62 protein-coding genes (2 of these 62 only partly in view) are annotated in these 57,671 nt (G+C 32.9%); 33 read left to right on the forward strand and 29 right to left on the reverse strand.

Annotated features, from left to right (window positions below; translation table 11 throughout):
• The 3 genes from CIT01_09565 to CIT01_09575 all read left to right on the forward strand — a co-directional run.
• Window positions 1-671: the end of a thermosome subunit gene (locus tag CIT01_09565; protein ID AXV38432.1), read on the forward strand. The gene continues 994 nt to the left of window position 1, outside the view; the window shows 671 of its 1,665 coding nt (coding positions 995-1,665); its start codon lies beyond the left edge, outside the window; the stop codon is at window positions 669-671.
• Window positions 672-880: 209 nt separating this feature from the next.
• Window positions 881-2,785, forward strand: a complete 1,905-nt coding sequence (gene acs / locus CIT01_09570) for an acetate--CoA ligase (GenBank protein ID AXV38433.1) — start codon at window positions 881-883, stop codon at window positions 2,783-2,785.
• Window positions 2,786-2,819: 34 nt separating this feature from the next.
• Complete coding sequence (locus CIT01_09575) at window positions 2,820-3,401, forward strand: hypothetical protein (GenBank protein AXV38434.1); 582 nt, start codon at window positions 2,820-2,822, stop codon at window positions 3,399-3,401.
• A gap of 200 nt (window positions 3,402-3,601) precedes the next feature.
• Here CIT01_09575 and CIT01_09580 read toward each other — a convergent pair whose 3' ends face one another.
• The 4 genes from CIT01_09580 to CIT01_09595 all read right to left on the reverse strand — a co-directional run bounded on the left by CIT01_09580 (window position 3,602) and on the right by CIT01_09595 (window position 5,851).
• Window positions 3,602-4,060, reverse strand: coding sequence for a hypothetical protein (locus CIT01_09580; protein ID AXV38435.1), 459 nt, complete (start codon window positions 4,058-4,060; stop codon window positions 3,602-3,604).
• A gap of 11 nt (window positions 4,061-4,071) precedes the next feature.
• Complete coding sequence (locus CIT01_09585; protein ID AXV38436.1) at window positions 4,072-4,308, reverse strand: hypothetical protein; 237 nt, start codon at window positions 4,306-4,308, stop codon at window positions 4,072-4,074.
• Window positions 4,309-4,423: 115 nt separating this feature from the next.
• Window positions 4,424-5,284, reverse strand: a complete 861-nt coding sequence (locus tag CIT01_09590) for a hypothetical protein (GenBank protein AXV38437.1) — start codon at window positions 5,282-5,284, stop codon at window positions 4,424-4,426.
• Window positions 5,285-5,851: a hypothetical protein gene (locus CIT01_09595; GenBank protein ID AXV38438.1), complete on the reverse strand. Its 567-nt coding sequence runs from the start codon at window positions 5,849-5,851 to the stop codon at window positions 5,285-5,287.
• Between the two features lie 301 nt (window positions 5,852-6,152).
• Between CIT01_09595 and CIT01_09600 the strand changes: the two genes are divergently transcribed.
• The 4 genes from CIT01_09600 to xth all read left to right on the forward strand — a co-directional run bounded on the left by CIT01_09600 (window position 6,153) and on the right by xth (window position 9,721).
• Window positions 6,153-6,401: an iron transporter FeoA gene (locus CIT01_09600; protein AXV38439.1), complete on the forward strand. Its 249-nt coding sequence runs from the start codon at window positions 6,153-6,155 to the stop codon at window positions 6,399-6,401.
• The gene (locus CIT01_09605; protein ID AXV38440.1) at window positions 6,379-8,109 is read left to right on the forward strand and encodes a ferrous iron transporter B; all 1,731 of its coding nucleotides are present in this window, start codon (window positions 6,379-6,381) and stop codon (window positions 8,107-8,109) included. The genes CIT01_09600 and CIT01_09605 overlap by 23 nt, the downstream gene beginning before the upstream one ends.
• Window positions 8,110-8,334: 225 nt before the next feature.
• On the forward strand, window positions 8,335-8,808 hold the full coding sequence (locus tag CIT01_09610) for a DtxR family transcriptional regulator (GenBank protein ID AXV38441.1): 474 nt from the start codon (window positions 8,335-8,337) through the stop codon (window positions 8,806-8,808).
• Between the two features lie 139 nt (window positions 8,809-8,947).
• The gene (xth, locus tag CIT01_09615; GenBank protein ID AXV38442.1) at window positions 8,948-9,721 is read left to right on the forward strand and encodes an exodeoxyribonuclease III; all 774 of its coding nucleotides are present in this window, start codon (window positions 8,948-8,950) and stop codon (window positions 9,719-9,721) included.
• A 114-nt stretch (window positions 9,722-9,835) separates the two neighbouring features.
• On the opposite strand, the gene CIT01_09620 is transcribed toward xth, so the two are convergent.
• The 4 genes from CIT01_09620 to CIT01_09635 all read right to left on the reverse strand — a co-directional run bounded on the left by CIT01_09620 (window position 9,836) and on the right by CIT01_09635 (window position 13,386).
• Window positions 9,836-11,395 carry an AAA family ATPase gene (locus tag CIT01_09620; protein AXV38443.1) on the reverse strand — a complete coding sequence of 520 codons (1,560 nt, stop codon included), beginning with the start codon at window positions 11,393-11,395 and terminating at the stop codon, window positions 9,836-9,838.
• A 37-nt stretch (window positions 11,396-11,432) separates the two neighbouring features.
• Window positions 11,433-12,113: a haloacid dehalogenase gene (locus CIT01_09625; GenBank protein ID AXV38444.1), complete on the reverse strand. Its 681-nt coding sequence runs from the start codon at window positions 12,111-12,113 to the stop codon at window positions 11,433-11,435.
• Window positions 12,114-12,368: 255 nt separating this feature from the next.
• Window positions 12,369-13,013: a hypothetical protein gene (locus tag CIT01_09630; GenBank protein ID AXV38445.1), complete on the reverse strand. Its 645-nt coding sequence runs from the start codon at window positions 13,011-13,013 to the stop codon at window positions 12,369-12,371.
• Window positions 13,006-13,386: a 30S ribosomal protein S8e gene (locus tag CIT01_09635; protein AXV38446.1), complete on the reverse strand. Its 381-nt coding sequence runs from the start codon at window positions 13,384-13,386 to the stop codon at window positions 13,006-13,008. The genes CIT01_09630 and CIT01_09635 overlap by 8 nt, the downstream gene beginning before the upstream one ends.
• A gap of 529 nt (window positions 13,387-13,915) precedes the next feature.
• On the opposite strand from CIT01_09635, the gene hypE reads away from it, so the two are divergent.
• From hypE to CIT01_09650, 3 genes are read left to right on the forward strand one after another with little or no spacing between them, the layout of a single operon-like run.
• Window positions 13,916-14,926, forward strand: a complete 1,011-nt coding sequence (hypE, locus tag CIT01_09640) for a hydrogenase expression/formation protein HypE (GenBank protein AXV38447.1) — start codon at window positions 13,916-13,918, stop codon at window positions 14,924-14,926.
• A gap of 15 nt (window positions 14,927-14,941) precedes the next feature.
• Entirely contained in the window at window positions 14,942-15,355 is a 414-nt protein-coding gene (locus CIT01_09645; protein AXV38783.1) for an RDD family protein, read from the forward strand.
• Between the two features lie 55 nt (window positions 15,356-15,410).
• Window positions 15,411-16,493 carry a Zn-dependent exopeptidase M28 gene (locus tag CIT01_09650; protein ID AXV38784.1) on the forward strand — a complete coding sequence of 361 codons (1,083 nt, stop codon included), beginning with the start codon at window positions 15,411-15,413 and terminating at the stop codon, window positions 16,491-16,493.
• 21 nt (window positions 16,494-16,514) lie between these two features.
• On the opposite strand, the gene CIT01_09655 is transcribed toward CIT01_09650, so the two are convergent.
• A complete protein-coding gene (locus tag CIT01_09655) occupies window positions 16,515-16,769 on the reverse strand; it encodes a hypothetical protein (GenBank protein AXV38448.1) in 255 nt (84 codons plus the stop codon).
• 110 nt (window positions 16,770-16,879) lie between these two features.
• Between CIT01_09655 and CIT01_09660 the strand changes: the two genes are divergently transcribed.
• The 6 genes from CIT01_09660 (at window position 16,880) to CIT01_09685 (ending at window position 21,738) form a co-directional block, all read left to right on the forward strand.
• Window positions 16,880-17,491: a 5-formyltetrahydrofolate cyclo-ligase gene (locus CIT01_09660; protein AXV38449.1), complete on the forward strand. Its 612-nt coding sequence runs from the start codon at window positions 16,880-16,882 to the stop codon at window positions 17,489-17,491.
• Between the two features lie 230 nt (window positions 17,492-17,721).
• The gene (locus CIT01_09665) at window positions 17,722-18,384 is read left to right on the forward strand and encodes a CRISPR-associated protein Cas4 (protein AXV38450.1); all 663 of its coding nucleotides are present in this window, start codon (window positions 17,722-17,724) and stop codon (window positions 18,382-18,384) included.
• Between the two features lie 228 nt (window positions 18,385-18,612).
• Window positions 18,613-19,413, forward strand: coding sequence for a hypothetical protein (locus tag CIT01_09670; protein ID AXV38451.1), 801 nt, complete (start codon window positions 18,613-18,615; stop codon window positions 19,411-19,413).
• A 344-nt stretch (window positions 19,414-19,757) separates the two neighbouring features.
• The gene (locus CIT01_09675; protein AXV38452.1) at window positions 19,758-20,426 is read left to right on the forward strand and encodes a TetR family transcriptional regulator; all 669 of its coding nucleotides are present in this window, start codon (window positions 19,758-19,760) and stop codon (window positions 20,424-20,426) included.
• Between the two features lie 38 nt (window positions 20,427-20,464).
• Complete coding sequence (locus tag CIT01_09680) at window positions 20,465-21,337, forward strand: ferredoxin (protein AXV38453.1); 873 nt, start codon at window positions 20,465-20,467, stop codon at window positions 21,335-21,337.
• 23 nt (window positions 21,338-21,360) lie between these two features.
• Entirely contained in the window at window positions 21,361-21,738 is a 378-nt protein-coding gene (locus tag CIT01_09685) for a hypothetical protein (protein ID AXV38454.1), read from the forward strand.
• Window positions 21,739-21,851: 113 nt separating this feature from the next.
• On the opposite strand, the gene CIT01_09690 is transcribed toward CIT01_09685, so the two are convergent.
• The 10 genes from CIT01_09690 to CIT01_09735 form a co-directional block, all read right to left on the reverse strand.
• Window positions 21,852-23,222: an MFS transporter gene (locus CIT01_09690; protein ID AXV38455.1), complete on the reverse strand. Its 1,371-nt coding sequence runs from the start codon at window positions 23,220-23,222 to the stop codon at window positions 21,852-21,854.
• 204 nt (window positions 23,223-23,426) lie between these two features.
• Window positions 23,427-24,926, reverse strand: coding sequence for an FMN-binding glutamate synthase family protein (locus CIT01_09695; protein ID AXV38456.1), 1,500 nt, complete (start codon window positions 24,924-24,926; stop codon window positions 23,427-23,429).
• Window positions 24,927-26,051, reverse strand: a complete 1,125-nt coding sequence (locus CIT01_09700; GenBank protein AXV38785.1) for a hydrogenase — start codon at window positions 26,049-26,051, stop codon at window positions 24,927-24,929.
• Window positions 26,051-26,740 (reverse strand): tributyrin esterase, encoded by a 690-nt coding sequence (locus tag CIT01_09705; protein AXV38457.1) that lies wholly within the window; start codon window positions 26,738-26,740, stop codon window positions 26,051-26,053. The genes CIT01_09700 and CIT01_09705 overlap by 1 nt, the downstream gene beginning before the upstream one ends.
• A 23-nt stretch (window positions 26,741-26,763) precedes the next feature.
• Window positions 26,764-27,681 carry a glutamine amidotransferase gene (locus CIT01_09710; protein AXV38458.1) on the reverse strand — a complete coding sequence of 306 codons (918 nt, stop codon included), beginning with the start codon at window positions 27,679-27,681 and terminating at the stop codon, window positions 26,764-26,766.
• Window positions 27,669-28,247 (reverse strand): pyridoxal 5'-phosphate synthase glutaminase subunit PdxT, encoded by a 579-nt coding sequence (locus CIT01_09715; protein AXV38459.1) that lies wholly within the window; start codon window positions 28,245-28,247, stop codon window positions 27,669-27,671. The genes CIT01_09710 and CIT01_09715 overlap by 13 nt, the downstream gene beginning before the upstream one ends.
• Before the next feature lie 401 nt (window positions 28,248-28,648).
• A complete protein-coding gene (locus tag CIT01_09720; protein AXV38460.1) occupies window positions 28,649-29,614 on the reverse strand; it encodes a malate dehydrogenase in 966 nt (321 codons plus the stop codon).
• A 189-nt stretch (window positions 29,615-29,803) separates the two neighbouring features.
• Window positions 29,804-30,361 carry a PBS lyase gene (locus CIT01_09725; protein ID AXV38786.1) on the reverse strand — a complete coding sequence of 186 codons (558 nt, stop codon included), beginning with the start codon at window positions 30,359-30,361 and terminating at the stop codon, window positions 29,804-29,806.
• A gap of 354 nt (window positions 30,362-30,715) precedes the next feature.
• On the reverse strand, window positions 30,716-31,702 hold the full coding sequence (locus CIT01_09730) for a hypothetical protein (GenBank protein AXV38461.1): 987 nt from the start codon (window positions 31,700-31,702) through the stop codon (window positions 30,716-30,718).
• Between the two features lie 18 nt (window positions 31,703-31,720).
• On the reverse strand, window positions 31,721-32,134 hold the full coding sequence (locus CIT01_09735) for a hypothetical protein (GenBank protein AXV38462.1): 414 nt from the start codon (window positions 32,132-32,134) through the stop codon (window positions 31,721-31,723).
• A gap of 158 nt (window positions 32,135-32,292) precedes the next feature.
• On the opposite strand from CIT01_09735, the gene CIT01_09740 reads away from it, so the two are divergent.
• A complete protein-coding gene (locus CIT01_09740) occupies window positions 32,293-33,282 on the forward strand; it encodes an isocitrate dehydrogenase (GenBank protein AXV38463.1) in 990 nt (329 codons plus the stop codon).
• Between the two features lie 9 nt (window positions 33,283-33,291).
• On the opposite strand, the gene argB is transcribed toward CIT01_09740, so the two are convergent.
• The 9 genes from argB to CIT01_09785 form a co-directional block, all read right to left on the reverse strand.
• Window positions 33,292-34,173, reverse strand: coding sequence for an acetylglutamate kinase (argB, locus tag CIT01_09745; GenBank protein ID AXV38464.1), 882 nt, complete (start codon window positions 34,171-34,173; stop codon window positions 33,292-33,294).
• A gap of 60 nt (window positions 34,174-34,233) precedes the next feature.
• Window positions 34,234-35,427: a bifunctional ornithine acetyltransferase/N-acetylglutamate synthase gene (argJ, locus tag CIT01_09750; GenBank protein ID AXV38465.1), complete on the reverse strand. Its 1,194-nt coding sequence runs from the start codon at window positions 35,425-35,427 to the stop codon at window positions 34,234-34,236.
• Between the two features lie 82 nt (window positions 35,428-35,509).
• Entirely contained in the window at window positions 35,510-35,842 is a 333-nt protein-coding gene (locus tag CIT01_09755; GenBank protein ID AXV38466.1) for a hypothetical protein, read from the reverse strand.
• Between the two features lie 59 nt (window positions 35,843-35,901).
• On the reverse strand, window positions 35,902-37,116 hold the full coding sequence (locus tag CIT01_09760) for a hypothetical protein (GenBank protein ID AXV38467.1): 1,215 nt from the start codon (window positions 37,114-37,116) through the stop codon (window positions 35,902-35,904).
• Window positions 37,116-38,141 carry a Zc3h12a-like ribonuclease gene (locus CIT01_09765; protein AXV38468.1) on the reverse strand — a complete coding sequence of 342 codons (1,026 nt, stop codon included), beginning with the start codon at window positions 38,139-38,141 and terminating at the stop codon, window positions 37,116-37,118. The genes CIT01_09760 and CIT01_09765 overlap by 1 nt, the downstream gene beginning before the upstream one ends.
• A gap of 136 nt (window positions 38,142-38,277) precedes the next feature.
• The gene (locus CIT01_09770; GenBank protein AXV38469.1) at window positions 38,278-39,030 is read right to left on the reverse strand and encodes a phosphohydrolase; all 753 of its coding nucleotides are present in this window, start codon (window positions 39,028-39,030) and stop codon (window positions 38,278-38,280) included.
• Complete coding sequence (locus tag CIT01_09775) at window positions 39,031-39,396, reverse strand: nascent polypeptide-associated complex protein (GenBank protein AXV38470.1); 366 nt, start codon at window positions 39,394-39,396, stop codon at window positions 39,031-39,033.
• Window positions 39,396-41,363 carry a tRNA-guanine(15) transglycosylase gene (locus CIT01_09780; protein AXV38471.1) on the reverse strand — a complete coding sequence of 656 codons (1,968 nt, stop codon included), beginning with the start codon at window positions 41,361-41,363 and terminating at the stop codon, window positions 39,396-39,398. The genes CIT01_09775 and CIT01_09780 overlap by 1 nt, the downstream gene beginning before the upstream one ends.
• A gap of 55 nt (window positions 41,364-41,418) precedes the next feature.
• Window positions 41,419-42,642: a hypothetical protein gene (locus CIT01_09785; protein ID AXV38472.1), complete on the reverse strand. Its 1,224-nt coding sequence runs from the start codon at window positions 42,640-42,642 to the stop codon at window positions 41,419-41,421.
• A 199-nt stretch (window positions 42,643-42,841) separates the two neighbouring features.
• Here CIT01_09785 and CIT01_09790 point away from each other — a divergent pair, with 199 nt between their 5' ends.
• From CIT01_09790 to CIT01_09825, 8 genes are all read left to right on the forward strand, one after another.
• Entirely contained in the window at window positions 42,842-43,963 is a 1,122-nt protein-coding gene (locus CIT01_09790; protein AXV38473.1) for a lipopolysaccharide biosynthesis protein RfbU, read from the forward strand.
• 1 nt (window position 43,964) lies between these two features.
• Window positions 43,965-44,645 carry a hypothetical protein gene (locus tag CIT01_09795; GenBank protein ID AXV38474.1) on the forward strand — a complete coding sequence of 227 codons (681 nt, stop codon included), beginning with the start codon at window positions 43,965-43,967 and terminating at the stop codon, window positions 44,643-44,645.
• Window positions 44,646-44,656: 11 nt separating this feature from the next.
• Window positions 44,657-45,652, forward strand: a complete 996-nt coding sequence (locus CIT01_09800; protein ID AXV38475.1) for a glycosyltransferase — start codon at window positions 44,657-44,659, stop codon at window positions 45,650-45,652.
• A 25-nt stretch (window positions 45,653-45,677) separates the two neighbouring features.
• Window positions 45,678-46,418 (forward strand): family 2 glycosyl transferase, encoded by a 741-nt coding sequence (locus CIT01_09805; protein ID AXV38476.1) that lies wholly within the window; start codon window positions 45,678-45,680, stop codon window positions 46,416-46,418.
• Window positions 46,419-46,652: 234 nt separating this feature from the next.
• Window positions 46,653-46,844 (forward strand): ferredoxin, encoded by a 192-nt coding sequence (locus CIT01_09810; GenBank protein ID AXV38477.1) that lies wholly within the window; start codon window positions 46,653-46,655, stop codon window positions 46,842-46,844.
• Window positions 46,845-46,864: 20 nt separating this feature from the next.
• Window positions 46,865-47,854, forward strand: coding sequence for a ferredoxin (locus tag CIT01_09815; GenBank protein ID AXV38478.1), 990 nt, complete (start codon window positions 46,865-46,867; stop codon window positions 47,852-47,854).
• Window positions 47,855-48,338: 484 nt separating this feature from the next.
• Window positions 48,339-49,031, forward strand: a complete 693-nt coding sequence (locus CIT01_09820; GenBank protein ID AXV38479.1) for a transcriptional regulator — start codon at window positions 48,339-48,341, stop codon at window positions 49,029-49,031.
• A gap of 248 nt (window positions 49,032-49,279) precedes the next feature.
• Window positions 49,280-49,747: a hypothetical protein gene (locus CIT01_09825; GenBank protein ID AXV38480.1), complete on the forward strand. Its 468-nt coding sequence runs from the start codon at window positions 49,280-49,282 to the stop codon at window positions 49,745-49,747.
• 18 nt (window positions 49,748-49,765) lie between these two features.
• Here CIT01_09825 and glmS read toward each other — a convergent pair whose 3' ends face one another.
• Window positions 49,766-51,547, reverse strand: a complete 1,782-nt coding sequence (gene glmS, locus CIT01_09830) for a glutamine--fructose-6-phosphate transaminase (isomerizing) (protein AXV38481.1) — start codon at window positions 51,545-51,547, stop codon at window positions 49,766-49,768.
• Window positions 51,548-51,721: 174 nt separating this feature from the next.
• On the opposite strand from glmS, the gene CIT01_09835 reads away from it, so the two are divergent.
• From CIT01_09835 to CIT01_09870, 8 genes are all read left to right on the forward strand, one after another.
• Window positions 51,722-52,465 carry a phosphoribosylaminoimidazolesuccinocarboxamide synthase gene (locus CIT01_09835; GenBank protein AXV38482.1) on the forward strand — a complete coding sequence of 248 codons (744 nt, stop codon included), beginning with the start codon at window positions 51,722-51,724 and terminating at the stop codon, window positions 52,463-52,465.
• Window positions 52,466-52,505: 40 nt separating this feature from the next.
• Entirely contained in the window at window positions 52,506-52,760 is a 255-nt protein-coding gene (locus CIT01_09840) for a phosphoribosylformylglycinamidine synthase (protein ID AXV38483.1), read from the forward strand.
• The gene (locus CIT01_09845; protein AXV38484.1) at window positions 52,760-53,410 is read left to right on the forward strand and encodes a phosphoribosylformylglycinamidine synthase I; all 651 of its coding nucleotides are present in this window, start codon (window positions 52,760-52,762) and stop codon (window positions 53,408-53,410) included. Before CIT01_09840 ends, CIT01_09845 begins: the two co-directional genes overlap by 1 nt.
• Window positions 53,411-53,519: 109 nt before the next feature.
• A complete protein-coding gene (gene cobA, locus CIT01_09850; protein AXV38485.1) occupies window positions 53,520-54,224 on the forward strand; it encodes a uroporphyrinogen-III C-methyltransferase in 705 nt (234 codons plus the stop codon).
• Window positions 54,221-55,000 carry a uroporphyrinogen-III synthase gene (locus CIT01_09855; protein AXV38486.1) on the forward strand — a complete coding sequence of 260 codons (780 nt, stop codon included), beginning with the start codon at window positions 54,221-54,223 and terminating at the stop codon, window positions 54,998-55,000. Before cobA ends, CIT01_09855 begins: the two co-directional genes overlap by 4 nt.
• A 48-nt stretch (window positions 55,001-55,048) precedes the next feature.
• Window positions 55,049-55,327, forward strand: coding sequence for a signal recognition particle protein Srp19 (locus CIT01_09860; protein AXV38487.1), 279 nt, complete (start codon window positions 55,049-55,051; stop codon window positions 55,325-55,327).
• A gap of 214 nt (window positions 55,328-55,541) precedes the next feature.
• Complete coding sequence (locus tag CIT01_09865; protein AXV38488.1) at window positions 55,542-56,966, forward strand: single-stranded DNA-binding protein; 1,425 nt, start codon at window positions 55,542-55,544, stop codon at window positions 56,964-56,966.
• A gap of 79 nt (window positions 56,967-57,045) precedes the next feature.
• Window positions 57,046-57,671: the 5' portion of a transcriptional regulator gene (locus tag CIT01_09870; protein ID AXV38489.1), read on the forward strand. 175 nt of this gene lie beyond the right edge of the window; 626 of the gene's 801 nt are visible here — the first part of the coding sequence; the start codon lies at window positions 57,046-57,048; its stop codon lies beyond the right edge, outside the window.

Below are 57,671 nucleotides of genomic sequence, written 5' to 3' on the forward strand. Positions count from 1 at the left end.
TTGACGATTTAGATTCAGATTCATTAGGAGAAGCTGGATTAGTATATGAAAAGAAAATCTTCGATGAAGTTATGATATTTGTAGAAGACTGTGCAGAACCTAAAGCTGTATCTATAATAATCAGAGGAAGCACTAGACATGTTGCAGAAGAACTGGAAAGAGCTCTCGAGGATGCAATAGGTGTTGTAGCTGCTACTATTGAGGATAAAAAGGTTGTAATTGGTGGAGGTGCTCCAGAAATTGCAATTTCTAAAGAATTAAAAGATTATGCATCTTCTATTAGTGGAAGAGAACAGCTTGCTGTTGCAGCCTTTGCTGAGGCACTGGAAGTAGTTCCCAAAACATTAGCTGAAAATGCTGGTTTGGATAGTATAGATTCTCTCGTGGATCTAAGAGCCGCACAGGAGACTTCTCCTTATATGGGACTTGATGTCTTTAAAGGTGAAGTTGCTGACATGAAAGTTGCTGGAGTGGTGGAACCTCATCGAGTTAAAAAACAGGCAATTCAATCTGCAGCAGAGGCAGCTGAAATGATTCTCAGAATTGATGATGTCATTGCAACCACCGGTACTGGAAGTGCCCCTGACATGGAGGGTATGGAAGGAATGGGTGGAATGGGTGGAATGGGTGGAATGGGTGGAATGCCTGGTGGAATGCCGCCCATGATGTGATTAAAGGATTTGATCCTTTAATTTCTTATTTTTTTTAAAAATTAAGTTTTAAAATTAGTTTTGCACTTAAATTGTTAACTTTTTTTTAAAGATTAATATTTATAATGATTAATAATAATTTATAATGATTAATAATAGAAAAATATATATACTATGAAAAACTTAGAAACAACCATAATACAGGAAAAAAAGGTAACGGCGGGAGATAAATGACTCAAGACACAACAGTTCTTCTTGATGAAAGAAGAATTTTCAAGCCAAATAAAGATGTAGTTGAGAAAGCACACGTTAAAAATTGGGAAGCTGAGAGAGAAAAAGGAAAAGATATTGAAAAATATTGGGAAGAGAAGGCTGAACAATTCGAATGGTTTAAAAAATATGATAAAGTGCTTGATGATAGTAATAAACCCTTTTATAAGTGGTTCGTAAATGGAAAAATAAATATGGCTTATAATGCGGTGGACCGATGGATTCACACTGAAAAAAGAAATCAAGTGGCCATATTATACGTCAATGAAAGAGGAAAAGAGAAAAAAGTTACTTACTATGAATTATACCGTGAAGTAAATAAATTAGCCAATGCATTTAAAAATTTGGGAGTAAAAAAGGGAGATACAGTATCAACATATCTCCCTATGTGTCCTGAACTGATTATTACACTCTTAGCATGTACCAAAATTGGGGCTGTGCACAGCGTCGTATATTCTGGTTTAAGTGTTGGGGCTTTTGTAGAGAGAGTAAATGATGCTAAAGCCAAAATAGTGGTAACTGCTGATGGAACATATAGAAGAGGGAAAATAATTGATTTAAAGAAAATATCGGATGAAGCAGTATTACGGTGCCCAACTATAGAAACCATAGTTGTTGTAAACCATACTGGAAGCCCCATAAAAATATCAGAGTTAAGTGGAAGGGAGATATTTTATGAACGTTTAATTGAAGGAGAACCCTCCGAGTGTGAACCTGAACATATGGACGCAGAAGATCCTTTATTTATATTATATACCTCTGGAAGTACAGGCAAACCTAAGGGAGTTATGCATACCACAGCAGGATATATGGTGGGTGTTGCAACCACTTTAAAATATATTTTTGACATACATGAAGATGATTTATGGTGGTGTACTGGAGATATTGGTTGGATTACAGGTCACAGTTATGTATTATACGGACCACTCCTTTTAGGAACTACTACTGTGGTTTATGAAGGAGCACCAGATTACCCGGACCCAGGAGTATGGTGGAATTTAGTGGAAAGATACGGAGTAACCAAATTTTACACAGCACCAACAGCTATACGCCATTTAATGCGATTTGGTAACCGTTATCCGAATTTATATGATTTATCTTCCCTTAAGATACTGGGAACTGTTGGAGAACCAATAAATCCCGAGGCATGGATATGGTATTATAAAAATGTGGGCAAAGAGAAAACACCAATTATGGACACTTGGTGGCAGACTGAAACTGGAATGCACCTAATCTCTCCGTTACCAGCTGCACCATTAAAACCAGGATCAGCAACTAAACCATTTCCAGGAATAGAAGCTGATGTTGTTGATGAATATGGAAAATCAGTACCCCTGGGTAAGGGCGGTTTGCTGGTAATTAAAACTCCGTGGCCTTCCATGTTCCGGACGCTTTATAATGATGAACAGAGATTCTTAGATGTATACTGGAACGATGTTCCTGGAGGAGTTTACAGTGCAGGGGACATGGCTCGAAAAGACGAAGACGGATACTTTTGGATTCAGGGCCGTTCCGATGATGTCCTAAAAATTGCTGGTCATAGAGTTGGAACTTCAGAAGTTGAATCTGCTTTTGTAAGTCACCCTGCTGTGGCAGAAGCTGGTGTAATTGGTAAATCTGATCCCATTAAAGGGGAAGTTATTAAAGCATTCCTTATATTAAGAGAAGGAAACAAGTTGAACACCCAGTTAATCGAAGAACTAGCAAGACATGTGAGATATGAATTAGGACCTGTTGCAGTTCTAGGTGAGATGGAACAAGTAGAGAAACTTCCGAAAACCAGAAGTGGTAAGATTATGAGGAGGATTTTGAGAGCAAAAGAAGAAGGAAAAGATTTAGGCGATACATCTACATTAGAAGAATAAATATTATGTATAAATTATAGGATGGGGGATTTAAATGGTTCAAGACATAATGTCCAACATGGAAATAAAGGATACAACTGCAAATCCTGCTCCTCTAGGACTTTTAGGATTCGGACTTACAACAGTCCTACTAAATATCCACAACGCAGGATTTTTTGAGTTGAATAGTATGATACTGGCAATGGGAATAGCCTATGGGGGAATAGCCCAAATAATGGCATGTGCAATGGAATACAAGAAAGGAAATACATTTGCAACAGTTGCATTTGGTTCTTATGGATTATTTTGGTGGTCACTAGTACTAATACTAATATTACCAAAATTAGGGCTGGCGGAAGTAGCAGATCCAAATTCAATGGCCGCATATCTATTCATGTGGGGCTTATTCACAATGGTTATGTTTATAGCCACTCTCAAATTAACCCGGGGACTACAAGTTATATTCCTTTCTCTTACAGTACTGTTCTTCCTTTTGGCATTGGGAGATATAACTGGAAATGCAACTATAACTCTCGTTGCAGGTTATGAAGGAATATTTACAGGTGCAAGCGCTATATACGTTGGACTTGCAGAAGTTCTAAATGAAACATATGAAAGAAAAGTGATGCCTATATAAAATTTAGATTTACAGCAATGTAAAAAAAATCGCTACCGCCTCCAAAATAGCGATTAAGAAATGTATAAGCTATTTGATGATATTATATCAAATGAAAATAGCTTTACATTCTTTTTTTTTGATATAAATTAAATTTCTTTTTATATTGTTATCCAATATTTAATTAAACAGTTATTTTTTTAATATGGTTAACAATTAAACTATATATTCGGATTGTAACAATACTTTCTAAAAATAATCCCATGATCAATGAATAAGGGGTGTTTAATCCACTTGCCACATGCAATAAATCCTAATTTTTCCCAGAAATCGGTTGAAGTATTTCTTGCAATTACTTCCACTTTTTTGCCATGAGTTTTATTTAAAACATGCTTAACTAGGGAACTTCCGATTCCTTTGCCTTGAAATTGATTTTTAACTGCCAAATGTTTAATTTTGAAATTAAATCCAATTTCATTTGTTACAATACAACCAAGTACCTCTGGATGGGAACTTTTTATGGCAATATAAAATGGATTATTTTGTTGGTTTTTTTCAAATATTTCTCCAGTTTTATTCTGGGATATGCCGTAAGGGGCCCACAATACATGGTATAATAAATCTTCAGCAGATTTTTTCAAGGGAGTTTCGTTTTTGTTTATTCTGAATATTTCATACATTTTTAATCAAACTATTTTTTAATCACGTTTATCAGTATTAATAAGGGCAATATTGCACTTATCAAATTCAAAAAACAATTGATTACATCTTTGATTAGATAGTTACCAATTATTAAGAGAATAACGCCAATTAAATAAAGAAAAAGGAAGAGTGAATTAATATTTTTATCCTTTTTGATCACGGTTTTGTAAAACTGAATTAGCCATCCTATTATGATAATTAATAATCCGGCGATAAATAAATACATGAGAACCTCTTTCTAATCATTAAATAAATATATTTTGGATCACATTATGTGTGACCCTATAATTTAATAAATCATTTATCAGTAACGGAATTTGCTAGTACAAATATAAACAATTCTACTGGAAATTAGGGTTTATTGGCATAACAAAAGTGTTTATGTTCAATCCACCGAGACCTATTGTATTGTTTATCTGAAGTTTAATTGTTTGATTGTTGAAATTTTTGCTTTGAATATCTAGATTATTGGACGTGTTAGTTAAGACCTCAAATCCTTCCGGATCAAATGAAAATCCACCTAAATCCACTTTTCCATTGATTTTCAACCCTAACTTATCAAGAGGATTTATTGATATAGTAATTCCTCCTATTTGGACATTAGTTGAGATATTACCGTTCTTTTTTATATTTGGATTGTCAGCTTGTATCATAAATCCTCCCAGGTTCACGTTCATATTCAGGTTATTGAAGCGGGTATCTTTTAGGATGTAAGAACCTCCACCTATATATTGAATATTTGTAGTGAACTGGTCGATTTTTGAATCATTTGCTAATACCATAGTCATACCTCCTACTTTGGTATTGTAGGTACCATTATAAGTGTATTTGTTGTTTAAAACTAATTTAGCTGAACCACTATCCATAAACACATTCACATTCAGTGTATTCCCATTTTTAGAGTAGGTTACTGAAGGTTCTCGTGAGTCATTTACTTGTTGAGTAGTTATATTGTATATTGAATCACTGTCATTTTGGAAGCTAACTTCTAATCCACTGGAATTGGTATCAACGTTTATATTAACCAATTCTATATCCTGGACTTGGGCATTGGTAAGTTTGAATTCCTTGGAAATCATGTTTGCCTTGTTATTATTCCTATTATTTTGTGGATATCCAAATCCAGTAACATAGACGGCGCTGATAAAAGCAGCTACTAACACCACGATAATTATTATACTCAGAACCCTAGTATTTTCCATTTAAACTCCTCCTATCAAGAATATTGCTATTATTATAAGTGTTATAACACCATAACATGAAAGGAATGATTTACCAATTCCAATTCCATGTTCAACATTTACTGCAACGGTAGCTATAACTAGCATCCATATTCCCATTAATATAAAGAGGAGAAATGATGAAATAAGTCTTGTTGCAAGCATCGTCATCATTAAGGCAAATATGCCAAGTATGAATGTAACTGAAGTATATCCCATCAATCCAAAAATATTTTTAAATTTTCCTTTTCCTTTAAATATGAATTTAGCCACTAAATGGGTAATTCCCGCCCAGATGAAAAGTTTTAAAAGGCCTATAATTATGGCAAGTAATGCCATTAATATTGGTAAAAAAGGGTTTTGTATTAAACCAGCTATCATTGCACCGATCATTATACCTAAAAAAGCTGAAAAAAATATAAAAAAGTATATTCCATTTAAACAAGTATTATTATCTTTTATTTCTTTTAAAGTATTTTCAGGGGAAATTAAAATTTTCCCGCTTTTGTCAAAAAAGTTAAGGCATTTTTCCATCAGTTTAACCACCATTAATTATTTGGTTTTAGGATCATGTAATATTTTCTATTAATATGGTCAAAACTAAAGAATTTATCAAACTATTTTTTTATTTGGTAATTTAAGATAATTCAATTTTATTGATTTTTAAGCTATTATTTAGTGTTTAGTAACATCATTAAATCTCTCTCAAATTTTTTTATTATCCAAAATAGTAAACTTTATATATGATATAAACAAAAGTTAGTTTAGACTAACTTTCAAAAGTTTATTCTTTTTTAGTTTAATTATGTTTGTGTGGATAGCGTTGGCTAACAATCAGAAGGTAATGATAATGAAAAATTTAACTGATGTAAAACCAGGAAAAAAAGTAATTATAACTGAAATTAAGGGAGGATTCGGTGTTAAAAATCGTTTTGAATCTTTAAATATAAGAGAAGGCAAACAGATTCAAATAGCTTCATCGGCTCCCTTCAGAGGTCCTCTAGTATTGAATGTTGATGGATGTAAAGTAGCAATAGGTAGAGGAATGGCTACCAAGATATTAGTGGAGGTTGTTGATGAAAATACTTCTAATGGGTAACCCAAATGTGGGAAAAAGTGTTATATTTTCCAGATTGACTGGTGTAAATGTAATGGCTGCCAATTATCCTGGTACTACGGTAGGCTATACCAAAGGATCATTAAAAATTGGAAAGCGCTCATTAGAAATTATTGATGTACCTGGAACATATTCACTAACTCCTTCCTGTAAAGCAGAGGAAGTCGCAAGGGATATGTTTCTAAAAGAGGATCCAGATCTTGTAATAAATGTTATTGATGCAACAAATCTGGAGAGGAACCTGTACCTTACCCTACAGATCTTAGAAAAAGGCATTCCTACCATAATTGTTATGAATATGTGGGATGCTGCTAAGAGAAAGGGAGTTCATATCAATATTGAAAAACTTGAAAAAGCTTTAGGAACCGTTATTATACCTTCTGTAGCCGTTACTGGAGAAGGAATTGTAAAAGTTGTCGATTCAATAACAAATTTTACAAATAATCCTGAAAAGTTACGGCCAAACTTCAATGGAATGCCTGATGATGAAAAATGGCTTTTCATAGGTAATTTATTAACTCATTTGCAAAGAATTGAACATAGACATCCCACAATACTTGAAAAACTTGAAGACGCATCGGTACATCCAATTTTTGGGTTTTTGATAGCTATATTTGTTATATTTCTCACTTTAGAAGTTGTGGTGGGGTTTGGTGAATTATTAATTGACTACATTCTAGATCCGATTTATTATAATTATTATGGTCCTTTTATTACCAATTTGGTAGGTTCCATATTTCCGCAGGGATTTGTATATGATATATTAATTGGAACGGGTTATGAATACACAGAATCTTTTGGTCTTTTGACCACAGGTGTTTATGTTGAATTAGCTGTAGTTCTACCATTTATACTATCATTTTATCTGGTTCTTGGTTTTCTGGAAGATTTTGGATATTTACCTAGGTTAGCTGTTTTAATTGATAGTTTAATGCACAAACTTGGTCTGCACGGATATTCAATAATACCAGTTATACTGGGTTTTGGTTGTAATGTTCCTGCAGTATTATCAACCAGAATATTAGAGGGAAAACGAGAAAAGTTTATATCAGCAGCAATAATCGCACTTTCAGTACCTTGTATGGCACAAACAGCTGTTATAATTGGTTTATTGGGTAAATATGGGATTCAATATATAGCAATTGTTTATGGGACATTATTGCTTCTATTTGTTTCATTAGGGTATGTTTTAAACAAACTTTTAAAAGGCGAGAGTCCTGAAATTTTTTTGGAGATTCCTCCCTACAGAATACCTCATTTTAAAACTCTCCTCAAAAAAACATGGATTAGAGTTAAAGGCTTTCTAATAGAAGCAGTTCCATATGTATCATTAGGGATAGTTTTAATCAATATTCTTTATATGGTCGGTTTTATGACTGCACTGACCAATTTGTTAGCTCCAATAATATCCACCATGTTAGGACTTCCTAATGATGCAGTAGGTGCACTATTGCTTGGTTTTCTGAGGAAAGATATAGCAACGGCCATGCTTGCCCCACTACATTTGAGTCCTAGTCAATTAGTTGTGGCCTGTACAGTACTGGCTGTTAGTTTTCCTTGTATTGCCACATTTGTGGTGTTACTTAAGGAATTGGGAATAAAAGATATGTTAAAAATCATATCGCTAATGATTATTTTAGCCATAACCGTAGGTACTTTACTAAATTTAATATTTGGAGTGTTATTATGAATTTTAAAAAAATTTTAGGACGAATATTTCAACATGACTGCAATAATTGTGGTATGTGTATGAAAAAATCAGTTAATATAAAATATAAAGATAAAAATGGGTTTAAAAATATTAATTCTGATGATAAAGAGGAATAATTCCATTTAAACTATAAAAGAAATAATAATAATTGTTTATATTTAAAGAAACAACTATTAAGTAATAATCATATAAGAAGATGATGGGATGGTTGAAAAACCGATAAAGCTTACTGAAAGTATTGAAGATTACCTTGAAGTAATGTATATTCTGCAAAATACACAGGGCAGCATCAAAGTTAAAGACATAGCGAGTAAACTTGATGTTAAACCACCTAGTGTTGTTCAGGCTGTTCAAAAACTTTCTGAAACTGGACTGGTTGATTACCAACGTTATGGGGATATCAATTTAACAGAAAAAGGACTTAAAATTGCCATAGATGTTTTTAATAAGCATGATATTTTAAAAGAATTTTTGATTATCCTTGGCATTGAATCGAAGATTGCTGAAGAAGATGCATGTTCAATGGAACATATTCTTAATCCTTCCACAGTCCAAAAAATGAATAAATTTGTTGAGTTTACCAAAAAAAATCCAGCTGCTGCTGATTTTATTCGATCATTCAAATATTTTGATAAAAATGGAAAACTTCCATCTGATTCATTAGAAATTGATAAATAGAGATAATTTATTCTAAATATTTTTTAAAATATTTTTTGAGGGTAAGTAAAATTATATTCATGTAGTTCCAGAATAGTTCATAGACTATTTGAATTTAACAGTTCATTGTCTGTCTGAATTTATATTTGTGTGGGATTAAATGAAAAATGTAAGAATAGTGTCATGGAATGTAAATGGACTGAGAGCTGTACACCGTAAAGGGTTTCTTGAGTGGTTTTTAGAGGATAAACCAGATATTTTGTGCTTACAAGAGATTAAAGCTACTGAGGATCAACTTCCCCGAAAATTAAGAAGTGTTAATGGATATCACAGTTATTTCAATTCAGCAGAACGTAAAGGGTATAGTGGGGTGGCCCTATATTCCACAATAAACCCGGAGATTATTGAAACTGGTATGGGAACTGAAAAATTTGATAATGAAGGTAGAGTTCAGATTGCCGATTATGATGATTTTGTCCTGTTAAATATTTATTTTCCCAATGGCAAAATGTCAGATGATCGACTTAAATATAAACTTGATTTCTACGATGCTTTCCTGGATTATGTAAATGATTTGAGAGATGAAGGCAGAAATCTGGTGATATGTGGAGACCTGAACACTGCTCATAAAGAAATAGACCTGGCCCGACCAAAGGAGAATAGTAATATTTCAGGATTTTTACCAGTTGAAAGGGCTTGGATCGATAAATTTTTAGATAATGGTTATGTTGACACTTTTAGAATGTTCAACAAGGAACCTGAACAATATACTTGGTGGAGCTACCGAACTCGGGCACGAGAAAGAAATGTTGGATGGAGATTGGACTATTTTTTTGTTAATGAAGAATTTAAAAAGAAGATTAAAGACTCTTATATCCTTTCAGATGTTATGGGTTCTGATCACTGCCCCATTGGAATTGAAATAGAAATTTAATTTATTTTTATTTAGAAAATTTCTATATTATCCAAAAATAATATTAAGAAAAATTATCAAACAAAAATTAAATACATTAAATAAAAAAGTATTATTAGAGCTTTAACAAGTTTATTATTTATACTTTTCTTCAAAAATGGTTCTTCTAAGTTCTTTTTCTGTTATTGCGATTAATTCAACTTTTTCCACGGTAATTCCATTTTCACTTAAATATTCAATTAAATGGGCAGGTGTAATATTTTCTTCTAAATCCACAACTATTGCCTCAGATTCAACTGAAATACGCAATGCTCCTAAATGATTTAAAGATTTAACAGTTTTATCCAGATCTGTTGAGTTTATACGGAAAGTCCTTATTTTTTTTGCGATTTGAGCAACATCAATATTCATTCTTTGGAGAACGATAAGCACGTGTTTGTTTAAAGCCTCCTCTAAAATTTCTTTAGTGATCACATCCATTTTTTTTGTGATACGGGCTGCTTGAGCAATCTGGGCCACATCTCTTGCATGAGCAAAACTGGGTTGAAGTCCTTCACCACCTTGCATGGCAGGTGTATAAACTTGTATAAATCTTTTAACCACGTCTTCACCATAACTTTCCCCTAATTCATCCAAATTCCTTTTAAACACCTGAGCCACTTCATTAACAGAAGGATCTTTAAGAAATATATGTAATGGTGCTCTTCGAAGATGTGCCTCATCCATTATACTAATATCCAGATTAGTTGAAAATGCAGGAATAAAGTTACTGTGAACAGTTATAGGAACTCCCCTTACGTATACAACATCATTTTTATTTTCCATAGGTATAATAAGACGATTTAGAATTAATTCATGGTCGTCCCGTTGTCTTCCTAAATCATCTAATAACAAAATTCCGCCGTTAGCTTTAATAAGGGGGGATGTTTCATAAGCTCCTTTATTCGGATTATAAACAGTTTCCAATTCTTTCAAACTTAGTTCGGCACCTGTAAATACAAATGGTGCGTATATTTTAATCCAGCGAGTATCATTAGGCTGTTCTTCACATCTTTTATGAAAATCCTGATCATAAAGGTGAATTACTCGGCCACCAAACTCGATATATTTGGGGATAATCAGGGGAGGGAGTAAATCTGCCATTTTACTAATTATGAAGGTTTTACCAGTTCCTGGTGCACCATAAGCAAATATGCCCTTTCCAATTGTACATGATTCAATTAATGATTCTTTTGCATATTCAACACCAATAACATCCTCAAAAGCATCTATCTGGATTTTTTCAGGAATTTCAATTGGATATCTGTCCTTCATTTGTTCATCCATCATTTCTAGATAGTTCTTGTAGGATACTGGTGCAGTTCCAATGTACGGATTTTCCTCCATTATTCTTTTTGCTTTTTCTCTTCCTTTTTTGGTTATAGTGTATTCAACACTGGAGAAAAGAAATCCCCCACTAACTGGTGAGCAAAAACCGTCATCTTCAAGTTTTCTTATTAAATCCTCCAATATATCCCAGTGTATACTGGTAATTTCGTTAATCCGGCTGGTTTTAATTGTTCCAAAACTGGAAATTATCTTTAAAATAAGGTCTGTAACAAATACCTCAGAAAGTCGTAATTCTTCCAGGGTTTTTGGCTGCTTTAAACGCTTTAAAAGACTTTGCATTTGATTGTTATGATAATATTCGTCCATTTTATCCCCTATTTTAAATTTTTTTGTTTATAAGCCTTTACAATATATCTTTAAGTTCACCAATATCTGCTAGAACATCTAATTTTATTCTTTCTTTTTTGATAAAGTCCTTTTCAGTTGCAGTAAGTTTTGAATTAACCAGTATTGTAGACATTCCTGCGTTAATTGCACCAATAATATCTTCACTGAACTTATTACCCACCATAATTGATTTACTTGACTTGCATCCCATACGGTTTAAAGCCAATTCAAATATTTGGGGGTCTGGTTTTTCAACACCTGCAGCCTGCGAGGTGACAACTTCATCAAAAAAATGATATAAACCTAATCTTATTAACTTTTCCCATTGTTTAATGGTTATTCCATTGGATACAACTCCTAAATGATAACCTTTTTTGTTTAGATATAGCAAGGTAGACGTAGTTTCGGGAAAAGGTCTAAGCAGTGCAAATTTAACATTATGATAAGTTATCATTCCAAGAGCAATAAGAAGAGGATTTTCTTCACCTAATACTTCACGGGTCAGTACATTAAAATGTTTATCATAATTAGAACCTTTCTCTTTGATGATTTTTCTTAAGTGAATGTAAGCATCGTTGGAATCTAAAGGTAGACCGCCCTCAATCATCACATTTAAAGCAGCTTTCCTGGCCAGTTTAGCAAATCCAGAAGTATCATATAAAGTATCATCAATATCAAATAATACACCCTTAAACATCGTCACACCCCTGAGTTAAGATGAATATATTAATAAAATTATTAGAATTTTCTAATTAATATTGTTTGGTTAATAAAATTATTAGAATATTACTATTTAACTATTGGCTAAGTGTAATAAATAAAATTGGAAAATATAATAATCAAAATTAAATGTAATTACAAATGAAGTGTATTGATAAAATATTATTACTTATTCTAGAAGAATGAATGGGGGTATTAATAAAAACAACATTACTTAATGGAAAGAATTAATTTAAAAAAATGCATCTAAACTGCTCTGTTTTTCGCCATGAGCTATTTCGTCTTTGGAGTATCCAAGAGCATCTAATATCCTTGAAACAGCTGGAAGCAACTGATTATCAATATAATAAGAGGGATCATAATTAGCTATATCAACGTCTTCAATAGGCTCTGCACGTTTACTTATAGCATCTTTACCTTTAACTACAATGTATCTAATAATAGATCCTCTCTCAATCTTCCTTCCCCTTTTAATAGCCTTTTGAGCAGCTAAAACATGGGGAGCTTTTTGAACATATTCGTCAGGATTTCTGGTGAGCTGAGTATGTATAACCAGATCTTCAAGTTTTACATTGCCTTTTTTGATATCCTGGACCACCTTTTTAACTATTTCAATAGCCTTTTCTGGTGATCCATCTTTTAATATAGCAAATAAAACTTTTTCCTGAGTTTTTTTAGCAATAGGAGCCCAATCTCGTCTAACGAGTTCCAGGCCCTTTACAACAATATTATTATTTTCAATTAAGGCATATCTCTTTTTAGTTACAAAGAAGCCTCTATTATAAAATCCTTCAAATTCAAGTTCCATTCCTTCAGGTAAGTCATTATTGATGAATTTCAGGAACTCGTCAGCGTTTTCTTTTATTTCACTATACAATCAATACACCATTTATGATGCCGTCTTGGCCAGGTCGGGAGGTGACCTTAACTTTGCCAATACTGGTTTCCACAACAGCGCCTTTATTGATTATGTTACGACGTACAAATTGAGTGTTGGCTGGATTTTCAATAACATTTAATATTTCAGCAGTTTCCATTTTATTGTTTTCAGGATTGACTACATTGATTTTATCATCATTTGAAAGTCTTACCTTGGTGTTGCCGCCTTTTGTTCTGATTTTTTTACTTCTTCTTTCGCCAATTTTAGTCTCTGCAGCTTCTTTTCCAAGTTCACTTTTCCGTTTCCCACGGTTCATTTTGCTCCTTCCACCGCTAGGTTTTTTCAATGATTTTCCTTGCCAAATTGCCATTATTTCACCTCTAATTAGTATAAATTCTTTTATTTTTTTTTAAATTCATAAATAACCTTTTATAAGGTTCTCTATTAATTTTTAAAATTACATATCATTTAAAAATCTTTTTGGAAGAATTTCTATTATATAACTCACAAAAAGTATTCCAATGTTAGTTTCTATATTAGTACATTTAACCTTTAAAAAGGTTTCTTCAATATAAGGTTAAGATTTTTAGTATATGGAAACTAATTTTGCTTATTTTCAGTCTCTTTATTTAGTGTAATTCAAATCTTAACTCAAATTTAGGCAAGCTGCTTTTAGAAATAAAATCTAAAATAATAATACAGCTATTATAAAACTAATATATTAACAAACAGTATATATAATCTTATCTATAGTGCAGTATAAATTATTTGAAGAACTTGTTCATACCTAAAGTTTGTTTGAACGTTAAATTATTATACTAATAAAATAATTATATCATATTAAATCATGATAATTTCAATGAAAAAATTAGAAATTCAACAAAAACAATGGTGAATCTATGAAAATCGACATGTCGCATGGAGCAGGTGGAGAAATGATGCAGAGTTTAATATCTGACATGATACTCCAAAACATTAATAACAAAAGTGTAAACGGTGGAATAGGCTTAGATGAACTTGATGATGGTGCTACTATTCCCTTAGATGATTATGAAATCGTCATAACTACCGATGGTCATACCGTTGATCCTATATTCTTTCCAGGAGGGGATATTGGAAGAATTTCAATTGCAGGAACAGTAAATGATATTGCAGTTATGGGGGCTAAACCTCTTGCACTTGCCAATTCTATGATAATAAGCGAAGGTTTTCCAATGGAAGATCTGGAAAGGATAATAAAATCAATGGATCAAACCTGTCAGGAGGCAGGTGTTTCAATAGTAACTGGTGATACCAAGGTAATGGAGAAAGATAAACTAGATAAAATAATCATATCTACCACAGGTTTAGGTATAGCGAAAAAAGGAGAAGTAATAACTGATTCTGGATTGGAAACTGGTGATAAGATAATCTTAAGTGGAAGTATAGGGGACCATGGTATAGCCATCATGTCTTATCGAGAAGGTTTTGGTTTTGAAACAGACTTAAAATCAGATGTTGCTCCAATATGGAACATTGTAAACGAAGCATTAAAAATTGGGGGAATAAAGGCAATGAAAGATCCAACCAGGGGCGGGTTGGCCAACACTCTAAATGAAATGGCTTCAAAATCTAAACTGGGAATGTTGATTGATGAAGATAAAGTACCAATTAAAGAACCAGTAATCGCTGTTTCAGAGATGTTAGGTATTGATCCTTATGAAGTTGCAAACGAAGGTAAAGTTGTTCTGGGGGTAGAATCAAGCAAAGCTAAGGAGATATTAGAAGCAATAAGAAAGACAGAGAATGGAAAAGATGCTCAAATTATAGGAGAAGTAACAGATGATACTCACGTAATCATGAACACTTCTCTTGGAGGAAAAAGAATATTAGAAGCACCAATAGCAGATCCAGTGCCAAGGGTCTGTTAAATATATATTAGTGTGATTTATATGGAAAGTATATTCATCAAGAGAACATTAGCTTTTATTATTGATGCACTTATAATAACTGCTATAATGTGGATTTTAAGTGCTTTAGTGTATCCTTTAATTATTGTAACTGGAATATTCCCAATTTTTAATGTATGGCTTATTCTTCTTGCATTCATAATTATTGTTTACTTTAGTTATATGGAGAAAAATAAAGGAGCTACCTTGGGAAAAGATGTGATGAAGTTAAGAGTAGTATCTCTTGAAGGTGAGTTGACCTATAAGAAAGCAGTCACACGTAATCTATCAAAGATTCTATGGTTTCCAATAATTTTTGATCTTATTGCAGGATCTCTGTCTACTGGCAACTATCTGAGGTACCTGGACAAGGTTGCAAACACAGATGTAGAAGTACATGCTGTGGAATAATGTAAAATTATATACGCAGAAATGTTTTTAATAATTGCATTATTGTTGCATGATGATTAAAATGTACAAAAAAACTTTTTTAATCATTTTTTTAATTTTTATGCTTTTTTTATCTTTTAATACTTCATCGGCCAATAATGATTTAGTATCATATGTTGAACACATTTCTAAAGACATTGGTCCTAGACCAGCTGGTTCTATAAATGAAGAGGAAACTGCCATATATCTGGCAGATCAGTTTCGTTTAAATGGTTTAGAAACAGAGATACAAAAATTCAAATATTACACTATCACTTCGGGGCAGGTTAAATCTTCTCAAAATGTTATTGGAACCATACAAGGTGTTTCAAACAAAGAAATCATTATCTGCGCAGATCTAGATACTGTGAAAGATTATTGCACTGGAAATTATAGTGAAGGGGCTAACGATGTGGCAGTTCCATTATCACTTCTTATAGGGCTTGCCCAGAATTACAAAAATAAAAAACCTTATTATACAATTAAACTTATAGCGTTTGGTGCAGGAGAAGAGGGATTTACTTTTCCATTGTTAAGACCAAAACGCCAAGAATTAAGTCCAGATACTTACTACCAAGTAACCTATTTACCTTATCTGGTTGGTTCTAGATATTATCTTTTGACCCATCAAAAAATGGTCAATAATACGGTAGCTGTTGTTAGTCTGGAGGCTGTTGGTATTGGTGATCCCTTTTTAGTATCTAAAGATTACTATGTGGAAAATAATCAAAGTTATATAGATTTTTTAGTTCTATACGGAAATATCAATGGATATAATCTTAACAAAATTGATTTTATGGCTTCTAATATGTCAATGGGAAATGAAGCTGCTATAAGTCATGTTTATTTGCCTTTTTCTATTGCTAAAATTCCATCTACCTTTTTAACGTCAATGAAAAATCCCGATATCTCTTCTCCAGTACATGACACTCAAAAAGAGATTCCAAATTATTTAAGTTCAAATGATACTTTTGAAAACTTGGTAGAAGAAAATGCTGGCCGAATTGAATTAGAAAAAAATCTTGAGAATAGGTTGAAACTGTTAGAAAATATAATAGACGGTACAACATTTTTTAATTTAATTAATAACTTTCCATATTCATTAATAACTTCTAATTAATAAAAATAAATAAAAAATTGATCATTCTTGTTTTGGTACTTCTGCACCGACCTTTGACAGTGCTCTAGCAATAATAAGAGTTGCTAATACTGCTATAATGGTAACAATTATTGCATATATAAACAATCCAGTAATTGCATTTCCTGCCTTGAAAAATTCGAGAATTATTGCTTTAATTGCTTCATTCCAAGCTAATGCAGCTATTAAACCAAATGCCGCAGTTATAAGTCCGGCAAAGGTTTCAAGAAATAATATTTTCGTGCTTTTATCTGCCATTTTCACCCTCCTTTCAGTTAAATCACAACTGATAACTATTTTTATGTTAATATTACTATATATTATTTAATGTATTATACTGATTTTTTATAAGATAATGGTTTGTTTAAATGATTAACACGAGAAAAGAAAGATTGAGAGATAAAATTTGGGATATTTTGGAAAAGAATAATATTAATATCAATCACTGTCATGGTAGAATACCTAATTTTTGTGGTTCGACTGCTGCAGCTGACATATTAAGGGGTTTGGATGAATGGGCAGAGGCAAATGTTATATTTTGCAGTCCAGATTCTGCTCAACAGAGGATTAGGGAATATACCCTAGTAGATGGTAAAGATCTGATTATGCCTTCGCCTAAACTTCAAAAAGGTTATCTTATAATAAAAGCTGCAGACGTGGAAGGCAGAACAAAAATTGCTTCTAGCATATCAGGAGCTTTTAGGTATGGTAAAACCTTAAATATATTTCCTAAAGTAGATATGGTTATTGAAGGTTCTGTTGCAGTAGATTTAAATGGTAATAGGTTAGGTAAAGGTGGAGGTTATGGTGATACTGAAATATCTCACCTATTCAATGAAGATTCGATTAATAATAAAACACACATAGTGACCATAGTCCACCAAGTTCAAATTGTGGAAAATATACCCATGGAATCTCATGATCAGAAAATAAATATGATAGTAACTCCAAATGAGGTTATAAGAATAAAAATATCATGAAAATCCGGTGATTACTTAATATTGAAAATATAGGATTTAATTGGATATACGGGTTTTCAATAGTTTAAACGTGTTAAAATGAGGTCCATAAATTGGAAAGAGATTATTATTGGATTAATTATTGGAATATTATTAACCATAATTATTAGAATTGCATCAGAAAGACTTATATTCAAATTAATATTATTAATCTCTTAAATCTCAAAATATTATTTAAAAGGTAGTTTAAAATGGTTAATCCTTCGGAATTTAAGAACCATCCTCTAATATCAGAAGTTAAAATTGTTGAAAATAGAAACAACTTTCCCATAAGCTGGCTGAACAAACAGGGATATTGTGAGTACTCCATATTTTTAGAAAATTTCAAGAAAATAGATGTGGGACCTACCAAAGAAATGATAAAAGGGCACAGGGAACATGCAGTTTTAGAGGATAAGTTTAAAGAGGACGCAGAACCTGCAACTTTTCAGGAAATGATGGAAACTTCCAGAGATACAGAACTATTTTCTCGAGAATTCTATGTCATGTCAGCTCAACATGGTATAAGAGGTTTAATTGATGAGATATGGATGACTCCCGACGAATTTGTAATTATAGATGATAAACCCGGGACGATCCCATATAATTCAAATATAAACCAGGTTTATGGATACTGTTTGGCATTTAAAGATATGATTAATGATGATCGAAAAATTATAGCTGCTCTTCGTGAAAGGGGCACTGATAATATTTACTGGGCCAATCAATTTGATAGTCAGACTGAAAAGACCATAATAAAATTGATCAATCATATGCATATCCTAATTAGTGGAAAAAAACCTTTTAAACCTACAAAAAATCCTAACAAATGCAGAAAATGCAGATTTAGGATTATGTGTGATTGTAAATCCTAATTTTTCTATAAATATAATTTCTTCTATATTAATTAAATTATTTTTAAATATATTGTAAACATGCAGTAACAATCTTATGAACTTATTATGGAACGGTCTTATTGAAATCACATATTTAAAAGGGTAAATAAGATTTCAAGTGAAATGGAAAATAAATAGGACGAAAGATTTATATTGTATATCAAAGATAACCAAAGAAGACACGATTTTTCTCTAAAGGTTTAAAAAATGGATAATAAAAAAACATCTCTTTTATCATTGGCTATAGGAGCACCTATTGGCTGTTTAGGTGGTTTAATAGGTTTAGGAGGGGCTGAGTTTAGGCTGCCTTTCTTATTAAAGACTTTTAATAAGACTGCTAAAAAAGCAGTAGCATTAAATATGTTAATAAGTTTAATCACAGTCTTATCGGCTACTTTTTTTAGAATGAATAATGTGGATGTATCTATTATTTATCCTCAAATATTGTTAATGATTGCAATTATTGTAGGCTCTACTACTGGTGCTTATTTTGGAATAGGAATATCAACTAAAATATCCGATGTTTTGTTTAAAAAAGTATTATTAATATTGCTTTTGGTTATGGGATTACTTCTTATTAGTGAAAGCTTTATCACATTTGGATCAATGGGAATAATATTTAGCAGTTTATATATAGAGCTGATTGTAGCAGTAATATGTGGAGTAATTATCGGAATTATTAGCAGTCTTTTAGGGGTTGCTGGTGGAGAGGTTATAATTCCTATATTAATTTTAATATTTGGAATAGATGTTAAATTAGCAGGAACTATGAGTTTAATCATTAGCTTACCTACCATTATTGTGGGAATTACAAGACATACCCGTAATAAAATGTATTCCAACAAATCAGAAATTAGTTCTTTAGTCGTGCCAATGGGAATAAGTTCTATAATAGGTGCTTCAATCGGTGCTATTTTAGTTATATATGCTCCTTCAGAGTTATTAAAAGTTATATTGGGTGCATTATTAATATTCACATCTATTAAAATATTTACAGAAAAAGAATAAGAAAAACAATATTGTATTTATATAGTTTATATGTAATAATGTGATTGTGGAGTTTTTTAACAGTTTTATTTTAAAACTGACTATTATATCAAAGTTAATGTCAAAAATCAGGTTTAACTCGGTATTTTTACTTCGTTTAACTCGACATAATGACTATATGGCTAAAACTAGTCGAGTTTGCGATCAAATTATTTTTTAACTTTTTTCTGTAAAATATCTTAAATTTGCCTAATGATTTTATAATCATTTGCTGAACAAACGTTTGTTTTATATAGTAGAATTATTATAATATTAGTAACAATTGAACAAACGTTTGTTCAATAAGTATAAGGAGTATTAACCATATGAAAAATAGAGAAATTAAGGCTTCAAATTCTCAAAATGAAGCTAAAAAAACCACAAAAGAAAAAATTTTTGATGCTTCGGTTGATTTATTCTCTAAAAAAGGTTTTAGTGATGTATCAGTACGAGAAATTGCAAAACAAACAGGAATAAGAGAAGGTTCAATTTACAATCATTATAAAAATAAAGAAGCTATTTTAGATGCTATAATAAACTATTTTAAATCAGAACTCGCACAAAGTAACATTCCAGAGGAAGAGTGCGCAGATTTAATGGATCAGGGACCTGAAGTGTTTTTTGAAAGTGGTGCTAAAACGTTCATGGATCGCATCAACATCCCTCAGATGGAAAAAATATGGCGATTAGTTTGCATCGAAACCTATCACAACGAAAAAATACGAGAATTTTTCAAAAAAGAACTATTAGAAGAACCTCTAGCAGGATGGGAAAATATATTTAGCATTATGATTGAAAATAAGATGATTAAGCCCGTAAATCCAAGAACGCTCGCCTATGAATATTGGTCTTTTGCAATTTTCTTATTTTTTGAGTATTTTATCTTGAAATATAATGAGGATTTTGATTCTTTTATGAAGCTAGGTTTAGAAAAAATGGTTAACCATACTCGATTTATGTTAGAGGCTGTTAAAATTGAGGAAGATACAAATTAGATTAAATTTTGAAAAATTTGAGTTGGAAGGATGAGAATATGAGTGTAGAACTTTACTATTTTTCAGGAACTGGTAATTCGCTACATGTGGCGAAAGAACTGCAAAAAAGAATCCCAAAAACAAAGTTAATACCGATTGTAAGTCTTCTAGATAAAAATCTAATAAAAACCAGTGGAAAAACTGTAGGTTTTGTTTTCCCGGTTCATGCTTTAACTATTCCAATAGCAGTAAAAAAATTCCTTAAAAAAATTGTTCCAACATCAGCAGAATACATCTTTGCTGTAGCAACACGTTATGGCACTACATTTAGAGGTTTTGAAAAAATAGATCATTTATTAAAGGAAAAGAATAAACGTCTTGATTCATATTTTATACTAAATATGGGCCACAATGAGGAAATACGGCGCAAAGGATATAAAGTTCCATCCGACGCGGAGCTTTCGAAAATAGAATCTATAGTTAAGGAGAAATTAGATTCAATTCAAAAGATTGTCCTAAATCAGGAAAAAATCAGGGAAAAAGACACTACATTTACTGTCCCTGTAAATTTCCTATTAGAGAAAATGGTTATTTGGGGTATGACAGTTTCTGAGTATATTGGGGGAGTTAATTATTTTTGTTCGGACTCTAAGTGTACAGGATGCAGAACTTGTGAAAATGTTTGTTTGTCAGGAAAGATTAAAATGGGTGTTAAAAACCCTATTTGGCAAAAAAATGTCTTTTGTTATATGTGTTATGCATGTGTTAATTTTTGTCCCGCTCAATCAGTCCAGATAAATGACATACCGTTTATTAAATCATATACTCGAGAAAATGGAAGGTATCCTCATCCTTATGCGACAGTAAATGATATTGCTGGACAAAAAAGGAGGAAAATTAATGAAAATAGTAATATCACAGAATTTAGCTAAAAAATTTCAAATGGAGGTTCATTATGAATAAAACGAGAGTTGCAGCATCATTTCTGGGTATTCTTGCCGGAATTGGGGGTGGAGTGTTTCATGGTATTGGGGAGGTGCTTCAGGGTAGTGTTGCTACAAATGGAATGATGATAGAGGCATGGCCTACAATGCAAGCAACTTTAGGAGAGCCGGCAATGACCTTAGTTCCCAATTTCCTCTTAACTGGAATATTTGCTATTATTATGGGTATCATAGTCACAATATGGGCAGCAACATTTATTGGGAGGAAAAACGGGGGTTTGATCATTATTGTGCTTTCAGTAATAATGCTCTATGTTGGTGGAGGTATTATTCCGCCCTTATTTGGAGTACTAGCGGGATTAATTGGCTTAAGGATCAAACAGGACTAAGAAAAATTTGATTATCTGGTACAAACTGGAATGAATTATATTAAAAAAGAAAAAGGATTTTAATCCACCTTTTCTCTAAGAAAAGATGGTATTTATAGTCTCCTGCATGATAACTATCTCTTTTTAAGAGAAGCAAATATCCCCACAAAACACAGTACAGTGAATATTATAAATGCTAATTTAATGCTTTCAAGCAGGGCTGGGTAATGTTGTGGCATGATCTGTACATTGCCAATCAATAGAGAAAAGATCAGTATAACAACTCCCATACTCATTGTTTGTCCAATTAATCGCATAGTACTAACTGATGCAGAAGCTACGCCAAAAAACCTTCTTTCAACAGATCCCATGATAGCATTGGTATTGGGTGATGAAAATAAACCAAATCCAAGCCCTAAAAGACATAATCCCATTATAATGAAGTTTATACTGGTCTGGTCATTAATAAAGGTGAATACGAAAAGGCCTAAAGTTACAACTGCCATACCAATAGAAGCTATTAAACGGGGTTGATATTTATCAGATAATCTTCCCGCTAAAGGTGCCACTATGGCCATAATTATGGGTTGCGCAACTAAAATCAGTCCAGCAGATTGAGGATCAAATCCTTTCAAGTACTGTAGATATAAGCTCAGAAGAAAGGTCACACCAAAAGTAGCACTGTAATTGATTAATGCGGCTAAATTAGAAAAGGCAAAAGTTGCATTCTTAAAAAATAGTTTCATATCTAATACTGGACTTTCAGCTTTTAATTCCCATTTGATAAAACCTATTATTCCTATTATTCCGGCAATTATCAACAAGATACCAATTATTTCAGGTAATAATGAAAATCCATAGATGATCATTAATAGGGCGAAACTGTAAAGTACTGATCCTGGTAAATCAAATTTTTCACCTTTACACTCTGCCCATTCAGTTTTAAGCTTCCAAAATGTTAGGATAATCACCAACAAACCTAACGGGATCATCAAAATGAAAAGACTTCTCCAACCAAAGAATTGTGTTAGAAAACCTCCTAAAACCGGTCCTAAAGAAAGACCCACATAAACTGAGGCAATATTTATCCCTATGGCTTTTCCCCTATCTTGTGGTGGGAATACGTGGGTTATGATTGCAAGTCCAGTTACAAATATCATTGCTGAACCAATTCCCTGAAAAACTCTAAATATGATGAGGGCTAGTGCTGATGGTGCCAGGGCTGAAAGTAATGATGAAATTGTGAATATTATAATCCCATAGATAAATACCTTTTTCATCCCAAATATGTCTGCAATTCTTCCAAAAGGTACTGCAAACATGGCGGCTGCTAATAAATATGATGTTGCCACCCAGCTTAACAGTATGGCATCTGTGGCAAATTCCGTACCAATAGATGGAAGTGCAATATTTATAGAAGAGCCCATAAAAGGTGTAATAAAAGATGTTATTGATGCAATTATTATAGCTGATATTTTTATTGTGTTGTTATCTATTTTTTCCATAATTTCTCCCCAGTAAAAAAAATAATTGATTATCTATTCTTGTATGATATTATTAGTATAATCCATGATTACTTAATTCAATTCATTTGATTAATAGAACTTAATCAGTACTTCTATTAGAAATTTACTATTTAATTATCTAATAGTTGAATTTGATTGATTATAATATATTTTAAAAAATAAAAGATGATGGAGCGGTATCCATCAGAATTTAACTGGTGACTCTAATCCAGCCATTTTAACGCCAGTTAGAGCTGATGCTTCTATAGTCATTGACCTTAAATCGTCTTTTTCCAGTTTGAGTACATCAGTGTTTCCCGCTTGCTGGGTCAGCATACATATTTCTTCAGTCATTGCTTCGATATATCTTGCAACTCTTTTACCGCCTTCAATATAGTCTAAACGTCTTCTAAGTTGTGGATCTTGTGTGGCTATACCTTTTCTGCAAGTTCCAGCATAACACATCTGGCAAACTCTGCAACCAATAGAAACCAGAGCTGAAGTTGCAATATAAACTGCATCAGCACCAAGAGCTATGGCTTTAGCAACATCAGCACCGTTGCGTATTCCTCCTCCTGCTACTAGGCTTATTTCTTCCCTTAAGTTTACCTGTTTGAGGGCTTCATCAGCTTCAACAATTGCGGCTATGGTTGGCACACCTGAATGTTCAGTTACCACATCAGGTCCTGCACCAGTTCCACCCTGCATTCCGTCTACAACGATCATGTCTGCCCCTGCTTTTGCTGCTATTTTAACATCGTCACTTACTCTTCCTGAGGTAAATTTGACAATTATTGGGACTTTCCAATCAGTAATTTCTCTTAACTGTGAGATTTTCATGCTCAGATCTTCAGGTCCTACAATATCCATATGTCGGGCTGGACTAAGTGCATCGGTTCCTTCAGGGATCATTCTGATTTTGGACACTTCCGCTGTAACTTTTTCACCTAATAAGTGTCCGCCCATACCTGATTTAGCTCCTTGGCCAATTTTTATTTCTACTGCATCAGACTTGTTTAGATAATCAGCAGATACACCAAATCGTCCTGAAGCATATTGTGCTATGAGTTTTGATGCGTATTTTCTCTCTTCGGGAAGCATTCCACCTTCACCAGTGTTGGTTGCTGTGCCAGAGAGAGTGGCACCCATGGCTAGGGCAATTTTTGCCTCCTTACTTAATGCTCCAAATGACATGGCAGCAATCATTATAGGTGTATCTAGTACCAGAGGATTTTCAGCATATCTATTTCCCAGAACCACCTTGGTGTTGCAGGGCTCCCGGTATTTATCAATTGGAGGTCGGGACACTTGTGCTGGTACTATTACCAGGTCGTCAAAGGTAGGTATAACTCTGGTTGCTCCGCAGCCTCTTACTTTGTAAGAACCTTCTGTTGATTTTCTATTAATCTCCACCAAATCAGCAAAGGACCATACATTTCTCCTATCTTCTGGAACTGCGTTGACTTCGATTGCACTGTTCGGACACATTTCTTCACATATTCTGCATCCAACACAGTTTTCATGATGTATAGGGTATGGTTCGTCATCAATAATTTCGTAAACGTCATGTGGACAGTTGTTATAACAAGAGTAACAGTTTTTACAGAGTTCTTCACTGCGATTGTCACAGAGATACCAGCAGCATCCTGGTCGGTCGAAGTTTCGTTTACATAGATCTCTGCTTCTTTCAACTTTAAATGGCATTTATTTACCCCCTGTGTTTGTTTCAATCTTTGTCAATGATTTAAATATTGGACATGCAGCATATTTAGTTCCTGATGCTTCAAGAACATCTGCAACATTATTTGTCAGTTTAGGCACTGGTTTCCACGGTTCAGTGGAACTTTTATCCACCACTATCACATTATCTATAATTTTATTTGAGAGAGCATAGCTTAGAAGTGCAGTGGCCACTCCTCCATCTTGTCCGTTGATCATGGGTGCTTTTGCTGAAAGTATTTTTATATAATCTCCAAAGGGGTTTCTTTCAGATTCCTCTTTATTTACAATTTTTTCTGAGACGTAAGTTCTAGGACAGGCGACATAACAAGCATTACATCCTTCTGGACATTCACCTTTAATTTCTGGTTTACGATCCTCTATTTTAATAATATTTTCGGGACATGCACAGAAACACGCCCCACAAAGTACGCAAGCGCCAATATCTACAACATCTCCTTTTAAATCTTTGAATTGGCACGCAGAGACTTCTGATTCAAAATCTTCTTCAGGCATAAGTCTTCTGGAGATTACGGGTCTGCCTACTTTTTCTCTTTTCCCTATTTCGATTTTGTTATCTTTCTTTTTGCCAATGGCTAATTTTTCCATTAACATTAATCCTTTATCTGAAATAGGTTTGGTTTGAATATACTTATCTTTTACAGCATTTTCAACTAATTTTAAACCTTTTTCTGTTCTAATTATGATTGTTGACCATTCTTCTGGAGAACCTACTGATCCAACGGATATGTCTGATAGTTCCGAGGTGAAATCCATACATATTTGACAACTCTTTCGGATGCATTTTTTAGCCTCTTCAAGAGGAATTTTGAAAACCTTATCCTGGGTTAAGAAGAACCATACATAACCTTTTTCAATCCTACACTCCTGGATATCTTTCATGTCAATATTGTACTGGTTCAATAATTCTTTCATATAATTATATGAAAAGTTTTCCATACAAAAAAGGCCGATAGAGATTTCTATTGGGAATTCTCCTACAATATCATGATATTTCTCCATTTTGGAAGCAGCGAGAATCTGACAAGGTGTTCCTACCATGGCAACTTTGCCAGGATTATTCTTGTTTTGTATATTTCCTTCTATCATCATCCTTCCTCCGATTCTTCGCCGTAGAATGGGCGTTTACTTAATGGGACAATTTTTTTAAATTTTTCATATTCATATTCATCTAAATCGAGTCCATAATTTGGTAAAAGTTCTTTAAGTTCTTTTTCATCGTCTTTGTCTATTTCAACTACTTTAGCATTTTTTCCCAAGCTTTTAATGTTTCCACGGACGTATATTGCTCCTCGAATAATTGATTCACCAGCATCTTCTGCCAGATCTCCTAAAATGATTATCCGTCCGCCCATCATAAACAGTCCAGTCATAAAACCAGAATTTCCACCTATTATTATGGTACCATTTTTCATTATCTCGCCGGTACGGGATCCTACATCTCTTTTTACGACAACTGTACCACCATATATACCTTGACCTACTCCATCACCAGCAGATCCATCAATTATTACTTCGCCTGCAGTCATGTTATCAGCAGGGAACCAACCAGCATTCCCATTTATGTGTAATTTAGCATCATGTATCATTGTCCCTACAAAGTAACCTGCACTTCCATCTATTATCACTTCTACCCCTTTGGTTAATCCAGCCACAAGGTAATGCATGGCGTTTGGGTTTTTGATTATGATACGATCATATTGGGTTGAAGCCTTTTTTATTTCCCGATTGATGTCCCGTGGTTCTTTTTTGTTGGCGTCTATTTCAATTTCACGCATGAAACTCACCTTTTTTATAATTATTATATTTCGTATACTCTAACTTCTCCAGGGGAGATTTGTTCAACATCATGAGTATCCATTACTTCTCTAAGAGAAACTTCTTCTGATGCTATGGCAAAAAGATCATCATTTTCAGCCATAACACCAGGTCTAAGACCTAACTGATCTTTGGCTATACCAACACCATTTGGTGTTCCAACTACATAGGAGAATGGACCATCCATATCTTTTACAGACTGTTCAAGTGTTTCCTCAAGGGAATATCCTTCAGATAGTTTATTTGCCACGTAGTGAACAATGCATTCAGTATCATTATTGGTTTCAAAAATATGGCCCTTTCTTTCCAGTGGATCTCTTATCTTCCAATAATTGGTGATTTGACCATTGTGAACTACAGTAATGTCTGGAATTATATAGCTCTGGAAGGGGTGTGCATGGTAACGATCAACAATACTTTCAGTTGAAAATCGGGTATGGCCTATGGCGTGGGTACCCATTTTAGATCGAGTATCATACCTTTGGGCTATTTCTTCCACTGATCCTACATCTTTAATCATCTCAAAAGAGTGACTACCATTTAAAACTATAACATTCTCTATCTTATCAATATCCATTATCAATGGTTTTAATTCTGAAAAGGATTCCAGACTAATTTTACATCGGTATATATTATAGTCTTCCACAGAAGGAATTATCTCCTCAGTTTTTATAGGACTTGCAAGTTCAACAGTTTCTTTAACCTTTTCCAGTAGACCTATTTTTTCTTTTAATTCAATGTTTAGTAAATATTCATTTTTAGCTAAACCTAAACCACCGTAAATGGCGAAACCTGCTGAATCCGGTCCTCTATGCTGTAGGGCTTTGAGCATTTTAGTCATAGCATCTCCTACAGGGTGAAGTTTTTTGTCTTTAAATACGACTCCTGCTATTCCACACAATTTAATACCTCCTTTATGAAGTATTCATGGAGTTTTGTATTGCCAGTAAGCTCTGGATGGAAAGCTGTGGCAATATATTTTCCTTTTTTTACTCCAACTATTTTTTCGTCAATTTTTGCAATAATCTTGGTGTTTTGACCAACTTTTTTTACATATGGTGCTCTAATAAAAATACCAGGGAATTGGTGGTTCAATAACTCAATTTCCTCTTCAAAAGATTCTTTTTGACTTCCAAAACCATTTCTTTTAACTTCCATATCGATTAATTCAAGAAGTGGTTGTTCATAATCGGTTTTAGTTGCAAGTAAAACCATTCCAGCACATGTTCCAAATATGGGGATTTCTTTTTTTATTATGGCATCTTTAACACCATTTTTAATCATTAATTTTCCCATGGTTGTGCTTTCTCCCCCTGAAATTATTAATCCATCACATTGTAATATTTGAGAAGCTAATTTGACTTTATTAACATTGGCTTCCACGTTCATTTTTTTTAAAGCCTTTCTAGTCATTTCAACGTGTTCAGAGACGTCTCCTTGAAGATCTAATATTCCTATGGTTATCATGTTTATGCCTTCGATTTATTAATGACTGATTTATTGTGTATAATTATTAGGGTTAATTGGTAATATTCTAATTATATTATATAAATTTACCGGAAATTTATTTCCGATAACATTGGTTTTTTGAAAATAATTTTTTATATCATAATAAAACTATACAATGTTCAAAAATTAGGTCTTAAATATAATATGATTGAACATTTATATAAATTTTTGGGAGCATCAAATATAGAATTTTCAAAAAATCAATTGTTTATCATTTCATGATAATAATACAAATTCGCCCTATAAAATTCAAATCACTAAAATCAAAAAAAGTAAATGCAATAATTAATAAATAAATCCTTAAAAATAAGATATTTTTTTATTTCAAATGATTATATAGCTTTTTGAAATAAGATAATCTATTTTTTATAAATTTTCAATAATTCTTGAGTGGAAGTTTTAACGAATTCAGCTGCACTCATAAAATCTTCTTTTTCATTTTTATTCATACTAATAGGAATTATACCTTCAATACCCTTTCTTCCGAGTTTAACTGGAACGCCAAGACATATATCAGTAATACCTTCAATTTCCCCTTCAAGATAGGCAGAAACGGTTAAAATCTTCTTTTCATCATTTAAAATAGTTGTAACTAGATTTGATATGGCAAAAGCAGGCCCATATTCAGTTGCGCCCTTTTTACTAATAATATCGCTGCCTGCGTTAATCACCTTTTGAATGGTTGCTTGGATGTCCAGTGATTTGTAACCAGTAAAGTAATCCCAGGTAGAATAACTTTCTAAAGGTATACCTCCGATAGATGTTAAACTTATTAAAGGAACCATCTGTGGGCCGTGTTGACCTATAACTCTGGTGTGAATTTCGCTTACATGGACATTGAAGTGTTTTGCCATTAAATTTCTGAGCCTAAGTGAATCCAAGTGGTTTCCAAGACCTATCACCCTATTTTTTTGAAAACCAGATTTTTTTAAAGCCACATATGTCATTATATCTACAGGGTTAGTCACAACTAGTATAATTGAATCAGGAGCAATTTCAGCAATTTGTTCAGAATATTTAGCAGTTATTCTTGCATTAATTGCTGCAAGATCCATTCGTTCCATGTCAGGGGTTCGAGGTATTCCAGAAGTTAAAACAACTATATCTGAATTTTCAATTGCTTCAACATCATAAGATGAATCAATTTTTACATCCACCCCTTTAGCAGCTAATGCATCATTTATGTCCATTAAATGTCCTTCTACTTTACCAATACTCTCTTTTCGTGAAATAAGTGTTAATTCTGCCACTGAATTTTCTTCTGCTAAACAAAAAGCTGCTTCACTGCCTACCCTGCCTGAAGCTCCTATTATACTCACTTTCAAGATTACACCTGCTCTAAGATTAAATTAATATTTTCTAAAAAAAGTTCAATTTCACAATTTTGAATTATTTTAATAAAAAGTCTTTAATTCCATATTGTTATTAAGAATTTAGGCATGAACCTTTTTAAAGTCTATGTTTTTAATAAAATATTCTATTTCTATTTATCCGTGATTATTACTGAAATTAAACTAAAATTTCTTTAGATAATTTTCTGCAACTTTTCTAACATAGCCACTCTTATCATTCAAAGCTTCTTTTAGAGGTTCTACTGCACGTTCATCCCCAATATTACCTAAGGCCCATGCAGCTCCACCACGTACAAATCCGCTTTCATCTTTAAGAGCCTTTATTAGAGGTTTAACCGCATCTTTGTCTCCTATACTTCCTAAGGCCCATGCAGCTCCACCACGAACCCTCCAGTCAGCATCATCTAGTAAATTGACTAGTGGTTCTACAGCGTCTTTACCCATTTTAGATAGAGCCCCTGAAGTTTCTCTTCTGACCCATTTATTTTCATCATTCAAAGTTTCAATCAAAGGTTCAATAGCTCTGCTATCCCCAATATTTCCTAAAACATGGGCTGCTCCTCTTCTTACATTTTTATTTGCATCATTTAATGCATTTATCAGAGGATCTACTGCGGGTTCACCAATTTCAACAAGAAGATCTGAAACTTGAACTCTAACATGTTCATCGTCATCCTTTAAAGTCTCAATAAGCCTGTCCACATTTTTTTTCTTCTCCATCATATCACGCTCAAAAAAATTAATTAAGGTTCAAATAATAATTCACAGAGTCCTATATCATATAATATTGTTTTTGATATAACTTAAACATAACGCCATTTATAACAGCTGAAAACTAACGAAATTAAATAATTAACTTTATTGTAATTTAGCAGGGCATCCTTGAAAGATATTTAAAAACTGAATTATGTTCAATTAAATAAGAAAAAATAATCTAATTAACTACAAACTAATAAAGAAATTAATTAAAAATAAAAAATAATACATTTACAAAAAATAAAGAGTGAGTAATCATAATCCAAAAAGGATTACAAAATAAAATCAAATATAGTTTCAATCATTTTTTTTAAATTATTATCCACTATAAAGTGTATTTATTAAGTCTATAGCAACAGATTCTCCTTCTTGATCATCTAATCTTTTGAAAATTCCTACAGATTTCTTAAACACTTTATACATGGTTTCTTGATCATTTAATACATAACAGACACTTCCCATTAAAAGTAATGATAAAGCTTCTCCTTTTTCATCATTATTTTCATGGAATATATTAAAAGAATCTTTGAATGTTTTAAGTGCTTTATCACTTTCACCCCTTTTTAATAGGACATCTCCAATCAACAGACCTATTGTGGCTTTACCTGTTTTATCACCTATTAATTCAGAGTTTACATAAGCATCTTTCAGATAAGTTATAGGATCTTTCTCTTGAGAGTAAGTTTCGTACATATGCACATTTTCTAGTATTTTAATAACATCATCTAATTTTGCACCTAATTTTTCATAGTCTATCGCATCTCTCGGAATGGTTGAGCGTGATGGATAAATTATATAAGATTCTTCATCTTTTAAATCTTCAGTTTTTGGTATTTGAGCAAGTTCTTCTTCTATTTCCTTATCCTTATCATGAAGTGGGTTTTTTGTTTTAATGTTATTTTTCATTGATCTTTTATATTCTTGCAGTGAGAGGACATCATCCAGCTTTTCTTGAATATCATCACTTAATGGTGATTTTAGTGAGGAGTATATTTTGAAGGATTTTTGGTAATGTTTTAGTGCTTTTTCTAGGTTGCGGTTGGTTAGGTAGGTGTCTCCTATCAGGTTTTGGGTGTATGCTTCTCCTTCAGGGAATTGAAGTTTTTCATATACCTCCTGTGCTTCTTTAAAATATTCAAGAGCTTCTTCTATTTGGTTGTTTTCCAGATATATTACTCCTATGTCGATTAGCGTATCTGCTTCGTGCTCCTGATATTCATGCAGTCTTTTTTCATAATTTTTTAAAGCACTATTTTTATCTTCAAAAGAGTCAAATATTCCTAATATTACCAGATTTTTCAACATACTATCATCAACAAAGTATTATGACTCATCAACTAGTTCCATAGTTTGCTTTGCTTTTTCAGTATCTTTAATTTTCTCGAATAATTCATTTTTTAATGGTGATTTTAGTGAGGAGTATATTTTGAAGGATTTTTGGTAATGTTTTAGTGCTTTTTCTAGGTTGCGGTTGGTTAGGTAGGTGTCTCCTATCAGGTTTTGGGTGTATGCTTCTCCTTCAGGGAATTGAAGTTTTTCATATACTTCCTGTGCTTCTTTAAATTTTGTTAGGGCTTCTTCTATTTGGTTGTCTTCCAGGTATATTACTCCTATGTCGATTAATATATCTGCTTCATGTTCCCGATATTCATCCAACCTTTTTTTATAATTTTTTAAAGCACCATTTTTCCCTCTAAATGTGTCAAATATCCCAATTAATAACATTGCTTTCCACATAGTATCTTCCGAAATTTTTGATATAATTAATTAGTTACTATTTTATCAATCAATACATATATAGAATACTTCATGACGAAAATTAGTTACCTCTGTAATTAAATAGTATAAATCCTATAATAAGAAATATAGGATTAAAAAAATGGTTTGAGATAATTATGTATAATATAACCGTTGTTCCTGGGGATGGAATTGGAGTTGAAGTGTCAAATGCAAGTTTAACTGTTTTAGAAGCATTAAATATTGAATTTAATTTCACTAAAGCACATGCGGGATATGAATGCTTCCAAAACACAGGTACTACCATCCCTCAAGATACCATTAATATGTCACGTAAAGCAGATGCAACTCTTTTTGGAGCAGTCACTACAGTTCCAGGGCAGAAAAGTGCCATCATAACTTTGAGAAAAGCGTTAGATCTTTTTGCCAATATTAGGCCTGTAAAATCTTATGAGGGTATTAATTCTCTTTATAATAATCTGGATATGGTTATTATAAGGGAAAATAGTGAGGGATTATATTCTGGTATTGAAGAAAATACTGATGGGAGTGCCACTGCCCTTAGAGTGATAACCAGAAAAGCTTGTGAGAGAATATCTAAATTTGCACTGGAATATTCAAAAAATAACAGTCGAAAAAAGGTAACAGCTGTTCATAAGGCTAATGTATTAAAAAAAACCGATGGAATTTTTAAAGATGTCTTCTATCAAGTAGCAGAAAAATATCAAGATATTAAAGTAGATGATAAATACGTGGATGCAACTGCAATGTTTTTAATTACCAAACCACAGGAGTTTGACGTGATTGTTACTACCAACCTTTTTGGGGATATATTATCTGATGAAGGTGCTGGTTTGGTGGGAGGATTAGGGCTGGCACCATCAGCAAATATTGGGGAAAATAATGCATTATTTGAACCAGTACATGGATCCGCTCCAGATATTGCTGGGAAAAATATTGCAAATCCCTTAGCAATGTTATTTTCAGCAGTAATGATGCTTGATTATTTAAAAGAAAATTATGAGGCACGCAGATTAGAAAATGCATTAATCAATCTTTTGAAGGAAGGTAAAATAGTAACACCAGACTTAGGTGGTTCTTATTTTACCATGGACATGGTTCACGAAATAAAAAAGAAATTAGAATAAGCCATTTCTTCAAAGGGTTATCATGGTTCCAATACCTTTTTTAGTGAATATTTCCAGTAATATAGAATGTTGTATTCTTCCATCGATTATATGGGCTGATTTTACGCCGCCTTCTATAGCATCGATACAAGTTAAGGTTTTAGGAAGCATCCCCTCTTTTATAGTCCCATTTTCGATTAATTCTTTTACTTCATCTATACCAATCTCTTTAATAAGAGAATCAGGGTCTGAAGGATCTTCCAATATTCCCGGAACATCTGTAAGAATTATAAGTTTTTCAGCATCTATTTTAGATGCAATATCCCCGGCCACTGTATCTGCATTTAAATTCAATGTATTGGCATTTTTATCAACGCCTATAGGGGATATAATTGGTATATAATTGTTCTCAGTTAACATTTCAATTACATCTGGATTAATTGATTCTATTTTTCCCACTAATCCCAAATCCACATACTTCTCTTCACCAGTAAGCTTGTCCATTATTACATGTGGATCCTTTTTCTTTGCCAGTAGAAGCTGACTGTCCTTTCCAGAGAGACCTATACCTTTACCACCATGTAAACATATTTTAGACACAATTTCTGTATTTATTTTACCAACCAGAACCATTTTTACTATGTCCATTGTTTCCTGATCAGTTATCCTCAAACCTTCAATAAATTGCGGTTCCTTACCGAGCTTGTTCATTGATCTTGATATTTCAGGGCCGCCTCCATGCACTACAATTGGTTCCATACCAACATATTTCAAAAGAACAGTATCTCGAGCAGTAGATTCCATGGCACCAGCATCAATCATGGCATTGCCACCATACTTAATTAAAATCTTTTTTTTATGAAACTTTTTTATGTAAGGCAGTGCCTCAATTAAAATATTCACGGTTTTCATAATTATCCCCAATAATAATTTACTTTTAAATCTATTAAATTATAGCAAGTGGTTATATAATTATGTAGTGTATTCTGCATTAATTTTTACATAATCATAACTCAAATCGCAGCCATAAGCGACTGCAGTATAGTCTCCCAAACCTATATCTATAATAATATTGATTTCTTTATTTTTCATTATTTCTTCAGCAACTTCCAGTTCATTTGAACCTTGATATGCTCTAACAACGCCTTTATCTATGATATCTACAGATTTACTTTCAGATTCAAGAGTTACGCTGATAATATTCTCATCCATCTGTGCTCTTGAATAGCCTACTGCAGCAACTATTCTTCCCCAGTTAGGATCAGCACCAAATAGTGCTGTCTTCACCAATGGGGATTTTGCTACAGCTTTAGCGGCTTTTTTTGCATCTTCACTAGTTTGAGCACCATTAACAGTTACTTCCATATATTTAGTTGCTCCTTCCCCATCTTTTGCCATCATCTTAGCCAGTTCTTGGCAGACAAATTCTAGAGCTTCCTGAAAATTTTGATCTATTTCACCAGATTTTCCATTGGCCATTAAAACAACCATATCATTGGTACTTTCATCACCGTCTATAACTAACATGTTGAAGGATACATCCACTGCCTTTTTAAGCGCTTCTTGGAGTTGTGAAGGGGATGCTTTAACGTCAGTAGTGAGGTAACCTAACATAGTCCCCATATTAGGTTCAATCATTCCTGAACCTTTAACTATTCCTCCAATTCTAACCTTATTCCCATCTTTGAGAAATGTTTCTACTGAAATTTCTTTGGAAAATTTGTCTGTGGTCAAAATTGCTTCTGCAGCTTTTTTTGATGCCTCAGCCGAGTTTTCAAGATTTTCCAGACATTCTTTTATAAGATTATTTATGGTTTCCATGGGCATTTTTCTACCAATTACACCAGTGGATCCTACTACCACATCTTCCGGTTTAACTCCTATTTTTTTGGCAACAAGATCTATCATATTATTTGCGTCTTTTAAACCTTCTTTACCAGTAAAGCAGTTAGCATTCCCACTGTTGGTCACAATGGCAGATAACTTACCATTTGAAATATTTTTCTTGGAGACAACTATTGGTGCGGCAACTACTTTATTGGAGGTAAAAACTGCTGCTGCTTGGCTTTCTTTGCATACAATTACTGCAGCACCATATTTTCCTTTTTTTTTGCCGTATGCAGTAACATTATTTACTGCACATAATCCTCCTTTTATAATTTTCATAAGTATCACTATGATATAATTCAATCTAATAATTAACAAGTTTATTGGTTTTTTTAAAATAAAAAGAAAAAATTAGGAAATTTTAACCAGTATTATTATTGCTGCCTTCGTTTGTTGTTGTATCTTGTGTGTTTTGATTGTTTGTATTGGTATTTTGTGATGTGGGGTTTTCCACATAAACTTCTTGATAGTTTCCTCCAGTGGAGGGATTTGCTTGACTATTCTCTGTGGTTACTTGATTTGGAGTTATAGGAGTTAAGTTAGGATTTTTGTCTTCAGTAAAATTTAAAGAAAAAGGGGATGAACTGTCATTTTGTGATAAACCAATAACTATACCCACTCCAGATCCACAACTAAAAGCAATCAATGAAATAATGAATGCAACCATTATTTTTCCTTCAGTTTCAGGTCTCATAATTCCTACCCCTATTATTTTTTATTTTTCAGTGCTTAAATAGATTTCTATTGTTACAACTAGCGAGTTACTGCATATACTATTGAAAGTAAGATGGCTAATATACCAAAGATCCAACCATACTCGGGATTAAGGTTCCATCCCAAAAAGGTAGCAATGAACACAAAAATGAATATTAAAATTGCTTTACCCTTACTATAAAATGCAAAATCTATCACTGCTTTGGTAAATTCTGATGGAATGAAATAACCATACACCCCGTCAGCTATGTCAAATACCATAACCGGGCTGTTGTTCCATATTTTTATCTCATCAGCCATTTGGGCTCTTTCACCAGCTTCTCTTCTACTTTTGCCTATACCGGCCCTTATTTCAACCCCTCTATTAAGGCCGTACCATGCAGAATCAATGCCTGCTCTCAGTGCAGCATCTTTAGTGGGTAAATTAGCTATCAAATCATCTCCACCTTCTCTATAACCTTCTATTTTTCCTTCACAGTCAGTTTCAATGAATTTTTTTATTTCATTCATTATATTCACAAGTTTGTCTCTTCCTTGCTCTTCGATGAAATGGGTAGAGTCGATTACATCTATGAATAGATAATTATCATAGTATACAGGTTTTCCTTTTAATTTTTCAAATTTTGAAGAAAAGACAATGGCATATTCACCACCAAGTTTAGTAAAACCAACTCCGGATACTTCTCCAATTTCTTTATTGAGATTTATGGCTCTTTCTATTGCTGCAGCCCCAGTCATTCCTACTGCTGCCCTAATATCCATACCATTTTCCATTCCCAATCTTATGAGTTTGATAGCGACTCTTATTGCATCATTTTTTGATAACATCCGGGACACAAGTTCAGTGTCACTTTCTTCAATAATGGTACCTCTCTCTTTCAAAATTAAATTTACAAAATCTTTAATAACATTTCCGTGATTAAAGACTTCAATGTAGAGGAAACGGTCACTTCCCATAATTATGTTACTGAGTAAAGCATATTCATCTACTTTATTTTCCGCTGGTTTTAACTCGATAAACTTGCGGGTTTCAGGGATGTTCTCAGGACCAACTTCGTTTATCAAGTTTTTAAAAATATTATTAGTATTAATATGTGCTGGTTCCAGTTCAAGTAGCATGGTTTGTGTGTAGTTAATCATTTCCACATATTCCCTTTCTCGGTTATTGGTGGGGTAATATTTGGTGCCTATGCTCAGAACCTTTTTTTTAAGGAAGAAACCAAAAATAGCACGCATTAAGTAATTACTTGCCATTAACTTTCTCCTCCCTTCTCTAAGATAACATCAAAGTGGCCTGGCTTTTCCATTAGCATACTGGGTTTTACTGACACTATGGGAAATTTCCAGGTTCCAAGTCTTGAAGCAACTGTACTGGCTATATTTCTAGAGTTTTTCTTAACAAAAGCATAATCATGATCATTTATGGTTATATTGACGTTGTAGGGAGATTCTTCCTCTACTTCATCAGAGTACATGATATTTAATTCAAATGTCCCTGGTTTGATATACAAGTCGTTTCGCACTGCCACCAAAGGGGCATGTTCTAATTTTAACCGATCGCCAACAGTTACTGCTATGTTCCCGGCATTTTTCACTGCATCTCTATAATCTTTGGGATGTACCAGTACAAATATTATGAAGTCGCTGGTTTTTTCAGCTTCTTCAACCATATTCATGACCTTGTCAAAAAGGGGTATTTTCAAGAAAACACTCTCTAATTTTGGTTCAAGACCCGCTTCTTTGCTTTTTGTTATTCTATCAATAGCCTCCTTTGCTATTGCAATACCGCTGATTTTTTTACCTTTTTTTAATTTATAAGAATCCATGTTCTTTTTTTCAAATTCAGAGAGAATTTTGTTGCAGATCTTCTGTAGTATGTTCTTAACTTTCTTAGGTTGTGAAGATTTTCCAATAGTAATTTCACCATCTTTAAATTCATAGGGAATTCTGCGGCTATTAATGTCGTGGAATTCATCAAAGAATTCCCTAAATACATCATTTGATAAAATTTTAGCATTCTCGTCTTCGGCAAATTTTAAAATAAAATGATCTGCAGTAGTACCAGAAGGCACTTGATGTACTTTACCTTCTGCAATTAACTGATTAAATCTTTCTTTATTATCTATCTCATGACGCAAAGATGCATCGGCTACCACAACTGGTTCGTATCCTAACTCTTTTAAGGCGTTTAAAGCTTTTTCTATATTACCTAAAAGAGGACTTCCATCTTTTTCTTTCCCAAAATGGGCCACATTCGATGCATCAACTATAACTTTCAATTAACCACCTTTTAATGGTTATCCCATTATTTTTATTATCCAACAATTATTTCAATCAGCATATTATTAAATCTTGTTAAGAATCTGTTATAATAATCAGTTAGTTTTAATATTTTTATATTTATCCGTTATTCTATTAATTTATTTTACAGGAGTTTTTATATTTTGCAATGCATTTGGATTTTCCGCCGAGTTGATTTAAAACAATTTCGATAGTTTCATCTGAAATGTTAATAATGTTAAATGATGGAAGATCTCTGCCACGAAGTTTTAGTGAGGATACAGTCCCTGCGGTTACAAAGGCAGTATTCTCCACTAACCATACGTGAGGAACATGTTTATGGCCAGAAAGTACAATATCTGCTTTTCCATCAATAACTGATTTTAATATATCTCCGGCGTCGGTTAAAACATTTCTCTCCCTACCAGTTTTGGGTACGGGAATTATGTGGTGGTGGAGAGCTATAATTTTATATAAATTCTTTTTTTTAGCCTTTTTTAATTCTTTTTCCATACGGCCTTGTTGAGATCGGCCGATTTTACCATAATTTAAATCAGGTTCACTACTATCCATACCTATGACTTTTATATCATTATTCTTCAAATTTAAAGTCCCATAACGCCGGTGTATAATTTCTTGGAAAGATTCGTTACCAACGTGCCGGGCATCATGATTTCCAGGTACTATCATCATTGGACTTTCAATCATTCTTAAAAATTCTTCGGCCAGCTCAAATTCCATGTGATATCCATTTTCGGTAACATCACCGGTTACAATCACAACATCAGGATTTATTTTATTTATTCTTTCAATAGCTTCTAATAAAAGATTTTTTCTAAAATTAAAAGCCCCAACATGGAGATCTGAAACATGGACTACTACTACCATTTATTTTATACTCTCCCTGATCTTCATAATTGCAGCTGCTAAATCCCCATTTGATTCTTTTAAAGCTTTTTCAGCCTCTTCTAAGCTAGCTCCAGAAGAATTAGATACCATCTCTATATCATCCTGAGGTATTTCCAATTCGGCTTCTATTTTTTTCTCTTGGGGTTTACCAGTGACTTGATATGTGAGCTGACCCATAAAATCCATTATATTAATTTTTGGGTTATTAATAATTATTTCTTTATCTTTAAATCTGATAATTACCTCTTTAGCTCCTTTAACTTCTTTCATATCCATTCCCATTTGTTTCATGGTACGTTGCATTTGTTTTAATTGTTTTGGGTTCATTCCAGCACTAGGTAACATTATATTCCTCCTTTTCTAGTTTTTACTGCTTGACCTATATTGAAATCTATAATTTCTTTACCATTCAAAACTGACTTACCAAAGGCCAATAAGTTATCATCACAATTTACAATTAGAACTTCATCATTGGCTCTAATATTCTTATCACAATCTATAACGAATTTAGCAAATATACTTTTTCCTTCCAGTGCAAAAGGTTCAGCATCATCATTTACAACCACCCTATTTTTGGGATAATCAAGTCCTCTATGCAGTCTTCTTGCACCTTCACTACTTAAAACAAAAACACCGTCACTGGCTCTTAAAGTTGCAATTAGCTTTTTACCATCAAACACGTGTCTTATTTTACCTGTTTTTCTACTTCTTTCTATATTAATATCTCCATAAAAGAGCAGCTCACCAGCGTTAGATCCAAATTGATAATTAGCAATTCGTTTTATTTTGAACTTATCATCTCTGGTTAAATTAAATTTTTGATTTCCTTTGTATTCTTGTAGAAAATCCAGATTAAATGTATCAACAACTTCTTTAGAAGCGATAATTTCATGATATTCTTCTATGTATTCTTCTACAAATGTCCCCACAAAATTCCTGGAATCATCATCTATAATTAATGGGGATTCGTTTTGAGCCAGAGGATACACCTCATCAATCTCCAGTGGAATTATTCCAAAGGGAACATCAACAACAGCTATATCACATTCAGTTGACTCTTCTATTTCAGCATCATTTACCTTCCAAAGTAGAGTACCTAAATCATCAGATAAATATTTATGATATGGTTTCTTAGTTTTTGGAAGCAATAATAATATTTTACCTTTTTTCAGCCGATTAAGACGTTTTTGATGTCTGAAAACTTCTGGACGATTAACTGATTCTGGACCAGAATAAAAAAATGCAGATTTTTTATAGGCAGGATCATATTTGTCAATAATTGAGACATAATCTTTTAACTTCCTCAGAGCATTTAAAAGGTTGGGATGAGATTTGCATCTTTGTTCAACTAGTTCTAATAAGTTACCGTCTACTATGGACTGTTTTATTGTCCTTATTTCAGCAAAACTTATGTTTAGATTGTGTTGGGCTATTAAGTTTGATCTTTCACTTTTTTCCATACCTTTTAAATCGTCTGGAGTGTAATTTGTGCAAACATTACATGAGCAGGGCATTTCAACCAAATTTTCCAGTTTATAGGTGCCGTTGGGCATCATAATCCTATCATTTTCTGCGTATAAAATGTAAGCTGCTGAGTCAAAAAGATCACAGCCCATTGCTACTGCCAGAGAAAAGACCATAGGATGTCCGGCTCCCATAAGATGTCTTGGTTTAGAGTCCGGAAGATGAGTAACAGAGGCCATGACTACATCCACCAAATCTGAGTATTTATAAGATTCTAATAAAGGAACTACTGCACCAATAGGATAAACATCAAAACTCATTTCACCTAAAACATCAGCACAATGAGACCTTAAATCAGAATAGGTTGAACCCTGAACAACCGAGTTAAGCATTAAATCTCCTTTAACGTTCAGAGCTTCTCGAGCCCTTTCAATGGTGATCTTTAAATCTTCCTTTGCCTTTTTCCTTGTAACAAATGGGGGGGTAGGAATGTCAAGTGAGGTTCCGATGTCGGTTCCTATTTTTTCCTGAAACTCTATGATTTCCTGGTTATTGACATCGATATCTCCATATGCAGACAGTTGAAAAGACCCGGAATCGGTGATGATTGGCCCTGAAAAATTTATTAACTTGTGGACTCCATTTTTTAAAGCTTTTTCTTTTAATTCTTCATTTTTATAGATAATGTAAGCATTGGTGATTACCAATTCTGCTCCATATTTTTTAACATCTATTGTTTGTTTTCCAGGATGTATTACTGGCATTAAAGCTGGTGTTTTAATTTTTCCATGGGGCGTTTTAAGGGTTCCCATCCTTCCCATAGCATCTTTATACTTAATTTCAAACATGATAATCTTCCTCAATAAATGTATTAGTAATACTATTATTACAATATTTATGTGACTAATTAGTAATGTTATATAATCTTTTTTCCATTTCCATTATTCTCTCTTTAGAACTTTTATATTTTCTAAGTCCACAACCACATATGCAATCTGTGAATTGGGGACAAACAATATAAAGTGCTTCTTTTGATTTCAAATCACTAATACTCATTTTATTCAAATGTTTTAAGACCCTTCTTTTTAAACGAGGGTTTTCAATATCTTCAGATAAATATGTGGGGGTTCTAACAGTTGAAGGTAATTTTTCTACTCCTCTTACTCTTTTACGTTCTATTTCACGTCTTTTACTTATTTTAGATGTGGAAGTCTTCATTTGGGGATCTCGATATGGCACACCTGCATCAGACAATGCAATCATGCGTTCATCTTCAACAGAAAGGGGTTTATCAATATTATTTAATGTCGGAGAAGCTATTGTTCCACCTTTCCTTCTAAATGCAGGACCTTCACCCACATGAAAACCGGATTTAATAAGGCCATATCTAACTGGAGCGGCTGATGTATAGGTCAAAATCATTCCATCATTTTTTAAAAGTATTTTTAATCCCCTTAGAAACTCCAGTGAAAATAATTCTGGAGATTTAGAGGGACTAAACGGGTCTAAAAATATTATATCATAATCAGCTTTTACCAGATTTTTAATCACGTCACGGGCATCATCATAGAAAATCCTAATTTTAATGTCATCATAGATATCCTTTTTATCAATCTTTTCTTTCTTATTTTTTAAAAACCCATCATCATATAAACTATCCTCTGCAGCCTTTTTAATGATTTTATAAGATTCAATTGGACTTGGGATTAACAATGATGCAGCCATAGTTTCTTTAGATATTTCTACCATATCAATTTGAATTTTTATGCTACCATTTTTCTTTTTTAAGTATTCAATAGAAGCCGCAGCATTATAACCTAATCCACTACATAAATCCAATATTTTTATATGGTTTTTGTATTCCATTTTAGAGGGTATAACATATTTATTAAGTGATTCTTTTATTGCACCATGATGGGTGTGCATAGTTTCAGAGTTACCATCTAAAAGCCCTGATCTTAAGGTGTAAGATCCATCCTCAGTTAGGATTAGATGGTCCTTTAGAAGTCTTTTTGCATCTTCTCGTGCAGCCGTATTTCCATTATTTTCCATATAAAAGCAGTTGGATATAATAGTTAGTGCTTCCTTTGCAGGTTTTAAAGGAAGATAATTTTTCTTTAAACTCATTGAAAATAGTATATCTTTTTTACTAAATAAGTGGTATATATAAATAGACTTAATATGATTTCAATTAAGAATAATAATTAAAAAGGTATTTGTTTATGATATGATTAAATAATTCTGCTGTAAGAATAATAATTATTTAAAATATCTTTTATATTTAAAATGGCTATTTATCAGTTAAATATTCAATTTGATGGTTAAAATGAGAATATGTATTGTTTCAGATTTTTTCATCCCTCATTATAATGGTGGAGGAGAAAGACGTTATTATGAGATTGCCAGAAGAATGGTAGAGAAAGGACATTCAGTAGACTTGGTCTGCATGAGAATTCAAGGTGTAAATTCAAGGGAAATTATAGATGGAATAAATATACACCATATAGGCCCTGCCATTAGAAAACCACCTTATAGGAATGTATTTGATTTCATATACTTTATTTTATCAGCTTTTTGGTGGATAATTTCCCATGATTATGATGTTATTGATGCTCAAACCTACGTCCCATTGGTACCTGGATTTTTTGCTGCTAAAATTAAAGGGAAAAAAGTTATAGGTACTATCCATGATGTAAGCTCTCCTGAACAGGACCAATGGTTAATTTTATTTGGATTAGCATCAATTTTCGAGAAAATACTGGTTAAACTACCCTTTAATAAAATTATAACTGTTAGTAAATCTACTAAAAAGGCTTTAATTGAAAATTACCATGTAAATCCAGAAAGGATCCAAGTTGTGCATAATGGAGTGGATTTGGAGTGGATTGATTCACTGGAAATTGATGAAAAATATGAAAACTCCATAATATACGTGGGACGTTTAGCTCCCCATAAACACGTGGATGATCTTATACGCTCCGTGAAGTTTCTAAAAGAGGGATTACCTAATATTAAATTGAGAATAGTAGGAGACGGAGTTGAAAGGGAAAGTTTAATTAAATTAGTAAAAGACTTTAAACTAGATAAAAATATTGAATTTTTAGGTGAAATTGATTATACGGATGTTATATTGGAAATGAAAAAATCGAATGTATTAGCTTTACCATCTACCCGAGAAGGTTTTGGTATGGTACTTGCCGAAGCTGGTGCTTGTAGAATCCCAGTTGTCACATATAATGTGGGGGGTGTGGTGGAGGTTGTTGAAGATGGAAAAAATGGTTTTTTAGTAGAACCCCGTGATATAAGAGCAATGACAGAAAAAATTCACTTTTTAATTTCTAGTAATAATAGTATGAAAGAAATGGGTGATTATGGATATAGAAAGGTGAATAGCCTATTTCAATGGGATAAAATAGTGCAGCATATTATTGGATTATACAGTGATTGAAATGGAAGGAAAATATAACAAATCTTATTTTGACACTCCTATCATGGATGAAGAAGTAGCACTTAGCCGGGAAGGATATCAAAAGATTGTTAAGGAAGTTATAATCGATCTTCCCAAAAATAGTAAAATTTTGGATGTTGGATGTGGCCGTGGAGCTCATCTTAAAGATTTTAATAAGGTACGTCCTGATTTGAAGTTGTATGGTGTGGATATAGGGGATGTTGAAGAGTATTTGCCTGATTTTATAAATTTCTATAAAACATCTGCAGATAATTTACCATTTAAAAATGAAGAATTTGATTTTGTAATTTGTTTCCATGTTTTAGAGCATGTTTTTAATCCAGAAAAATGTTTATTAGAATTTAATCGAGTCTTGAAAGAAAGAGGAGTAACATATATAGAAGCTCCCTATTTCAAAACAACAACAATACCTGATGGTATTATGAATTTTTGGAGTGATCCAACCCATATCCGACCTTACAATCATAGTTCTTTTCAGAGGATCTTAACGGAAACCGGATTTGATATATTAAAAATGAGGGTGTGGAGATCATGGTTCACAATTTTACTGGGACCTTATCTGATCTTGAAAAGAATTTTTTTAAATGATCGAGATGCATTATCTACCTTCTGTGCGCACATGGTGGGACATTCAATTGGCGCTTTTGCAAAAAAATTATAGAGTGATAAAAAGTGACTGAGACCTATATTATTACGCCAAATTATAATGGGAATGATTTTTTAAAAAATTACTTTGAATCTGTACTAGAACAGACTTACACTAATTTTAAAGTAATATTTATTGATAATTCAACTAATCAAGACAGTTACAATTATATAAAACAGTTTTATGGTGAAAAATTAGACAAAGGTAAAATAATACTAGTAAATACTCCCGAAAATTATGGATTTGCTAAATCTAATAATTTAGGAATTAAAATGGCTTTTAAAGACACTGAATGTAAATATATTATATGTTTAAATAATGATACTCGCGTAAAACCAGATTTTTTGAAAGAATTGATTATATCCATAGAAAAACATCCTGAAGCAGCTAGTATTCAGTCTAAAATGATTTGGGGTACAGATCCCAATCTTATAGATTCTGTGGGTCTTGAATATTCAAAAAATGGGTTGGGTTTTAACCGGGGTGCCTATGAATCAGTAGAAAAATACAAGGAAGAAGTGGAAATATTTGGATCTTGTGCTGGTGCATGTTTGTTTAGAAGAGACTCCCTTGAGGATGTTAAGATAGATGATGAATATTTTGATGAGGATTTTTTCGCTTATTATGAAGATTTTGACTTAGCATTAAGATTAAGATGGGCTGGCTGGTCATCATGGTATTCTCCTCGAGCTATAGTTTACCATTATAAAGGGGGCACTGGTGGAATAAAATCAGATTTTACTATTTATCATAATTGGAGAAATTATACCTGGACTGTATTTAAGAATATTCCAACTTTTTACCTGGTTAAATATGGAGTTTTAATTTTTTTAACTGAATTAATGCAGCTGTTTATCAACATTACCCGTAAGAAAATGAAAACAATATTTAAGGCAAAAATTGATGCTTACAGCAGTATTGGTAAATTTTTTAAAAAGAAAGATAAAATAAGAAAGCGAGTTGAGTTTAAAGAACTGGAAAAATGGTTTATTACCAAATGGAAAGTTAAGATTCCTGATTAATATTACTAAAGTGACTTGTGATTTCATGATATCTGTTATCTGTGTTTGTAATGACAAAGATATTTTCAATAAGTGTCTAATGAAAAGTTTAAATGCTCAAACTTATAATTATGAACTTATTTTAGTAGATAATACTCAACAAATTTTTAAATCAGCTGCAAAAGCTTTAAATTATGCAGCTAGAGATGCAAAAGGGAAATATTTGATGTTTACTCATCAAGATGTTTATCTAGCTTCTGAAACTTTCTTGGAAGATTTGGAAAATATATTACCTAAATTAAATGATCTTGGCATTGCTGGTTTTGCAGGAGTTTCAAATAAAATAAAAGGTGTTATATCCAATATGGAACATGGTACTCCACCTGAGCTTGCAGGTAAAAATAAGATAGAAGAACCAGTTCCGGTACAGACTCTGGATGAATTTTTGTTTATAATACCCAGAACCGTTTTCAAACATCTAAAATTCGATGAAAAATGTTGTGACAATTGGCATTTATACGCTGTGGATTACTGTTTGTCGTTAAATGAATATGGTTTAAATGTATATGTTCTTCCATTTAAGACATATCACTTGTCTCCAGGATATTCTATGGATAAAAATTATGATATAATTCTTAAAAGGTTGTTGAAAAAACATAAACAAAATTATGACTGGATATACACCTCTTTAGGAAATTATAACACGTTTTATCCTCTTTCACTTCAAAAAATTGCAAAAAAAATTTTTATTCCCTTTTTAAAGAAGGTGGGTTTGTGGGAATATTAATTAATATAGAATCTAAATCTAGTAAAGTAAATAAATAATCGTTTAACTCAATTTTTTAATTATCAACAACCCATAATAATTAATAGACATTTCGATAATTAACCACTAATTTTCGTTATTCCATGTTTTTAAAACATCATTAGACTCTTAAAAAAAATTGTGTATAATTCGATATGTTTATATATTCATATCGTATAAGTATAGTATTAACATATGGAACTGATGGTGGTAATCATGCCAGTAGAAATAGATATGGAAAAATGTGGAAAAATCAAAGACTGCCCAGGCGAAGGTCTGTGCATCAAACTCTGTGAACAGGGTGCATTAGTAGATGAAGAGGGAGAACTGGTTTTATATCCTGATAAATGTGATGACTGTGACTTATGCATCACTAACTGCCCTAACCAGGCCATATCAAAGGTTTAAATCTAATGTGGGGAATAATAATGAGTACTGTAGAAAGAGATGGGAACGAAAAACGTTCCCTGGATTATATCAGCGATAAATGCGTAGGCTGTGGTATATGTACAGATATATGTCCTACAGAATCCTTAAGGCTTGGTCCTGTGTTACCCATAGCTAGAGGATTAGTTGATATGGACTATGTCAATGTAAATAAAGATAACTGCGTTTTGTGCGGTTTATGTGCTTCTGCATGTCCTTTTGAAGCATTTGAATTCAAAATAAATGATACAAGCATCAAAGATATTGATGCATACCCTCAATGGAAACACACTGCAACCATTGACAACGAAAAGTGCTTATATTGTAAGGCATGTGAAATTACATGCCCTCAAAATGCAATAACTGTTAAAAGAGAGTTACCCAAACGTTCTAAACTTGTGACGGGCGAAATCGAAATAAACAAAGATGAATGCATCTACTGTGGAATATGCGAGGAGATGTGTCCACCCCAGGCCATATCCATCAGCAGAAAAACACCCCTAGATCGTGACATTACAGTGGATGAAGATAAATGTGTTTACTGTATGGTGTGTAAACAAGCTTGTCCAGTTGACGCCATTAAAGCTACATGTACCTCATGTTCTTGTGGTGAATACCAGTTAGATCCAGAAGATGCAAAAATCAAGGGAACAACCATCTTACAAGAAGATTCATGCATTAATTGTGGTTGGTGTCAGGATATCTGTCCGGTGGACGCAGTTAAAGTCATAAAACCCTTTGAAGGAGAAATTTTACTGGACACCACAGAATGTAAAGGTGAATCATGCCACGCCTGTGTGGATGTGTGTCCCTGTAATGCAGCCAGCATTGTTGATGATAAATCATCTATTGAAAACAAATTTTGTATCCTCTGCGGTGCCTGCACTAAAGTATGTCCACAAAACTGCATCAGCATAAAAAGGGATAAGCTTAACTTAGAAAATATTCGCTCCAAATCATGGCAAAATAAGTTAAGTAGCTTGATTGATTGAAGTTTCCCTTTTATTTCTCTATTTCAATCATTCACTCTTAATTTTATGAATCTAATTTAAGATACTTATTTTTTTCTCTTATTAAAATACTGATATACAATATTAGACTATGTTACTTTATAAATATGGATTTTTAACTAGTTATTTTAAGTTTTTTTGATATGTATTTTTAATTTTTTTGTAAAAACGTAAATTAAATAAAATATTATGGGCATATAGTTAAAAAAATGATATAATCAGCTATCTAAATTTGGAACTCATAAAACTGATTTCATCCAGTTTGTAGTTAGCTGTTTAATGGGTAAAGTTATAAAACTAATATACACAAATATTATTTAATATCGTGATTATAATACTATATCAAATTGCAATATATTATATGGGTAATTCTCCAAGGATATTAACACTTTTAGCTAATTCTTCTAAATGTTCTTCTGATAAGAGATTGTGGAGTAACGAAAAAATAATCTGGTGGAGGCATTAAATGGATAGGACAAAAAATGAACCACAATATAGGTTAAAACTATACGAAAAGATAATATTATTGGATAAAAGAAAGTTTGAGCTTTTAAAATACATCGATGAATGTGGCTCCATAATGCAAGCTTCAAAGCAGGTCAATATACCTTACCGTAGTGCCCATAAGTACATAGGGAACTTAGAAACTGACCTAAATAAATCAATTGTTTTCACTAAAAGAGGAGGAAAAGGTGGTGGTGGGGAAAGTAGATTAACAGAGACAGGTAAACAGATATTAAAAGAATATAGAAAAGTTGATAGTATTTTAAAGATGCATGCAGATGTAAATGAGATTGAAGGTGAAATAGTAGATATTAATGTGGAAAATAAAATTGTTAACATTTATTTAAACAAAAATAAAGTTATTCTTCCACTACGAGGAAATTTTAACATCGGAGATAAAGTTTTAGTTTTAATAAGTCCAGAAGATATATTTGTGATGTTAGAACCCCATGAATCAAATGTCCGGAATGTTTTTGAAGGAAAAATAACAAGCATGAAATTGAAGGATCATTTGGTTAGGTTAACTGTGGATCTGGGCGATACTAATCTTTTTTGCGATGTAACTAAATATATTCTGGAACAATTGGATTTAAATTTAGGTAAAAAAGTTTATATAGGATTCAAAGCTGCAGCTATAGCCATGGTCAAAATATAATAAATAATTGTATTGAGTTATTTAATTTATACGAATCTATCCCATAAATTAAATAAATAACTCCCTAACTCACATAAATATTTAAATATGTATGGTAATTCCAAATTACTCATTTTTTATTTAATTCTGTTTTAGTTATTGGTTATTGATTTATTAACAGATTTAAAATTATTTTTGAAAGAAAATAAATATAAATTCTATAGGTTAATAGATTATATATTAACTTTAAAACTATTGGGGAGATTAATATGAACAAAATAAATTTATCTCTTTTGATAATTATCTTAATTGTTGTTTTTTCAGGTTTTTTCTACCAAGAAGCACTGAACAATTCTAAAAAGAATGATCTTGTTTCTAATGTAAACGCAGCCGTAAAATTAGTTGAAACAAAAGGTGAAGCATCTTTTCCAGAATTTTATACAGATAAATGGTTTAAAGGGGACGAATACATATTTATCTGGCAGTTGAACGGTATAAGGGTTGTTTATCCTCCAGATCCAGCAGGCGTTAATAAGAACATGACGGACCTTAAAGATTATGCAGATAAGCCAATTGGAAAACTTTTTATTGAAACTGCACAAAAAGGAGAAGGGTGGGTTGAATATATATGGCCCAAACCAGGAGAAACTACTCCGTCCACCAAAATTACCTTCATCAAAAAGGCAGTATATGGAAACCAAACCTATCTGGTAGGATCCGGAATTTATTTAGATTAAAAAAATTAGAGAATAGGATTATTCTACAGTAACGCACTTGGCCAGATTCTTTGGTTTATCTGGATCAATACCTTTAGCCACACTAATATAGTAAGATAAAAGTTGAAGGGGAATAATGTAAGGTATTGCTGAGAAAATCTCGTCAATTTCATCATCAAATCCGATTAAATCTTTGGTCTCAGATTTTAATACATCATCCTCTTGTGATCCCAAACCTATTACATGGGCTCCCCTGGCCCTAACTTCTTCCACATTACTTAAAGTCTTGTCGTGACTCTTTCCAGGAGGTACTACAGCCACCACCGGAACTTCATCATCAATAAGGGCTAATGGGCCGTGTTTCAGTTCGCCAGCAGCGTAACCTTCAGCATGGATATATGTAATTTCTTTTAGTTTTAATGCTCCTTCCATGGCAGTAGGAAATGAAAATCCTCGGCCAATAAAGAAGAAGTCATGGACATTTTTATATTTTTGAGCAATAGAAATAATTAAATCTTCTTTTTTAAGAATATTTTCCATATAAACTGGAATTTTATTCACATTTTCTAACAACTCTTCCTTTTGGCTCATGTAAATTGCTAAAACATAAATGCATGCCAATTGACTTACATATGTTTTTGTGGCCGCCACCCCAATTTCAGGGCCGGCACGGGTATAAATCACGTGTTTTGCTTCACGGGTTGCCCTGCTTCCTAACACATTAACTATGGCCAATGTCTCTGCTTTTTTATTGGCAATTCGAAGAGATTTTAAAGTATCCGCAGTTTCACCAGATTGAGTTATGAGGATGACTAAGGTATCATTATCCAGAGTATTAGCTGAGTATTCAAACTCTGAAGCCAGTACCACATCAATTGGAATGTCCATTAAACTTTCAAATAGATATTTCCCAATTAAAGAGGCGTGATATGAAGTTCCACAGGCAACAAAACATATTCGCTTAATAGATGGAATATCCTGCACAACCTTTTTTATTTCATCTGCTTCCATTAGTGTATCTTTAACTGCTTTGGGCTGTTCATGGATTTCTTTAAGCATGAAATGATCGTAACCACCTTTTTCAGCCATTTCAGGGGTCCAATCGATGATGTGCACTTCTTTTTTTACCACATTTCCATTTATATCCTTTACAGTAACTCCCTTATCTTTATCTAAAATAATAAGTTCGTTATCTTTAAGATATATGATGTTATTGGTATGTTTCAATATGGCTGGAACATCTGAAGCCAGGAAATATTCAGACTCATTTTTTCCAGCTATAAGTGGGCTGTCTTTTAAGATACCAATTATTTTTCCTGGTTCATCTAAGGAAAAAACTGCTAGGGCATAACTACCTTGCAGGTCGTTGGTAGCCATTCTAATTGATTCTTCAAGATCATGTCCTTGATCCATATATTTCTCTATTAAATGGGGAATAACCTCAGTATCAGTTTCAGATTTAAATACGTGTCCTTCCTGTATTAGCATATCCTTTAATTCTTTGTAATTTTCGATTATCCCGTTATGTACAACGGAAATTCTGTTTTTACAATCTGTATGAGGATGAGAGTTTTCACGGGTAGGAATTCCATGGGTGGCCCATCTTACATGGGCTATGCCCATAGTCCCCGGCAGATCTCCCAAATTTAATTCTCGATCAACATAGTCAATTTTACCTTTGTCTTTTTTAAGTTCTATTTTATTGTAGGGTGTTGCAATACCCACAGAATCATAACCTCTATACTCCAGCCTTTTAACACATTCTAGGAGCACAGGGGCGGCTTTTTTGTTATTCAATATACATCCTACTATTCCACACATGATTTCACCTTGTACGGTGTAAGATATATTGATTAGTAAAAATCAATACATTTTATAAACTTATTAATTAATTAAATATATTTAATCACATCTTTAATCTAATTCAAATTATATATCAGTAATTGAATTTACATCTATATAAGCGTTTGAGCATAAATAAAAAATGGAGATAACATGAGCAAAAAAATTGGAAGACTGTTATACACTGGTAAAGCAAAGGATGTATATGAAACCGATGATCCAGATAAAGTCATTGTAAAATTTAGGGATGACATTACTGCAGGAGACGGTGAAAAGAAAGATAATATAGAGATGAAAGGTTATTATAATTCTCTAATTTCTGCTAAACTTTTCCAGGTATTAAAAGCTGAGGGTATTAGAACACAGTACATTGAACTTTCCAAACCAAGATACATGCTTTCTCATAGATTAGAAATGATACCTTTAGAAGTCATAGCTCGAAATAAAGCAGCAGGCAGCCTTCTGAGGAGATACCCTTTTGAAGATGGACAGGAATTTGTTCCTCCATTAATACAGATAGATTATAAAAGCGATGAATTCGGCGACCCAATGTTGAATGATGAAATTGCAATTGCACTTGGACTGGTTAACCGGGAAGAAATCAGGAAGATTAAAGAAATCACATTAAAAATAAATAATAGTCTAAAGAAATTCATGGAAGAGAGAGGAATATCTCTGGTTGATTTTAAAATCGAATTTGGGTTTGATAAGGATAGAAATATAGTATTAGGTGATGAAATAAGTCCGGACACATGTAGATTTTGGGATATTGAAACATGTGCCATATTGGATAAGGATTTATTCAGAAAAGGTGAATCTGGAGTAATTGAAGCATACAGAAAGGTAGCTTTAATGCTTTTAGATGAAGAAGATAGAAATAAATGGGGATTAGAATAATTTAATTGATCTAAACGTATTATTAAGTATCGGTGGTCAGATGAAGTTTGATGTTGAAGTTAAAATTAGCTTAAAAAAAGGTATGTTAAACCCAGAAGCTTCTACCATTCAAAGAGCACTTGCTCTTTTAGGCTACGAAGTGGAAGGTACAGATACAGTTGAAATTATAAAGTTTAAGATAGATGAACAAAACGAGGATATTGCAAGAAGTGAAGTTGATGACATGTGTCAACGTCTTTTATGTAATCCTGTGATACATGATTATGAAATAGAACTAAAAGAAGAGGAAAAATGATGAAAGTTGGAATCATTAGGTTCCCTGGATCCAACTGTGACCGGGATGTTTATCATGCACTGGAACTTGCTGGGGGCGAGCCAGAATATATCTGGTGGAGTCAAAAAGATCTTTCCAGAATTGACGCAGTTGTTATTCCGGGAGGATTTTCTTACGGTGATTATCTTCGTGCAGGGGCTATAGCCGCTATAACACCTGTCATTGAAGGTATTAAATCTTTAGTGGCTGAGGAAAAACCTGTTCTTGGAATATGTAATGGTGCTCAAATACTGGCAGAGGTAGGTCTTGTACCTGGAGTTTTTACTGTAAACAGTAATTCAAAATTTATCTGTCAATGGACTGACTTAAAGGTTGAAACTACTCGAACTCCTTTTACTAATCTTTATAAAAAAGGTGAAGTTATAAAGATGCCTATTGCACATGCTGAAGGCCGTTATTATACTAAGACAATTCAAGAACTCAAAGATAATGATCAAATTGTATTGAAATTTTCTTCTGATAATCCTAATGGATCACTGGAGGCCATAACTGGTGTTTGTGATGAAACAGGCCTTATATGTGCAGTTATGCCCCACCCAGAAAGGGCTTCTGAGACAATTTTAGGTTCTGATGATGGTCTCAACTTCTTCAAGGGAATAATTAATTATTGAAGTTAATAATTGGAATTTTAATTCCCAAAATTTTTATTTAGAATAATTCCAAAGCAATTTTATAATGATTAAAACAACTATTTTGATAAAATTATAACATGGTGAATACATGGTAGTATATTTGATTGGTGCTGGACCTGGTGATCCTGATCTAATAACATTAAAAGCAGTTAAAATCCTTAAAAAAGCTGATGTAGTTATTTATGATAGGTTAGCCAACGAACAAATTCTGGATTATGCAAAGGATGCAAAGTTTATTTATGTTGGAAAAAAGGCTGGAGAACACTATAAAAGTCAGGATGAGATCAATCAAATCCTTATAGAACAAGGTAAAAATCATGACTTGGTAGTTAGACTTAAAGGTGGAGATCCATTTGTTTTTGGAAGAGGGGGAGAAGAAATGTTGGCCCTCCTTGAAGAGGGTATTGCAGTAGATTTTGTACCTGGTGTTACCTCTGCTATTGGAGTGCCTACCTCAGCTGGTTTACCTGTAACCCATAGAGCAGTAGCAACATCTTTTACCATAGTAACTGGACATGAAGATCCTACAAAAGAAGAAAAACAAGTTAAATGGGATTTTTCAGCTGATACTATAATTATTTTAATGGGTGTGGGAAATTTAAAAGCAAATATCAATGAAATAATGAAATATAAAAAATCTGACACTCCAGTATGTGTTATAGAAAATGGAACCATGCCTCAAGAGAGAGTAGTACTGGGTACACTGGAAGACATTACTGAAAAAGAAATAAATCCACCAGCACTGGTAATTGTTGGTAATGTTGTTAATATATACAAGAAGGCATCGCTATGAATGGATTTCAAGGTAAAATAATTGGAATAACCCGTCCTGCAGAAAGAACCCAGGAAGCCGTTGATTTTATTGAAAAAAATGGTGGCACAGCAGTTGTGGCACCTACACTGGAACTAAAAATTTCTAATTCAGATTCTCTCATCAATCTCTGTAATATGGTTGATAAACTTGATTGGTTGATCTTCACTTCTCCTACTGCTATTATTTCTTTATTTAAGCATTGCCCAGACTTAAATGAAAGATTGAGTAGTAAATGTCGAATTGCGGTTATTGGTCCTAGAACAGCAAAATTCCTTTCAGAATACGGTTTAAATGCAGAGATTGTTCCAGATGAATATACTGCCGAGGGACTTCTGGATGCTTTAAAAAATGAAAAAGTTAAAGATAAAAATATGGGTATTCCCCGTACAATGATAGCCCGGGATGTGCTACCAGAAGGTTTAAAGATAAGGGGGGCTAAGGTTTTCCTGGCAGATGCATATAAATCCAGTCTACCTAAAAATAAAGATAAAGTTCACAAACTTATACAATTGATCTTTGAGGGGAAGATTGATGCGGTTACTTTCACCAGCCCTTTAACTGTTAATAATTTTTTTGAAATGGCAGAAGATAACCGAAAGGATGAATTAATAAAAATTTTAAGAAGTGAAGATGTTTTGACTGCTGCTATAGGTCCGGTTACGGCCAAACCCCTGAAAGAACTGGGTATTGATCCAATAACTCCTGATGAATATACAGTTAAATCAATGTTAAACAAATTAATGGAGAAATTCTAGGTTATCATTAAATTGATTATTTTCACAAATTTTTGAGGAGGAGATTTTATAAAAACCATAATCTGGCCAGTTTATATAGATGTTGAAAAATCAAAAAAACAGGGAAGAAAAATTGCAAAAAAATATGCTGTGCCCTCTCCCAAACTTAATGAAATTTCAAATGCAGCCAAAAAACTCAAATTAAATCCTGAAGTTGAACAGAGTAAATCATACCCTACATTCTGGTGGGAATCTTCAGGGAGAGTTTTAGTTGATAAAGAGTTACCTAAAAGAGAGATTCTAGAAAAGATAAGTAATATTATTAAAACATCACGTTCTAAAAAATGATTTTCCAAGGATTTTCATTTTGGAACTTTTAAAAAAATTTTTATATACGATTTCTAGGATTATATTTATTATATACTATTATTTTTCTCATTAATTGACATTTTTTATTTGATTAATTTATATTGAGTCAATAAAAATTTATATAGCTAATCTAAATATTTTAAATAGTAATTATAAAATATCATATAATTTGAATTCAGTAAGGAGTTAAGTGATGAGTGAAAGTCTACCAGATTCAATGAAAAGAGCTTTTTCTAAGGCTAATGAAATGGTAAGTAATTCAGAGGACATAAAAATTTACAGTCATATTGACTGTGATGGAATATCTGCAGGGGCCATACTCTCAGAAATGTTAGATGAGTTAAATAAAGAACATGAAATTGAATTCATAACCCTGGATCAGATTCATGATATTGAAATTAAAAATGAGCTTACAATTTTCTCTGATCTAGCATCTGGACAGGATTTAGATAAAAATCTTGAAAAAATGAACAGTTCAACTTCTAAAATACTTATATTAGATCATCACCCTCCAGTACGAAAATTAAGTTATAATCCTGCTTTCAATGGTGAATTTTTAGAAATTAATCCTCATTACTATGGTATAGATGGTTCTTTTGATGTATCTGGTGGAGGAATGTCTTACCTCCTGGCACGCACATTTGAATTTACAAATTTGAGCTGGATAGGAGTTTTAAGTGCTGTAGGTGACATGCAAAACAATATATCTGGTAAATTAACTGGTTTAAACAAGTTAATATTAAAAGATGCTGTCGATTATGGTTTCATAGATTTGACAGATGATCTTTCAATTTACGGACGTCAAACCAGACCTATATTTGTTGCTCTTTCTTATTTTGGGGATGTAAATCTTCCCATAACCAATAATAAAACCGAATGTATTTTGATGTTAAAGAACCTAGATATTCCCCGAAAAAATGGTAGAAAAACTCGTTCACTCTGTGATTTAACTCAAGTTGAGAAAACTAAAATATTTTCGGAATTAATGAGAATGCTCAGCAGAGAAGTTCCACAAAAATATGTTAAACACATTCCTAAATTAATTACTGGAGAAGCATATGATTTTTTAAAAGAAAAAAAATACACCCCCCTTAGAGATGCGTCCGAATTTTCAACTGCAGTAAATGCATGCAGCCGAAATAATAACCCCGAAATTGCTTTAAATGTACTTAAAGGTGATAGGGGAATTGTGTTAGATGCTATGGAGGATTTGTCCTATCAACACCGGAGATATTTAGCTGAAAAAATAGAATGGGTTGAAAGCGAAGATAGAATTATACACCTTAAAAATCTTCAATATTTTAATGGTAATGAAATAAAACAAGAAGTAGTAGGCACTATTGCTGGAATGATTTTAAGCCATGGGGATTGGAAAAAACCTATCATAGGATTCACAGATATTGGAGACGAAAAAAGCGGGGTAAAAGTTTCACTGAGATGTTCCCGTCTTTTAGCTTATGATGGTATACATTTTGGTAATATCATCAAAAAGGTTGCTGAAAAACTTGGAGGTACTGGCGGCGGTCATTCAGTAGCATGCGGTGCTTACATACCAGAAGATAAAACTGAACAATTTCTCAAATTATTTGATGCAACATTAAATGGCAGATTAGCCTAAATAATATATTATTTGATATCAGTTTAATGAAATAGTTTTTATATAATTATTATAGATAGTAGGGGAACGCGGTGAATTTATGAATGTTTTTAAGAAAAAAGGGGAACTCACCCAATTTCAAATACTTGCAGAAATTGCTAAAAACGAGCCTCATCTAAGACAAAAAGACATTGCAGAAAAACTAGGAATAACTGTGCAGGCTGTTTCTGAAAATTTGAAAAATCTTGCTGATGAGGGATACGTTGAAACTAAAATGGGTCGTTCCAAATATAAAATTACCAAAAGAGGTATTGACAAGGTCAAGATGGAAGCCAGTGATCTAAAAAGATTTGCAGATGAAGTCCTAGATACAATGAGTACATATAAATCCATCTGGCCAGCCATTGCCAGGGAAGATCTTAAATCTGGCGATAAAGTGGGGATGGTCATGGATAAAGGTACTTTATACGCTAGTAAAGACGATTCATCAGCCCATGCTGAAGTCCTATCTAATGCAGCTAAAGGAGAAGACGTAGCATTGATAAAACTTGGGGGGACCATAGACCTAAAACCAGGTAAAGTTACCATATTAATATTACCAACTATTACTCAGGGCGGATCAAGATCCATCAATTATAGTAAACTTAAAAAAGTCATAAAAAAGGATTTCGACAAGGTAGGAATAATGGGTACAGTTTCTAGGGCGGTTGTTGATAAGTTAAATAT

The sequence above is a fragment of the Methanobacterium sp. BRmetb2 genome, from assembly GCA_003491285.1.
GTDB lineage: Archaea > Methanobacteriota > Methanobacteria > Methanobacteriales > Methanobacteriaceae > UBA117.

What these genes read in the sequence shown, in the direction of transcription:
- acs (AXV38433.1), top strand. Translation starts at nt 881, where the DNA reads ATGACTCAAGACACAACAGTTCTTCTTGATGAAAGAAGAATTTTCAAG.
- CIT01_09575 (AXV38434.1), top strand. Translation starts at nt 2,820, where the DNA reads ATGGTTCAAGACATAATGTCCAACATGGAAATAAAGGATACAACTGCA.
- CIT01_09580 (AXV38435.1), bottom strand. Translation starts at nt 4,060, where the DNA reads ATGTATGAAATATTCAGAATAAACAAAAACGAAACTCCCTTGAAAAAA.
- CIT01_09585 (AXV38436.1), bottom strand. Translation starts at nt 4,308, where the DNA reads ATGTATTTATTTATCGCCGGATTATTAATTATCATAATAGGATGGCTA.
- CIT01_09590 (AXV38437.1), bottom strand. Translation starts at nt 5,284, where the DNA reads ATGGAAAATACTAGGGTTCTGAGTATAATAATTATCGTGGTGTTAGTA.
- CIT01_09595 (AXV38438.1), bottom strand. Translation starts at nt 5,851, where the DNA reads ATGGTGGTTAAACTGATGGAAAAATGCCTTAACTTTTTTGACAAAAGC.
- CIT01_09600 (AXV38439.1), top strand. Translation starts at nt 6,153, where the DNA reads ATGAAAAATTTAACTGATGTAAAACCAGGAAAAAAAGTAATTATAACT.
- CIT01_09605 (AXV38440.1), top strand. Translation starts at nt 6,379, where the DNA reads ATGAAAATACTTCTAATGGGTAACCCAAATGTGGGAAAAAGTGTTATA.
- CIT01_09610 (AXV38441.1), top strand. Translation starts at nt 8,335, where the DNA reads ATGGTTGAAAAACCGATAAAGCTTACTGAAAGTATTGAAGATTACCTT.
- xth (AXV38442.1), top strand. Translation starts at nt 8,948, where the DNA reads ATGAAAAATGTAAGAATAGTGTCATGGAATGTAAATGGACTGAGAGCT.
- CIT01_09620 (AXV38443.1), bottom strand. Translation starts at nt 11,395, where the DNA reads ATGGACGAATATTATCATAACAATCAAATGCAAAGTCTTTTAAAGCGT.
- CIT01_09625 (AXV38444.1), bottom strand. Translation starts at nt 12,113, where the DNA reads ATGTTTAAGGGTGTATTATTTGATATTGATGATACTTTATATGATACT.
- CIT01_09635 (AXV38446.1), bottom strand. Translation starts at nt 13,386, where the DNA reads ATGGCAATTTGGCAAGGAAAATCATTGAAAAAACCTAGCGGTGGAAGG.
- hypE (AXV38447.1), top strand. Translation starts at nt 13,916, where the DNA reads ATGAAAATCGACATGTCGCATGGAGCAGGTGGAGAAATGATGCAGAGT.
- CIT01_09655 (AXV38448.1), bottom strand. Translation starts at nt 16,769, where the DNA reads ATGGCAGATAAAAGCACGAAAATATTATTTCTTGAAACCTTTGCCGGA.
- CIT01_09660 (AXV38449.1), top strand. Translation starts at nt 16,880, where the DNA reads ATGATTAACACGAGAAAAGAAAGATTGAGAGATAAAATTTGGGATATT.
- CIT01_09665 (AXV38450.1), top strand. Translation starts at nt 17,722, where the DNA reads ATGGTTAATCCTTCGGAATTTAAGAACCATCCTCTAATATCAGAAGTT.
- CIT01_09670 (AXV38451.1), top strand. Translation starts at nt 18,613, where the DNA reads ATGGATAATAAAAAAACATCTCTTTTATCATTGGCTATAGGAGCACCT.
- CIT01_09675 (AXV38452.1), top strand. Translation starts at nt 19,758, where the DNA reads ATGAAAAATAGAGAAATTAAGGCTTCAAATTCTCAAAATGAAGCTAAA.
- CIT01_09680 (AXV38453.1), top strand. Translation starts at nt 20,465, where the DNA reads ATGAGTGTAGAACTTTACTATTTTTCAGGAACTGGTAATTCGCTACAT.
- CIT01_09685 (AXV38454.1), top strand. Translation starts at nt 21,361, where the DNA reads ATGAATAAAACGAGAGTTGCAGCATCATTTCTGGGTATTCTTGCCGGA.
- CIT01_09690 (AXV38455.1), bottom strand. Translation starts at nt 23,222, where the DNA reads ATGGAAAAAATAGATAACAACACAATAAAAATATCAGCTATAATAATT.
- CIT01_09695 (AXV38456.1), bottom strand. Translation starts at nt 24,926, where the DNA reads ATGCCATTTAAAGTTGAAAGAAGCAGAGATCTATGTAAACGAAACTTC.
- CIT01_09700 (AXV38785.1), bottom strand. Translation starts at nt 26,051, where the DNA reads ATGATAGAAGGAAATATACAAAACAAGAATAATCCTGGCAAAGTTGCC.
- CIT01_09705 (AXV38457.1), bottom strand. Translation starts at nt 26,740, where the DNA reads ATGCGTGAAATTGAAATAGACGCCAACAAAAAAGAACCACGGGACATC.
- CIT01_09715 (AXV38459.1), bottom strand. Translation starts at nt 28,247, where the DNA reads ATGATAACCATAGGAATATTAGATCTTCAAGGAGACGTCTCTGAACAC.
- CIT01_09725 (AXV38786.1), bottom strand. Translation starts at nt 30,361, where the DNA reads ATGGAGAAGAAAAAAAATGTGGACAGGCTTATTGAGACTTTAAAGGAT.
- CIT01_09730 (AXV38461.1), bottom strand. Translation starts at nt 31,702, where the DNA reads ATGTTGAAAAATCTGGTAATATTAGGAATATTTGACTCTTTTGAAGAT.
- CIT01_09735 (AXV38462.1), bottom strand. Translation starts at nt 32,134, where the DNA reads ATGTGGAAAGCAATGTTATTAATTGGGATATTTGACACATTTAGAGGG.
- CIT01_09740 (AXV38463.1), top strand. Translation starts at nt 32,293, where the DNA reads ATGTATAATATAACCGTTGTTCCTGGGGATGGAATTGGAGTTGAAGTG.
- argB (AXV38464.1), bottom strand. Translation starts at nt 34,173, where the DNA reads ATGAAAACCGTGAATATTTTAATTGAGGCACTGCCTTACATAAAAAAG.
- argJ (AXV38465.1), bottom strand. Translation starts at nt 35,427, where the DNA reads ATGAAAATTATAAAAGGAGGATTATGTGCAGTAAATAATGTTACTGCA.
- CIT01_09755 (AXV38466.1), bottom strand. Translation starts at nt 35,842, where the DNA reads ATGAGACCTGAAACTGAAGGAAAAATAATGGTTGCATTCATTATTTCA.
- CIT01_09760 (AXV38467.1), bottom strand. Translation starts at nt 37,116, where the DNA reads ATGGCAAGTAATTACTTAATGCGTGCTATTTTTGGTTTCTTCCTTAAA.
- CIT01_09770 (AXV38469.1), bottom strand. Translation starts at nt 39,030, where the DNA reads ATGGTAGTAGTAGTCCATGTTTCAGATCTCCATGTTGGGGCTTTTAAT.
- CIT01_09775 (AXV38470.1), bottom strand. Translation starts at nt 39,396, where the DNA reads ATGTTACCTAGTGCTGGAATGAACCCAAAACAATTAAAACAAATGCAA.
- CIT01_09780 (AXV38471.1), bottom strand. Translation starts at nt 41,363, where the DNA reads ATGTTTGAAATTAAGTATAAAGATGCTATGGGAAGGATGGGAACCCTT.
- CIT01_09785 (AXV38472.1), bottom strand. Translation starts at nt 42,642, where the DNA reads ATGAGTTTAAAGAAAAATTATCTTCCTTTAAAACCTGCAAAGGAAGCA.
- CIT01_09790 (AXV38473.1), top strand. Translation starts at nt 42,842, where the DNA reads ATGAGAATATGTATTGTTTCAGATTTTTTCATCCCTCATTATAATGGT.
- CIT01_09795 (AXV38474.1), top strand. Translation starts at nt 43,965, where the DNA reads ATGGAAGGAAAATATAACAAATCTTATTTTGACACTCCTATCATGGAT.
- CIT01_09805 (AXV38476.1), top strand. Translation starts at nt 45,678, where the DNA reads ATGATATCTGTTATCTGTGTTTGTAATGACAAAGATATTTTCAATAAG.
- CIT01_09810 (AXV38477.1), top strand. Translation starts at nt 46,653, where the DNA reads ATGCCAGTAGAAATAGATATGGAAAAATGTGGAAAAATCAAAGACTGC.
- CIT01_09815 (AXV38478.1), top strand. Translation starts at nt 46,865, where the DNA reads ATGAGTACTGTAGAAAGAGATGGGAACGAAAAACGTTCCCTGGATTAT.
- CIT01_09820 (AXV38479.1), top strand. Translation starts at nt 48,339, where the DNA reads ATGGATAGGACAAAAAATGAACCACAATATAGGTTAAAACTATACGAA.
- CIT01_09825 (AXV38480.1), top strand. Translation starts at nt 49,280, where the DNA reads ATGAACAAAATAAATTTATCTCTTTTGATAATTATCTTAATTGTTGTT.
- glmS (AXV38481.1), bottom strand. Translation starts at nt 51,547, where the DNA reads ATGTGTGGAATAGTAGGATGTATATTGAATAACAAAAAAGCCGCCCCT.
- CIT01_09835 (AXV38482.1), top strand. Translation starts at nt 51,722, where the DNA reads ATGAGCAAAAAAATTGGAAGACTGTTATACACTGGTAAAGCAAAGGAT.
- CIT01_09840 (AXV38483.1), top strand. Translation starts at nt 52,506, where the DNA reads ATGAAGTTTGATGTTGAAGTTAAAATTAGCTTAAAAAAAGGTATGTTA.
- CIT01_09845 (AXV38484.1), top strand. Translation starts at nt 52,760, where the DNA reads ATGAAAGTTGGAATCATTAGGTTCCCTGGATCCAACTGTGACCGGGAT.
- cobA (AXV38485.1), top strand. Translation starts at nt 53,520, where the DNA reads ATGGTAGTATATTTGATTGGTGCTGGACCTGGTGATCCTGATCTAATA.
- CIT01_09855 (AXV38486.1), top strand. Translation starts at nt 54,221, where the DNA reads ATGAATGGATTTCAAGGTAAAATAATTGGAATAACCCGTCCTGCAGAA.
- CIT01_09865 (AXV38488.1), top strand. Translation starts at nt 55,542, where the DNA reads ATGAGTGAAAGTCTACCAGATTCAATGAAAAGAGCTTTTTCTAAGGCT.